The organism is Rhodococcus artemisiae (assembly GCF_036327795.1).
Lineage (GTDB): Bacteria > Actinomycetota > Actinomycetes > Mycobacteriales > Mycobacteriaceae > Rhodococcus > Rhodococcus artemisiae.
This window is the reverse complement of sequence record NZ_JAUTXY010000025.1, coordinates 1-55,965: the sequence shown is the minus strand read 5'-3', so window position 1 is coordinate 55,965 and position 55,965 is coordinate 1. Positions and strand designations below refer to the sequence as shown.

Sequence of the window (55,965 nt, the reverse complement as noted above, 5' to 3'; positions counted from 1 at the left end):
GCCGCTCGCCGTCGTTCGTCTCACGAACGACACCGACGGCCGGGCGGCGACGGTCCCCGCTCTCCGTGTTCGATCCTTCGCTACTCAATATTCTCTAACTCCTGCGTCGAATGAAATTGCCGCGCGCAGCGCAGTACATGTCGAGCGCCGCTACTGCTTCTCGCCGCAGTCCGCCGATACATAGTCGGCGTACGGAAGGCCTGTCTCGTTGTCTTCCAACACCCAATCGGCCACCCGGTTCCACTTTTCGTCATCGATCCGGTATTTCCAGGACAGGTGTGTGCGGTCCCAGATCGTCTCTGCCGTCTCCTGCGGAACTGCCAGCAACGTCGACATCAACTGCACTCCGGCGCCGCGATTGGCATCGTCGGCTATCCAGTCCGATGCCCGGTTCATTGCCGAACAGAATCCTTCTGCGATCTCCGGATTCTGCTCCCGATAGTCGACCGTGGTTGTCCACATTGTCTGCATGCCGAATTCACCTGCTTCCCCGCCTGTCTCGTCGAGCGAGTTCGCCAGGTTCCGGATCGCGAGTCCGTGCTGATCCAGCAGAGCAACGGTGGATGTCGCGCCGACCGAAGCGTCGACCTTTCCGTTGCGCAAGGCCGGTTCCATCGTTGCGCCGGCACCGACCGCGATATAGGTGACGCTGTCCGGATCGAGCCCGTGATCAACCATGATGCTGCGCGCAAACTTCTCGGAGAAGCTACCCCGCTGTACCACACCGACCTGTTTCCCGACGAGATCGGCGACTTCATTGATTCCGCTGTCCTGCAGCGTTATCAAGGACATGTCCAGCTGACCGAAAGGTGGAATCGCAACGAGCCCCTGCCCTTGCGCCATTGCCGGCATCACGTTCTCCGGTGTTCCGACAGCGATCTGTGTCGTGCCGCCGATGAGAGCGGCCGTCAATTCTGGCCCTGAGACAGCGTCGACCGTCTCGACATGCAATCCGGCGTCTGCGAAGAACCCTTCTTCCTGCGCTACGAGGAGAGGAAAAGTGAGCGAATTGCTGTTCATATTGCCAACGGTGACTGTGGTGAGTCCGTCTTCTGTCACATTGGATTCGGTTCCGCCACAGGCCGTGAGGGCGACCATCGCAGCTCCTACTCCTGCCACGGCGATCGCGATGCGGGATCTCGACATCGATTCTCCTAGAAATGTTGACACGGTTGTCTGCGCGGCTCGGACGCCGAGCTCAGTGCAATTGGGCGCGAAGGCGCTCGTAAAGTGCTTGGTACCCACTGTCCGCGGCAATTGTGGCGAGCTCGCGGGGGCGATCGAGATCGACTCTGACGTCATCGAGGATCTTGCCCTCACCCATGAGAAGGATCCTGTCTGCCAGAGCGATGGCCTCACCCAGGTCGTGGGTGACGAAGATGACCGCTCGATGTTCCTCCTGTTGCCACAGCTGAAGGAACACTTCCTGCACCGATAGTCGTGTGTTGACGTCCAGAGCCGCAAACGGCTCGTCCATCAGCAGCACATCGGGATTCAGCGCCCAGGTACGTGCCAGCGCAACACGCTGGCGCATCCCCTGCGACAGTTGCCACGGCCAGAGCCTCTCGGACTGACCCAGGTGCACTGCATTCAGCCACCGGCGTGCGATATTGCGACGTTCAGCCTTACGCATCCCGCGCAGCTCGAGACCGTACTCGACATTGCGCAACGCACTTCGCCACGGCAACAACGCATCTCGAGCTGGCATGTAACCTAGGTGATTTCGGGCCGAGCGCGGCTCCTTACCTGCCACCGACACCGTGCCCTCGGCAGGATCGACCAGACCCGCCACCATATTGAGCAGAGTCGTCTTTCCACATCCGCTGCGCCCGACCACAGCGGTGAATTCTCCCGCGGGAACAGTGAGATCTATGTTGTCGAGGATGGTTCGCGTACCGCCCTGAGGATCAGGGAAGCTCACCTTCACGCCTGACAGTGTGATCGCGTCCTGTCGACCCGTGTGTGTCGCTCGTTCAGTGAGGGCAGGGCTGTGTCGCGTCATCGATGTTGCGCTCATGTGTTCACTCCAATTCAATTCCGAGAAACGGGGGCTGTCAGCGATCCACCGGTGGTTGCCAGCGCAGGAACTGTCGTTCGGCCAGACCCATGAACTGGTTGAGGACGACGGCAATTACCGCCAACAGCAGGAGGATCGCGTAGACCGCCTCCATCCGATAGGTCGCGGAATATGTTGCAATCAGCTGGCCCAGTCCGTTTCGGGCCGAGATCAGCTCGGAACCGACGACGCCCAGCAGGGAGTAGATCAGCCCGAGTCGGAGCCCCGCAAAGATGGCAGGAGTCGCGACAGGGAGGAGCACCTTCACGAAAATCTGATACTTGCTCGCACCCAGCACAGTCGACATACGTAGCCATTCCGCATCTGTGGACCGCACGCCGGCACGCGCTCCGGATAGCACCAGAAAGAACACGAGGGTGGACGCCAGGGCGACCTTCGCAGAGGTGTTGATACCGAGAGCGACGATGAACAACGGCGCAAGGGCGATACGTGGCATCGCGTTGGCTGCCTCGAGATACGGCGTGAGCACGCGCTCTACTCGAGGTAGTAGTCCAAGAGCGACACCGACGAGCACGCCGACCGCCCCGGCGAGAATCCAGGCGATCAGGACTGCAGTCATCGTGTATCGGGTGTTGCTCCACAGCTCGCCGGATTGCAATGCGGTGACGAAGTAGTCCCACGACTGTCCGGGAGACTTCGCGAGGACCGGGTCCAACCATCGCTGCGTGGCTGTCAGTTGCCACAACCCCAGCCATACTGCGCCGAGCAGGATCTGCGCAGCAAGGACTGTCCCGTTCTCCCGCGAGAGACGTAGACGTCCGCTTCGCGGCTTCGTGTGATCGTTCCTTCGGATCGAGGGATCTCGAGTGAGTTGCATGGGTGCTCCGTTGGTAGCCAGGGACATCGAACGGTGCCGGTGTTCGTTTCGTCCGCTGTGTTCGTCGGGGAGTTCGCTCATCCGATCGGCCCTCCACTTTCGTACCCATGGCATCGTCCGCGGGTACAGCAGGGATTCAGATCGGCTTCTCCGAATGGAGAGTGACGCGATGCAAGACACGCTGGGCGAGAAATACCTCGTACAGTTCGCCGAAGATCGCCGCGTCGATCGGCTCATCCAGCCGAATCCCCGTGATGCGGGCACCGATCGTGCCGATCCGAGGAATGAACTCGAGCGTCATGGCTTGACCTCACTGTTTCAAGGTGCGCTGAGCGCGAAGGTGAGCAGGTAGGTGTCTCAGGTCACAAACTAACACCTCGTGTGGTTTATGTCGACAAAAATAATTTACCAGCGCGCCAGGGTCCGATCGTCGGATACAATTGCCGTCGACATTAAACTGAGCCCGTCCCTGCGGATCAGGAGCGAGACGGCAACGGAACTCGCACGGGAGTGAGACGTATGGCGCGCAAGCGAACCCAGGACTTGCCCGATCTTTCCGCTCTGATGCTTCCGCGCAACGAGTGGATGGTCGCCATCGAGCAAGCAGTTCTGCGCCGGCAGCAGGACGCCCTGGCGGCCACACCCCTACCGGAACAGATCGCCGCGAAGCTCGCGGCGCTCATCGCACTCAATTTCGTTCGTACGGGTCAGCGACTCCTCGAACAGGACATCAGCGCCGCACTCAAGGTCAGTCGCGCTCCGGTGCGCGAGGCTCTGCGGATTCTCGAGCGCGACCGCCTCGTCGAGTTCCAGGCCCGCCGTGGCGCGATGGTTCCAGCGCCTCGAGCAAAGGACCTCAACGACGTCTTCGACATCCGTTCGCAGCTGTACGGCATGATCCTCCACGAGGAAATCCTGGAGCAACACGACGATCTGGTCGTACTGTTCGACCGTCATATCCCCCGGATCCTGACGGCAGCAGACGAATCGGTCGATGCGTACGCGGTTGCCACCTTCCTCCTCAACAGTGAGGTGGCGGAACTGTCGGACAACCACATCCTTGCTGACCTGCTGCAGTCCGTTTCCTTACAGACACTGCGCTACGTGCGTATGGCCCTCGCCGCCAACCCCGACACCATCAGACACAATTTGAAAGGTTGGCAGGCGTTGCACGAAGCGATTCGCAACAGCGACTGCACACTCGCCGTGGACCTGGCTCGCGAGAGGATCGCCAGAGTCCGGACGTACGCAGTGAAGTACCTCGGCAGTGATGCGGAGGAAGCGGAAGACAGGTTCGTCGAGACCGGCGCATGACAAGGTAGTTGGCGGGAGTTCCGCCAACTACCTTGTCCTGGATCCATATTCGACAACCGCAGCCCGCATGACCGCTTTCCCGTGCCGATTCGGCCGACCGACGTAAGCGTGCGCGCCAGTCAGTACTTGTCGTCGGCGGAGGAGTCGGCACAGGCCAGCGGATCGATCGCCGCGATCCGGGCACGATCACGCTCGGGGTTGACGGTCAGCGCCATGACTACGGCGCCGATGATGGCCACGACACCGAAGATCTGGAAGGCGGTCGTGTACCCCTCGGCCGGCGTGGTCGCCGCATCGACGAGGCGACCGGTGAGCCACGGCGCGAGGATGCCGGAGGTCGAGAACAGCGCGGTGAATACACCCAGAGTCGAGGCAACCTGACGCTCCGGGCTGACGTGTGCCACCGTGACGTTCATCAGCGGGTAGCTGGCCACTCCGACTCCGTATCCCGCGACCACGAGGAACACGGCCAGCCACGCGCTGTCCACCAACGGGAGGGCCGCCAGCATGCCGCCACAGACGAACAATGCCACCACCGACACCATTCCCCGCGAGATCCGCACCGTCATGCCACGGCCGACAAGCCGATCGGTAAGGAAGGACACCAACAGCATCGACGCCATCCCGGTCACGCTCGGCAGCGCGAACAGCAGCCCGGAATTGACCCGGCTGAGCCCGAGTCCCTGTTCGAAGTAGGACGGCAGCCAGGTAAGAATCACCGCAACCATGCCGTAGAGGGCGAACATACCGAGTACCCCGCCCCAGAAGGTGGGCAACGCCGCGATTCGCAGGAAGCCGACCCGCTCCACCTTGCCGGCGGATCCAGCCTTCGCGCGCTCACGAGCGCTGTTCACCGAGTAGGGGCCATCCTTGCCCACAACCAGCCACACGGCAGCCCATACCAGGCCGACGATCATCAGAGTCCAGAATGCCGCCTTCCATCCATATGCCGCGACGATCACTGTGAGCGCGGGCGCCACAAGTATCTTCGACAGCGACGTACCGGAGGTGACCACCGCGGAGGGAAGACCGCGCTTACTCTTGGGAAACCATCCGAACACCGCGACGTTGTTCAGAGCACCAGCGGGACCTTCCGCTGCTCCGAGCAACACGCGGCTGATGATCAGCGCGGTAAACGTGCCCACCAGCAATACGGGGATCTGAACCAGCGACCACAACAGGGCCATACCCAGCAGAACCCAAACGATGCGCACTCGATCGGCGATGAAGCCGCCCGCCAGTCCGGTGATCACGAACAGGACGTAGAAGACACTGCCCAAGAGTCCGATGTCCGCGTTCGACAGGCCCAGATCCTCGGACAGCGGGCGGGCGACGATCCCGAGTACAGCCTTGTCAGCGAAATTGACGGTTTGCAGAATCATCACGAGGAACGTGATACTCCACGCAGCGCGGGCGGTCGGAGCGCTCACCGTCGAGGTTGTCCTGACGCCGCCGACGGGGTTGTCGGCCTGGTCGGCGGGATCCGGGAGTGTCATATACCTATCCTCACCACTTGCCGGCGTGATGCAAGCAGCTATTCGCCGCACCGTCCGCGATTCATCGGTGAGTGCCCGAATCCTCTTACACCACCGTCGCACCTACCGATGGGCGGTCGATTTCCCGCATTGTCGCTCCAACCAGCAAGCACCACGTCCGGATGCGTGCGGAGCGGCCGCGGCCGGCAAGCGATGGAGCATAGGCGCCGCTCATCTATGCGGGAACCTCACCGCGGAGAGTGATGCGGTTGAGGACCCGTTCCTGGGTACCGTAGCCGTGGATTGCGTAGTGCATGGTGCACCGGTTGTCCCACATGACGAGGTCCCCTTCGCGCCACGCATGACGGTAGACGTTGTCCGGTGTAACCGAATTCCGATACAGGAACTCGAGTAGGGGTTCGCTTTCTTGTCGAGTCCACCCGTCGATGCAGGCATTTTCCCGGTGTCCCACGAACAGCGCTTTCCGGCCGGTCTCCGGGTGAGTGCGCACCAGCGGATGCACCGCGGTCGGGGTGTCCTCCTCAGCGACGTTGAGCATACGGCCGAGCCGGATCCCACTGAATCGCACTTTCAGACCGTTCAAGGTGTCGCGAAGCGCCGGGGACAGGCGTTCGTAGGCGAGGTACTGATTCGACCACATCGTGTCCCCGCCAACCGGGGTGGTGATCGCCGACAGCATCGTGATCTTCGGTGGTGCCGCGGTGAACGATCCGTCGTAATGCCAGGCCTCGGTGGCCGTGGTCTCCTTCTTGACGTTGGCGACCTGGAATATCTCCGGATGCCCATCCAAGGGATTCAGCATCTCGGTGACCACCGGCTCGCCCCACAGCCGGGCAAACTCGATCTGCGCCAAAGGCTTTACGTACTGATCACGGAACACGAGCATGCAGTGGTCTGCGAACGCCGAGCGCAGCGCCTTCAACGTCCGATCGTCCAAGGGCTCGTCCAGACGAACGCCGCCCACTGCGGCGCCGATAGATCCGGTCAGGGGGGTGACACAAAGCTTCACGAGTACTCCTCATTGTCGGCAGGTTCTTCGCGATTCGAATAGCCGGAGTAGGTCGGCCAGGTGGTGCCAGTCACAATTTAACAGCCATCACAATTTATGTCGACAACATTCTTCCGAGCTGACCCGATCACCGAACGATGGCTCGGCAGGCCAGATACCGCTGGCGCTCCGATGAATACCCGCCAACCTCTCCGGTGCGGCCCGTTGACCGAAAGAGGGACGGAGGGTCCGATGCCCGCCTGCGAGACTCCGTTGGCCACCCAGGCGAGCATCGGAAGGGTCATGCTCCGACGTTGACGAGTTGTTTGCCGAAGTTTCCGCCGGTGAGCATCGCGATGAACGCCTTGGGTGCAGCTTCCAACCCCTCCGCGACGTCCTCCCGGTACTTGATCTTCCCCTCAGCGAGCCAACCGGAGAGTTCACCGATCGCAGTTGGCCAGTAGTCGCGATGCTCGGCGATCACGAACGAATAGACCGTGACCCGATGCATCAGCAGGTGACGTAGGCCTCTCAGGCCGTACGGCTCGTCAGCGTTGTAGTCACTGATGTTGCCGCACAGCGCGATGCGCGCGTGATCGTTGATCCTCCCCAGCACGGCGTCGAGCACGGGACCTCCGACGTTCTCGAACAAGACGTCGACATAGTCGGGCGTTGCGGCCTCGAGCTGCTTCTCGAAGTCCGGCGACTTGTAGTCGATGCAGTCATCGAAGCCGAGTTCTTCGACGACGTACCGACACTTCTCGGAGCCGCCGGCGATGCCCACCACTCGACAGCCCTTGATCTTGGCGATCTGCCCGACCACACCTCCGACCGCGCCGGAGGCAGCAGTCACGACGACAGTCTCACCGACCACAGGTTTGGCCAGCTCGAGAAGTCCATAATGCGCTGTGGCTCCGGTCATTCCGAGTACGCTGAGCGCGGCGGACACGGGACCGGCACTCCGCTCGATAACCCGGACCGCGTCCTTGGTCACCACCCCGTGGGACTGCCATCCGAGAGAGCACGCGATGATGGTGCCCTTCGGCAGTTCCGATTCATTGCTCTCGATCACCTCGGCGATGGTGGCACCCGGCATGATGTCACCCGGGTTCAGGTGCGGCACGTAGGAGCGCACCGGGTCCATCATCGGCCGCATGTACGGGTCCAACGACAAGTACAGAACCCTGACCAGGGCCTGCCCATCTCCGGGCCGAGGCAGGTCCGTCGTCTCGATGGTGAAGTCGTCCTCGGAGACCATGGCGCCAGGGTGGCGCCGCATCGTCACCTTCGTCTTGAGTTCGGTCATCTCACGCACCCAACCCACGCAGCAGCGCCTCGGCGTTGCGATACATGTAGGCGTCGAGTGCCTCGTCGTCGATGTCGAGTTTCAGGGTCTCGTGCACGGACTCCTCGACGCCACAGAACGAGTAGGCCGATGCGTAGACGAACCGGTTCGGCAGCCAGTTGATGCCCTGGGTGTAGCCCTGGCCGCCCGGGGCGAAGGCATACACATCGGGCGACACGAACACGTTGTGAATGCCCGTGGCCTCGCTCTTGAACGCCAATGCGATTGCCTCGTTGACGTAGGGGAAGCAGCCGTGGCCGAGGATGACCGGCATCGTGGGGTGGCGCTTGGCAACGCGGTCGAAGCGAACCGGATCGGTGTGGCTGATATCGGGCCCGGCGAGCGGCCCGGTCATGAACAACAGTGGGACACCGAGTTCGGCGATCTTCTCGTAGATCGGGAAGATCCGCTCGTCGTCGGCGTACATGGGCTCTCGCGCCAGGCCCGGTTCCATACAGACACCGACCAGGCCGTATTCCTTCATCGCGGTGTCGAGTCCGGTGATGATCTCTTCGGTGGACTTGTCGAAGTCGATGCCGGCGATCCCGAGGACGCGGTTGTCGGTGCGCTGCGTCAGTTCGGCCAAATCGGCGTCTTCGATGTGCACCGGCACAGGGCGATTCACCGAATGGCGGCCATTCATCACACCGAGTCGGACTCCGACGGCATCCATCTCGTCGATGAGCGCCCGCAGTGCGCGTTCCTCTGCCTGAGGAAAGGGATCGGTACTGATGGTGTACGAGCGGGGAACACTGTGGCCGAGGATGCGATTGACCGAGCCCACCACGGTGGGTGTGAAGAAGTTGCGATACGGGCCGGTGGGGGGCCGCAGCCGGAAGTCGATGATCTTGCCTTGGAGGCGGGCGAGACGTTCTGCAGACGAAGCACTCATGACTGTCTCCTGAATTCGGATTCATGAACCGGGGCCGGAATTTGTTGACCCGCTGCCTAGCAGAATACAAGAATTTTGATTAATGTCGACATCAATTCTTAATCGAGCCGAAGGAAGTAGCTCATGCGAGCAGCGCGTGCAGTCCCCCATCCCGAAGGCGGCGAGGTGGCCGTCCTCGAAGTACCTACGCCCACACCGGGACCTGATCAGGTGCTGGTGAAGGTGAAGGCCGCAGGGCTCAACCGCGGAGAAATCCTGCAGACCGGCCGACTACGCACCGGCGAGCCGCAACCGATCGGGGTCGAGTTCGCGGGCGAGGTGGCCGCGGTCGGTGCCGGCGTGACCCAGTGGCACGAAGGCGACCGAGTAATGGGCCACGGCAACGGCGGGCAGGCAGAGTACGCGTCGGCCGCATCGCGCGCCCTGATGCGCATCCCGGACTCCATCTCCTGGGCCGAGGCCGCGGCCTTCCCCAACGTATTCATCACCGCGCACGACGCGCTGATCACCAACGGACAGTTACAGTCTGGCGAGACATTGCTGGTCAATGCAGCATCGAGCGGCATCGGGCTCGCCTCGATCGAGATCGGCCGCGCGCTGGGCGCCTCCCGCGTCGTCGCCACGTCCCGTTCGGCAGACAAGGTCGAGCGGCTGAAGGCGTTGGGCGTGGACTGCGCAATCGACGTCTCCACAACCGACCAGGCCGATGCCGTCGCCGATTTCACCGCGGGCCATGGCGTCGACGTCCTCATCGACTCGGTCGGAGGCACCACCTTCGAAGCCAATCTCGAGTCCCTTGCTGTTCAGGGCCGATTGGTGAACATCGGACGATTAGGATCGAGCACGGCCACCATCGACCTCAACACGCTGTGGTTGAAGCGATTGAAGCTCATTGGGGTCACGTTCCGCACCCGCACCGAAGAGGAACGGCTGGCCTGCGTACAGGCCTGCGCACGAGACCTGCTCGCGCCATTCGAAGCCGGCAGGATTCGGACGACTATCGACCGGACCTTCCACCTCGACGAGATCGCCGCGGCCCACGCTTACATGCAGACCGACCGGCACTTCGGCAAGATCGTCCTGCTTGTCGACGACGCACTCGCGGGCGCGTCGTGAGAACCGCGTCCCACGTAGAGAAAGTCCACCGGCTCTGCGACTTGCGCGCTCGGTTGGACCCGATCGAGGACTTCGAACTGTGGTATTGGGCCACCCTCACCGCCGGAACCAACGCATACAACGCGTGCTTGCACTCAGCCGGGCTGACGAGCGACGACCCGGTCTTCTCCACCATTCCCGGCGTACACCTCGTGCAGCAGCCCGACGGTGGATACGCGCGAGAACTGCGTGGACCCGGCGACGTCAGCCACGTCGGATGGCCCCCGATCGAAGGTGAGATTCCCGAAGACATCCAATCCCTGGAAATCGCGCTCGAGCTGATCGAGGAACATCGGGACCCCTGTATTCGTGGTGAGCGCCGCCCAACCACGCACATCGTCGACGAATGCGAGCGCGAATTCGCACGGGTGCGAGCGGTCCTGGCCGCCAGGGTCGGAGTGAAGGAGACGGCGTCATGAAGGCGGATCGTCACCGCTACCTTGCGGAGCGCATCGAGCGGTCGGTCGAGCACTGCGGTGACCGTGACTGGGAGATGAGTATCGAGGCCGCAATGCTGGCCGGCACACACTGGGCAAATTATGCCCTGCACCGCCACGGCGTCACTCCCGAAGCCGAGGACATCGTGCACACGTCCATGCTGGTGGTGAACACACTGCGCAAGTACTCCATCGTCGAACCCGAGATGCTCCGTGCCCTCGGCGACATCGAAGAACTCCGCCCACTCTTCGTCCGCGGCGACGTGGACGGCGGGCCGGCCGCAGCACAGCAAGCGCTCGCCCTGCTGTCGCAAATCTCTTCGTGCGCACGAGAATCCGAACCACCCAAAGAGTAGGAGACTTCCGTGAACGGTCTGATGATGCATCGCCCCCTGTTGGTATCCTCGCTCCTCACGCATGCCGCACGTCACCATGGCCGGCAGGAAATCGTCTCCCGGCGGGCCGAAGGCGACCTGCATCGCTACACCTTCGGCGATCTTGCCGTCCGGTCCCGCAAGCTGGCTCAGGCACTCGAGTCGCTCGGCGTGCAACCGGGCACTCGGGTCGCAACCTTGGCCTGGAACGGATACCGGCACCTCGAGCTCTACTATGCGGTCTCCGGATCCGGCGCCGTCCTCCACACCCTCAACCCACGGCTGCATCCCGACCAGCTCGAGTGGATCGTCGCGGACGCCGAAGACACGGCGCTCTTCTTCGACCTCACGTTCCTGCCCGTCATCGAAGAACTCGCTCCGCGTCTCACCGGCGTGCGGCACTTCGTGCTGATGTCGGACCGCGACCACCTGCCGGTCGGCTCCGGCGCGCTCCTGGCCTACGAGGATCTACTCGAGGCACAGAACGGAAACTACGAATGGCCAGAGCTCGACGAGAACACCGCTTCCTCGCTGTGTTACACGAGCGGAACCACCGGAAATCCCAAGGGCGTCCTCTACAGCCATCGATCGACCGTCCTGCATTCCTTCGCGGTCGCCCTGCCCGATTCGATAGGTCTGTCCGCACGCGACAGCGTGTTGCCGATCGTGCCGATGTTCCACGTCAACGCGTGGGGCCTCCCGTACGCCGCGTGCATGGTGGGCGCGAAGGTCGTCTTCCCGGGGCCCGACCTCGATGGCGGCGCGCTGTACCGCCTGCAGGAAACCGAGCAGGTCACGGTATCCGCGAGCGTTCCCACCGTCTGGCAGGGGCAACTCGAGTACGCCGAACGGCAACAGCTGCGCTTCACTACGCTGCAGCGTGCCGTAATCGGCGGGGCCGCGTGTCCCCCCGCGATGCTCCGCGACCTCCAAGAGACCCATGGAGTCACAGTCGTCCACGGATGGGGCATGACCGAGACCAGCCCGTTCGGTACTGCCTCGGTCCTGAAGTCCACGCATCTTCAGGCGCGGCCCGAGGAACGGTACGCCGTGCAGGGCAAGCAAGGACGATGCGTCTTCGGCATGGACCTGAAGATCATCGATGACTCCGGACGCGAACTGCCGTGGGACGGGGTGTCCGCCGGTCACGTCATGGCTCAGGGTCTTTGGGTCATGTCGCAATACTTCGGGCGGACCGACCAGGACCCGCTCGTCGACGGCTGGTTCCCCACCGGCGACATCGCCACCATCGACGCGGATGGATTCATGCAGATCACCGACCGCAGCAAGGACGTCATCAAGTCGGGTGGCGAATGGATCAGTTCCATCGACATCGAGAACATCGCGATAGGCCACCCGGACATCGTCACAGCAGCATGCATCGGCGTACGACACCCCAAGTGGGACGAACGCCCCCTGCTGGTAGCGGTACGGAAATCTGGCGCAGCCATCTCCGCCGAGGAACTGCTCACCCACTTCACGGACAAAGTAGCGAAGTGGTGGATCCCAGACGGCGTCGTCTTCGCCGACTCGATTCCTACGGGAGCCACGGGGAAGATACTCAAATCTCCACTGCGGGAACAGTTCCAGGACTATCTCATCGAGCCCGGACGATAGCCACGCCACGCACCCCATCCGAAGCGCATGTCGGATTTCCAAGCCCCTTAGGCCAATTGCCATCCACCACATGGCTGAGAGTTACGGACCGTGAAACATGAGTAGTCAGTTGAGCAGCCACCAGACCGTCACACGCAGCCCCGAAGGCGAATCGACCGCAGCCCGGATCCGCGGTGCGGTGGGCTCACTCGTACCCGGCTTGACGCTGTGTGCGGCTGCCACCGCCCTCGCGATGGGTATCGGCCGGTTTCTACCCACAGTAAGCCCCCTGCTGATCGCGATCGTGCTCGGCGCCGCGCTGTCGAACGTCGCGCGCCTACCCGAACGCGTACGACCTGGGCTTCAGTTCTCCGCAAAGAAATTGCTGCGGGTGGGCATCGCCCTCCTTGGGCTTCAGTTGATGTTGAGCGACATCGTCGGACTGGGCTGGGGCGTCATCGTCATGGTCGTCGCGATCGTGTGTCTGGGCATCGTGGGGACGATGTTTGCAGGCAAGCTTCTCGGTCTCAGTTGGACTCAGCGAATGCTCATCGCCTGTGGTTTCTCGATCTGCGGCGCGGCCGCGGTTGCGGCGGCGGACAGCGTCGTAGACGCCGACGAAGAAGAGGTGGTCACTGCGGTCGCGTTGGTCGTAATCTTCGGCACGCTCATGATCCCGACGATCCCGTTACTGTCGGGAATATTGGGACTCTCCGATACCAGTGCCGGTCTGTGGGCAGGTGGGTCCATCCACGAGGTGGCGCAGGTGGTCGCCGCGGGCGGCGCAATCGGCGGCGCCGCATTGGGTGTGGCCGCGGTGGTGAAACTCGCCCGCGTGCTCATGCTCGCCCCGGTCATGGCGGTCTTGAGCGTGCGCCAACGCAGACTCGCCGGAGCCGGCGCCAATGTGAAGCGTCCGCCGTTGATCCCGCTGTTCGTCCTTGCGTTCCTCGCCTGCGTCGGACTGCGATCGTCCGGCCTGCTACCCGCCGACATCCTCGCGAACACAAGAATCGCCCAGACAGCCCTCCTCACCGCCGCGATGTTCGCCCTGGGCGCGGGAGTCCAGATCGCGACGATCAGGAAAGTCGGCTCCCGCCCGTTCATCCTCGCCGCGATGTCGACCGTGTGGGTCATGTCCATCGCATTCGTCGGAGTGTCGCTGGCAGGATAGTCCGCCGCCCGCCGAACAGGCGGAATATCTTGCTGCACAGTAAACTCGGTCGCTCCACGCCGACCAATCATCTTGCGCGACCAAGGAGCACCTCGTCTCAGGCGAGTAACTTGTCCTTCAACGCTGCAAGTGTGTCCGGGCTCAGCCCCAATCCGTCTGTGAGGTAGTCGGCCACCGATCCGTAACGCGATTCGAGTTCGTCGATGCCGGCTTGCAGGTAGCTGTCCTCAACGCCGAGCAGCGGCTCGAACAGTTGAGCAACGTCCTCACCCTGGGTTGCAGCAATGGAAGCGCGGGTCTTCGCTGCCCACTCCTTGTTGTATTCGTTGGTGAGCAAGTAGTCGCTCATGATCGTCGCATCGTCCACGCCTGCGACACTCTGCAACAACATCGAGGCCCAGCCGGTGCGGTCCTTACCTGCTGTGCAGTGGAATACCTGCGCGCCCTCGGTGGTGGCCAGACCTGTGAGCAGATCCCTGAAGGCGGCACGTTCGACATCGCCGGTCACGAAGGCGCGGTTGATCTCCCGCATCATGTTTCGGGCGTCCTCCGGCGATCCGATCTGATCGACCATCTCGTAGAGGTTCCCCGACAGGATCGGGATTCGAACGTAGTCGACGCCCACCGGCAGGCGATTGGGCTTCTCACCGACCTCTTCATCGGTACGGAGATCGTAGATCGCTTCCAAGCGAAGCGCGTCGAGGGTTGCGAGGTCGGCATCGTCCGGAACGATTGCGTCGGCACGATAGAAGACACCCTTTGCCATACGGGCGCCCTCGGCGCCGACATAACCGGCGCCCGTACCGGCTACGTCACGGAAGTTCGGCACGCTCGTCAGACGTGGAGCGTCACCATGAGGCAGGTGAGGGCCGAGTAGTGCGGAAGAACCGGTGTCGATGTTCGGGACCAGCGGCGCGGGCGGTTGTGCGTGCGCGAGGCCGGCGAGGCCGACGGTGGGTGACAGTGCGACTGCCAGCACGACAGCAGCGATCACGGGGCGGTGTCGGAGCATGAAGCAAGGGTCCTTTCAATGGCGGACAGGCGATTTGATGCAGAGATTATTGGGTGGGGCCAGAAGGTAGACGACTCCGTCGTCGAGCGAACCCAGCTCTCCCGCCCAGCGGTCACATCGCCGGCTGCTCGACTCGGGCCGGGACCGACTGTGCTTCCGCTGGGCGGGAGACTACCCATTCGAGGCGGATGAACGGCTCTAACGTCATCGGCAGCATTCTGGTGTCGAGGAGGTTCGTTGATGGCTGCACGCAGGACTGATCTGCATCCCGATGTCGAGGCGATGCTGGCCACGTTGGAGGCCGGCTTCCCTGACGTCACGCAATATGATGCGCCGGAGCTTCGGGAGTTGATCCTCTCGCGGCGGGGTGCGTTGACGCATGAGCCCGATATGCGGTCTGTCGTCGACCTCACCATCGCCGGTCCCGGCGGTGAACTGCCGTTGCGCATCTATGTCCCACACGGCGATGCCGACGGTCCGCGACCCGTGATCGTGTTCGCTCACGGCGGCGGATTCGTATTCTGCAACGTGGACACCCACGACGAATTGTGCCGCTCGATGGCACACGCGGTGGACGCCGTCGTCGTGTCCGTCGACTATCGACTGGCGCCGGAGCATCGAGCGCCCGCTGCAATGGAAGACATGTACGCAGCGGTGCAATGGGCGGTCGACGAGATCGGCTCTTACGGAGGCGATCCAGCTCGCATCGCGGTGGCGGGCGACAGTGCGGGCGGTAACCTGGCTGCCACCGTGTCGCTTGCCGCGCGCGAGCGCGGCGGGCCGCACCTCGCCGCCCAGATTCTGATCTACGCGGTGATCGACGACGACTTCGAGACCGAATCGTACCGCCGATACGGAGTCGGCTACTACAACAACACATCTGCCATGCGTTGGTACTGGGAACAGTACGCGCCCGGCGGGAGCAACGACATGTATGTGATCCCCGCACGCGCAGAGACACTGGCCGGGCTTCCACCCGCGGTGGTCATTACAGCCGAGCTCGATCCGCCGTGCAGCGCCGGGGAGGCCTACGCGGACAGGTTGGCCGCCGAGGGGGTTCCGGTCACGGAACATCGATTCGACGGGCTGTTCCACGGGTTCCTGACCTTCCCATCGCTGTCCCTTGCCGGCGAGGCTCGCAAGAAGGTCTGGGACATGATGCGTGAAGTGCTCGCTCGCCCGTGACCAAGCTGGGCTGAGCAGGGGCCCTGCTCAGCCCAGCGCGCAGAAGCTGTGTGCCACGCGATCGACGACGATGTTCTCGGGCCATTCCGGATCGAACCACCGATCGACGACACCCCAGTGAATCGGGTGCGCCATGTACTGCCCGCGCAGGCCGTCGAGGTCGGTGAACGTCTGCTCCCACACGTGGGTCCACTCGGTGGGCCCACCGGCATCCGTGACATGACTGAGCTGCCACGTCGCGATCGAGGTGACATGGACCGGCATCAGCAGGAGGTCCCGCTCGAACCGTGCGATCTGTTCCGGGGTGGCTCGGTCGTCGACGCGCAGGAGAAGCGCACGATAGATCGTGGGTGGCGGCGTTTGCCGCGTACCCGAAAGGTGTGCGGCTCCCACCGGCGGTGTTGCGCCGTATTCCACAGAATCGACGGAATCGACCGGGGCCTGCGCAAGCACGTCGTCGACACTCACCCGTAGCATGCCTGCGTCCTCATCGGTGCACCGTGCGTGTACCAGGATGTCTCCCCCGTTGATCGTCCCGGCGAGCGTCGGCGCGGCCACGGCGGTGGTCGACGCGTTCGAGACGGCGGACGTGAGCTGGGTGATGATCTGCTCGCGTAGGTTCTCGTCCTTGTCCGACAGTTGAATCAGCCATGTCATGGCCCTTGTGGCGGTGTCAGACATTGCACAGTTCCTCGATGTCGGTTGCGTCGGCGGCAGTCGATCGCGTGCGTTCGGAGATGAGCAGGCGGACCGACTCCCACCATTGAACGAGTGTCGGATCATGCCGACCCGCGATCGCGGCCTTCCACCAGCTGGACTGTCCGGCAACGGTCCACGTGATCGTGATGATGTTGGATTCGTCGTCGAGCCAGACCGGCGGACTGACGGTGATGCGCTCGAGTGTCATACCGCGCGCCGACGCCGACGGGACGTAGTCGCGCTGATAAGCCTCGACGAAAGCGCGGCCATTACCGGAGGTGGTGACCACGCGGTCCTCGATGTAGATGCACACGTCCGTCATGGAGGCCGAACATAGGTGAACGGAACGGCGCGCGGTGCATCGTGTTTCGCTGATCGGGAAGATGTTTCCGGGCCCCTCCCGTGAATGACGCCTCCCGTCCAGCGGGAGGGGGTACTGCCCCTCTACTCGCGGGAGACCTACCTTCGTGCACGAACCCTCTCGAGTCTTGTCACCGAAGGAAGGTCATCATGGCCGATGCCACAGCTCTCGATTCCACAGTCGACATCAAGAACATCGTCGTCCGCTATCTCGAAGCGGTCGCGACCGGGCCCGCGGCGGACATCGCGGCCCTGTACGCGCCCGATGCCACCGTCGAGGACCCGGTCGGATCGGAGCCGCACCGGGGGCGTGAGGCCATCGCGCAGTTCTACAGCGCATTGGAAGCCGCAGAGATCGATACCACGCTCCTGCATCTTCGTGTGGCAGAACGCAACGCGACCTTCCACTTCCGGGTCGTCACCAAGACCGGCGACCAGACCATCACCATCGAGCCGATCGATGTGATGACCTTCGATCCTGACGGGCTGATCACCTCGATGCGTGCTTTCTGGTCGCCCGAGGACATGCTCACCGGTCAATAGCGTCGAGTCCGTCTTCGGACGTATCGGCAGACCACCCTCAACCAAGGAGTTCCTCATGAATCGCCTCACCGGGCAACACATTCTCGTCACCGGGGCGGGTTCCGGCATCGGTCAGGCAACCGCATTGCGGTTGGCCGCCGAGGGCGCCACTGTGGTGGCCGCCGACATCAACGGTGACGGCCTGGCCGCAACTACTGCGCGTGCCGCGGACACAGGGATATCCGAGGAGATCACCACCCTCGAGATGGATATCGGCGACGAGGCTTCGGTGGTGGCGGGCGTGGCCGAGACCGTCGATCGGCTCGGCGGGCTCGATTCCGTGGTCAACGCCGCCGGCATGCTGCGGGCCGCCCACACCCACGCGATGTCGCTCGATGCCTGGAATCAGATCCTCACCGTGAACCTGACCGGCACCTTTCTGGTAGTGCGCGAGGCACTTCCCGCACTTTTGGCCAATCCAACCAGCGCCGTGGTGAACTTCTCGTCGACCTCGGCATCGTTCGCCCACCCGTACATGGCGGCATACTCCGCCAGCAAGGGCGGAATTCAATCGTTCACCCATTCGCTGGCGCTCGAATACAGCCGCCAAGGTCTGCGTGCAGTGAACGTGTGCCCGGGCAGCATCAAGTCGGGTATCACCGAGGGCACAGGCCAGTGGATGCCGACCGACGCCAACTGGGAGTTGCTGGCCAAGCTCTCGCCTGCATTGCCGACCACCCTGGAATCAGGCGGGGCAGGGATGGGTTCGCCGGACGCCGTCGCCGGTGTTGTCGCGATGCTCGTCTCTACGGACGGCGCGTTCATCAGTGGCACCGAGATCCGCATCGACGGCGGTACACACGCATAGACCGAACAACAACTTTCGCTGATCCGGCCGCCGAGCGCTTCACCCGCGAGAAGGTGCACGCGCTCGACGGCCGGTATGCAACGCTACTCGTCTGCGGACGCAGCGATGCCCGCCCGTCGGCCGAAGAACGTGCCGTCGCCGAGGGATGTACCGCTGATATACCCCCACGAATGCAGACCCGACGTCGCGCGCCCGGCCGCGAACAGACCCGGTATCGGATCGCCGTCGAGGTTCAGGACCCGGCCGTCGACAGTAGTGTGCACACCACCGATCGTGAAGACCTCGGCGCCTCCCGAGCCGGCGCTGTCGCCGTACTCGGGTGGGGCCATGCCGCGCTGAACATCGATCGCGGCGAACGGCGGCCGGAGCGGCCGCAACCAACGGTCAGACTTGTGGAAGTACGGATCCTCACCGCGCTCGGCGAATCGGTTGTACTCTCCGACGGTGGTCTGCAACGCGCCCTCGGGCATCCCGATCTCGCGTTCGAGGTCCCCGAGGGTTTCGGCCACGAAATGCGGCTGCACTCCCCACCGCTCCTCGACCGGCACCTCCTCGTAGGCCTGCTCATCGAGGATCACCCACACGTTCAAGTTGTGTTTGAACAACGCCGCCTGCCCCACCAGGCCCGGATACACGTCCTCGTTGATGAACCGCTGACCGACGCCGTCGACGATCATCCCGCGCACCATCATCCCCGGTACCAGCGAAATACCGACCTGGCCGGCCGACATGTGCTTGACCGCAGCCCCGACGGCCTGCGCGATGACGATTCCGCGACCGTCGTCGCCGCCATCGCTGTTGACGCCCCTGCCCACCAACTGCGGAGCGTGTTGGGCAAGCATCTCTTTGTTGTCCGCGAAGCCACCGGTGGTCAGTACGACCCCGCGCCTCGCGCGATAGGTCACCGTCTCCTGGAAATGCCGGGCCACCACACCGACGACGCGATCACCGTCGACGATCAGCCGAAGTGCGGCGGTGTCGGTGTGCACCGCAACGTCGGTCTTGTCGACGGCCTCGCTCAGCACCGCCATGAGCACCTTGCCGCCGAAACCGTCGGAGGTCACCCTGTGCCCACGCGGAGCGGGCGTGGCGATTTCGTTGAACGGATACGCGTTCTCGCCCATCCACATCAGGCCGTCATCGGTGGGTGGAACCCAGGTCGGCGAATCCCACAACGAAGGCTTGAACGGCACACCGTGGTCGACGAGCCATTGATAATGGGCGACACTCTCGCGGCTGTAGAGGCCCACCTTCGCCTGGTCGGCGTCCGGTCCGAGAGCAGCCAGCAGAAATCCTTCCATGTCCTCGGCGGTGTCGGTGAACCCACACGCCTCCTGGATCGCGGTACCACCACCGAGGTACATCTCCCCACCCGACAGCGCCGACGAGCCACCGCCGCCGCTCTGCCGCTCGAGCAAGATCACCTCGGCATCGCCGGCGTCGGCCTCGAGCGCAGCCGACACGCCTGCGCAACCGTAACCGATGACCAGGACATCGGTTACGTGATCGTAGGTGGATATCTCGGCAGCATCGATCGGTGTGACGGGTACGCGTGCGCTCATCCGGCTCTCCTGCGGTCGACTCGGAACATCAGTGTGGTTCGGGTCACGTTAGGTTCAGGAAGCCGGATCGAATAGGCAGTTGCCCGGTGGCCGGGACGTCATGGCCGGCTCTCGTCGGAACGATAGATTCGCCGCGCGTTCGTGGCGAACAGTGCTTCCTGATCTGTCGGATCGTATTGTTCTGCGGCGGTGAAGTACCCGTCGTAGAGTCGACCGAACTCGCCGTACATGCGGTCTACCGGGAAGTTGCTCGCAAACATCGCTCGCCGTGGACCGAATACCTCGAGACAACGCTGTACCCACGGTCGCTGCACCGTGGCATCGAGGGTGTGCACGGTCATGCCCAACCCCGAGATCTTGCAGTGCACGTTCGGAAGTTCGCCGAGCCGGGCCATGCCCCACGACCAGTCGTCGAAATCTGCTGCGCTGATCGGCCATCCGGCATGTTCGAGCACCACGGTCAAGTTCTCGTGGGCACGCAGGGTCTCGGCCCAACGGGACATCGAGTGCGGGTGTGCGACGAGATCGAAGATCAGCGCGTGTTTCTCCAGATGGTCCAGCAGTGCTGCTGTGGTTGCGGTCGACGGGTCGAGTCCACGCAGAACTCGGATACCGCGGAAGAGCGGGCTGCAACGCTGGGCGTCGAGTTCGGATTCGATTCTCGCCCAGTCGGTATCCGATTCGATGGTGCCGATCGCTGCGGCGGGCCGGCCTTCCCCACGGGCCATTCCGTCGAGCCAGTCCAGCTCGCGCAGGTGTGCACCGCGGCGACTGGTCGCCGACACGTGCACAAGTGCGGTGACGTCGAATCCGGCGCTGTCGACCCGGTAGTCGGCCGCGGTGTAGTCGTGGGCCATCCGTCGCAGGTCACCAAGCGTGGAGGGCCTGGCCGGGTCCGGTTCCTGCATCAGCGGGTACCAAGGCCGCGCCGACGGCAGCCAGAAATGGACGTGTGGGTCGACTATCGAAATCTCCGCCATCTGCACGAGCGTGCCGCGCCGGCCTGCGGCAGCCAAGACCACCACCCGCTGATCGGAATCCGATCAGTGGGTGGTGCGGGGCTACGCCGACACCTGCTGTTGGACCGACTCTTCTGCCAGGCTCTTACCTCGCGTTTCCGACGCCAACCATGCGGCGACAATGGAGATGCCAGCGGCACCAGCGAGGATGAGGCTCAGCGGCGTGCTGGATCCGTCGGAGGCCACGAGCACGCTCGCCGCGATCATCGGGGTGAACCCGGCACCGATCAGGCTCGCCAATTGGTATCCCAGTGACACACCCGTGTAGCGCACCTCGGTACCGAACATCTCCGACAACATCGGCGCGAGCGGCGCGTACATTGCCGACTGCACCACCTGTCCGAACAACAACCCTGCAGCGAGCAGCACAATCGATCCCGAGTCGACCAACATGTACAGCGGGAACGCGTACACCACTGCGACAGCCGCACCGGTCAGAGCCACCGTGCGTCGTCCCACTCGGTCCGACAACGCGGAGAACGACGGTATCGTGATGATCGAGACGACCGACATCAACAGAAGAATCTGCATCACTGTCGACTGTTCGTAGCCGATCGACGTGGAATACGAGATCGCATGCGAGGTGATCAACGCGGTCATCGCGAACGGGCCGATGCCCACCGCGCAGGCCAGAATCAACGCTCTCGGTGCGCGCAGGATCTGTAGAGCAGGAGGCTTCTCGGCCTCCGATGCCGATGCCTTCTCCGCAGCCGCCTCGAACACCGGGCTCTCGACCACACTCATCCGAATGTAGAGGCCGATCACCAGGAGCAACGCACTCAACAGGAACGGGATCCGCCATCCCCATGAGTCGAACGCTTCGCTCGGCAGGAAGCTCACGAGCATGACCGCCGAGGTCGACAACAGGAACCCGAACGGCGAACCGAGTTGCATGAGTCCGGTCCAGAACCCGCGCCGGCGAGGATCCGCATGCTCGGCGACCATCAACGCCGCGCCGCCCCATTCCCCGCCCACTGCGACGCCTTGCAGGATGCGCAGCGTCACGAGCAGGATCGGCGCGAAAATCCCGATCTGCTCGTAGGTGGGCAAGATGCCGATCCCGAAGCTGGCGACACCCATCAACACCATCGTGATCACCAGCATCTTCTTGCGCCCCAGCTTGTCGCCGAAGTGCCCGAAGATCAGACCGCCGATCGGACGCGCCACGTATCCCGCGGCCAGGGTCCCGAACGCGGCGATCGTCGACACGGCCGAGTTCGTCACCGGGAAGAACAATCGTCCCAGTACCAGTGCGGCCATCGTGCTGTAGAGCAGGAAGTCGTAGTACTCGATGGTGGTACCCAGCAAGCTCGACAGCGTCACTTTCCGCAACTGCGACGGATTCACCGATGACGAGTTCGGCTCGCCAGGAGAGGGTTTCGGCTCTTCGGCCGACGCCGGCATTCGTGGATTCATTCAGCACTCCCGTGGTGGACTACGCAACGCCCATAAGGCCTGTCGGACGCGACTCAGACTGGGCCGTGTCGGCCACACCGACAACGGGTGCGTCCGCCCAGCGGGAGGGCGGTCTCCGAGCGAACGGCACACTCAGTCTCGTGAAAGCGCCCAATGGCGCTTTCGCTCACATCCGGGCGGTAGGTAGTTCATGTAACGCGCGCACGAGGGGCGCCAGTTCCGGTGCAGCACAGGCCTCGTCGAGTGCGCGTTCGAGAGTGGCATCGTGTGTGGGTCGGGCGCGCTCCAGAAGTTCCCTCCCCGATGCGGTGAGCTCGGTGTATATCCCGCGGCGATCGTCTGCACACAGGACTCGCGTGAGCAGCTTCCGATCTTCCAGTCGGTTCACCAATCGGGTGGTCGCGCTGCTACTCAGCGCTGCCGCGCGAGCAAGCTGGGCCATCCGCATGTGCCAGCCGTCCTGGCGGCCCAGGGCGTCGAGCACCGTGTACTCCACGACCGACAGTTGATGCTCGCGTTGCAGTGCACGCTCGAGTTCGGTGTCGAGTACGCCGTGCAACGCAGCCAGGGTTCGCCATCCTTGCGCGCGGATCTCCACCGCGTCGTCAGCAATCCCCATGCGAACTCCTCACATCCCGAACCATCTGGCGAGATTCTACCAGCTTGCGCACATATAACGCGTATGCAAGTATTTAGCCAGCGCCTGCAACTACTGCACACGCCTTCTATCAGCTCTCGCGCCACGTTCGGAAGGACCTATCTCATATGCCATTGGGACTCGTCGCCTTGGCCCTCGGCGGATTCGGAATCGGTCTCACCGAGTTCGTGATCATGGGCTTACTGCCCGAAATCGCTGCAGACTTCGAGGTGAGTGAAGCCGTCGCCGGCTACCTCATCTCCGGGTATGCGTTGGCGGTTGCCGTCGGCGCCATCCTGGTCACGGCCGCTGTCATCCGCTTCGATCGAAAACGCGTCCTGCTGGGCCTCCTGGTCCTGTTCATCATCGGAAACCTGATGTCGGCACTCGCACCCTCCTACGAGACGATGATGGCCGGCCGAATTGTCGCTGCGCTGTGCCACGGGGCGTTCTTCGGCATCGGATCCGTCGTCGCCGCCGGCATGGTGAGCCCGAACAGACGCGCCGGCGCCATCGCAATGATGTTCGCCGGACTGACCATTGCGAACGTCCTCGGAGTGCCGTTCGGCACCCTGCTCGGGCAGCAGTTCGGTTGGCGCTCGACGTTCTGGGCCATCACCGCCATCGGCGTTGTGGCGCTGATCGGTATCGCAACGCTCGTACGTTCGTCCGCCGCAGACTCCGTGCACGGCACCCTCCGTGCCGAACTCTGGGCGTTCCGCAACAAGCAGGTGTGGCTGTCGATCGCAGTGACCATCCTCGGCTTCGGCGGAATGTTCGGTGCGTTCACCTACATCGCCTTCACCCTCACCGAGGTGAGCGGCTTCGCAACCTCGAGCGTGCCGTGGCTGCTCGTCCTGTTCGGCTCCGGTATGTTCATCGGAAACCATCTCGGCGCCAAAGCTGCCGACCGCGCACTCGCCCCGGCGCTGATCTCGATCCTTGTGGCAGTCACCGCTGTTCTGGTCGTTTTCGCGGCCACCGCAGACAACAAGACCATGACGATGATCTCGCTGTTCCTCATGGGCGCTTTCGGTTTCGCGACAGTCCCCGGCTTGCAGATGCGGATCATGAACTATGCGTCCGCGGCTCCGACGATGGCCTCGGGAGCCAACATCGCAGCCTTCAATCTGGGCAACGCCCTCGGTGCGTGGCTGGGCGGCATCGCCATCGCAGCCGGTCTGGGTTTCACCTCACCCATCTGGGTGGGCGCAGCTGTCACTGTGTCCGGACTGATCGTGCTCGTGATCGCCTCGGCGATGGACCGTCCGGACACGAAGACGCCACCCGTGGCCGTCCTCGCCGGCCGGTAGCACGGGCGCCGGACGAACCGCGTCAGTGGTCGTCGTAGTGGCCGTCGTGCGCAGCGTGCCTGTGCCCGTCGTGGACATAGTCGACATGATCACCGTGCGGGACCGCTACGTGCCCGCACCCTGGACCGTGAGTGTGATCGTGCCCGTCGTGAACCCGGTGTTCGGTGGGTTCGCATTCGTCGAAATGTCCGTCGTGAGCGCGGTGCAGGTGCCCGTCGTGGACGTAGTCGACGTGGTCGCCATGAGGCACGGCCACGTGTCCGCAGCCGTCGGCGTGCACATGCTCGTGGCCGGCGTGTTCCTGGTGGTCGGTCATCATCGAACTCCTCGGTGGACTTGCGGTGGAGGTTCGGCAAGTTCCAGTCTCCCACTCCTCGGGGGTCGTGCACCCAGGTTCCTGCGCAACCGGAGGAATGAACACAGCTATTGGTGCAGTTGTGTGCGCACGTGCGCACTTATATCCTTGTCGAGTGGGAGCACACAAAACCGGGACTATGCTCAGGACGTTGGCCCATCCGGTGTTCCGACTGCTGTTCACCGCACAGGCGGTGGCATTGGTCGGCACCGGCCTCCTGACGTTGGCTTTGGGATTACTGGCCTACGACCTGGCCGGCAGCGATGCCGGTGCAGTGCTCGGCACGGCATTGGCGATCAAGATGCTCGCGTATGTGGCGGTGGCTCCGGTGATCGCCGCCCTGACCGACCGGTTGCCCCGCAAAACGGTGCTGATCACCGCCGATGTCGTGCGCGCCGTCGTGGCGCTGGCGTTGCCGTTCGTGGCGCAGGTGTGGCAGATCTACGTGCTGATCTTCGTGCTCCAGGCTGCGTCGGCGACCTTCACCCCGGCGTTCCAGTCTACGATCCCCTCGGTCCTCGAAGACGAGGACGACTACACCGCGGCGCTGTCGCTGTCCCGCCTGGCCCACGACCTCGAAGCGGTACTCTCCCCGATGCTGGCGGCAGCCGTGCTGCTGGTGATCGACTACAACATCCTGTTCGTCGGCACCGTGCTGGGTTTTGCCGCCTCTGGGCTCCTGGTGTGGACCACCTCGCTACCGACACTGCCACTGCCGGACCGGGGACAGCCGCTGCGGGCACGGATCACCGCCGGCGCCAGGGTGATGACCGCCCGACCGGTGCTGCGGGCCTTGCTGGTGATGAATCTGGTGGTGGCAGCGGCCACCGCACTGGTGCTGGTCAACACGGTGGTCTACGTGCGGGATCTACTCGGGGGCAGTAACACCGGGGTTGCGGTGACATTGGGATGTTACGGTGCCGGATCCATGGCCGTGGCGCTGATTCTGCCGCAGGTCTCGAGCGAGGTGCCGGATCGGACGGTGATGCTCGCCGGCTGCACCGTCCTGCCGATCGGCCTGACGGCGGTCGCTGTGGTCATGTTCGTCGACCCCGGACCCGCACTCGGGTGGGCGGTCCTTGCGACGATGTGGGTGATGCTCGGGGCGGGCACGTCGCTGGTCAACACTCCGTCGGCGCGGTTGCTGCGCTATCAGTCAACCACCTCGACTCGATCGGCGGTGTTCACCGCGCAATTCTCCCTGTCACACGCGTGTTTCCTGCTGACCTACCCGATCGCCGGGTGGATGGGGGCGCGCGCCGGGCAGCCGGTGGCCGCAGCGACGCTCGCGTTGCTGGCTACACTCGCTGTAGTCGTGGCGACGCGGCTGTGGCCGCGGTCCGTGTCGGCGAAGGCGACCGAACCCGCGACCACGTAAGGCCACGCGGCACAGCACAAGGGGGAAACACGGTGACCGACACAACTCCCCCGTCGCCCGCCGAGCCGGATGCCAGTCTGATCCACCCGGTCTCCCCCGATGCGGCACGTCTCGAGGCTGCCACCGGGGTATTCCGGATGCTGTCGGATCCGACACGGCTGCATCTGCTGTGGCTACTCAGCCACACCGACGCCGACGTCACCGCGCTGACCGAGGCGTGTGGGGCCTCGCGCACCGCCGTCAGTCAGCATCTGGCCAAGTTGCGGTTCACCGGAATGGTCGAGACCCGCAAAGAGGGTCGCCGGGTGATCTACCGGCTGCGCGGCGGGCACCTTGCACGACTTGTGCGCGAGGGCCTCAATCACGCCGACCATGTGGTGACCGGCGAACCGCCCCACCACTAGTAGTCAGTGGTCGCGACACTGATTTCAGTTCGCACTGATTTCAGTTAGCACCGGGTTCAGTTCGCACCGGGATCGGCCCGCCACTCGTCTGTGCGCTCAGGCGTTGCCTGTTCCAGCGCCTTCAGCGTGGCTTCCCGATCGAAATCCTTGCCGTAGACCGGGGTTCCCGGCTGCTGGCGCCAGGAGTCTTCGAGGGAACCTGCGTCGACGGGGTCGAATCCCAGCTGGTTGATCAGATCGAAGACCACCTGCTTGTTCCGTGGGTCGTCGCCGGCGACGGGAAGCGCGATCCGGCCGCTCGCCCCTTCCGGGAGACCCTTCTCGAGAAGGTGCTTCCACCAGATCCCGTTGAATGCCTTGAATACCGGCACTCCGAGGTGTTCTTGCACCCATTCACTTTCCACCTGACCGTCTTCGATCGCCGCGATCAATCCGTCTCGCTGCTGCGGGTAGTAGTTGTTGGTCTCGATCACCGGAGCACCATCGGCTGCACCTGCAAGGATGTCGGCTGGAAGGTCCACGACGTTCTTCTGCGGGATGCTGACGATCACCAGGTCTGCACCCTCAGCCGCTTCGGTGTTCAATACCGCCTTGGCGCCGGTCTCCGCCTCGAGGTCTGCGAGCGTGTCGGGTGTCCGAGAGTTCGAGACACGCACGTCGTGACCGAGCGCGGTCAGCCTGCGTGTCAACGTGCCACCGATCTGGCCGGCTCCGATGATTCCGATGCGCATATTCGTGTGCTCCTTCGTCGAGTGCCGCGATGTGTCGCGATCGCTGCAAGCCTCAACAAGGGACACCGCCGGATATTTCCCTGTGGGCCCCTTCGAATCGAACTGATCCCAACACTTGACAGTCCGACGCAGACAGCCTACGTTGCCTCACAATGTCCTCCCGCTGTGGCGAGCGGATTCCTTACCATGTCAGGGTAAATCGCACGATCACGACATCCATCGTGTCGAATCTCCCGGCGAGTGGTCCACGACGCCATCTGGATTCGGGGATACGATCGGGGCCGGACGGTGGTCGCTGAGTCTGTCCACCGATACATTCGCGAGAAGGGAGCCGATATCATGCTGAGACGTTCAGTGGGGATAGGAGCGATCGCGGCCGCGGTGATGATGATGTCCATAGTCGGGACCGGAACATCGGCGGCGGCACCGTCACCCTCCGGTTCCGCAGAGCAACTCGACTATTGGTTGTGCATGCTGCAGAGCGGCTCGGCACTGAACGAGGACTGCTTCTGGCCGCTGCGGTGAGAGTATTCGCTGCCGCACGGGAATGGCTCGCTCGCACAAATCACTCCACCACCAACTCGTGCACCAGTGGATCTTCTCGGAGCCATTTCACCGCGTAGGACGGGTCGAGCGCCTCGGCTGCAAGATGGACACCGGGCGACACCCGGCCACCCAGGAGGTGCTCGGCCGCGAGGGCAACCACCGAGCCGCTGAGACCGTACGAATCCTCGGCGCGCAGAACCACCCGGGTGACACCTCGAGGATGCCCCGGCGCGGGCCGGCCCGTGAACAACATGACGTAGAACGACCCGAACTCGTCTTCGTCGGCGATGGTGGCGTCGACGATCGACGGTATGAACGGCGCGAGTTCGGTGTGATCCGGGGATTCCGACAGGTGTGCCCACGCATGCGTCATCGCGCGAGTGAGGCGGTCGGACGCGAAGACGTTGTACGCACGCACCTCGGCGACCCCCGGTAGCCCGCCCAGAGACTGGGCTTCGGTCGTCAGATAGGGCCACGCGTGCACCGGACGGGGGAAGCCGGGAAGAGAGACATCACGAAGCGGCGGAACCGAATTGGAATCGATCTTCCCATCCCGCATCGACGCCATCGACTCGCCGAAGCGCTCTCCACGGGTCAGCAGCCCATCGGCCGCCGACAACTCCGTGAACCGAGCCACCCCACCGACGTACGTTTCCAGTCGGCGAAGCGGCCGGTCCTGCACAATCAAGCGCGGCAACAGACCGGACAGGCCCGGCATCGCACCCGCAGAGAAGATCGCGGTCCGATCACGCGCGGTGCCCGCAGCTCGGAGCGCATCGGCGGCGGGAAGCTCCCCGCCGATATCGATGTAGTCGGCACCGACGGAGAAGGCGGTCCGCGCAACCGAATCCAGCACGAGATAGGACGGTCCGGCGCAGTTCACCACGATGCTGCAGCCGCAGCAGAACTCTTCGAGATTCGCTTCGTCCGCCAGGTCCAGCCGAACCGGCTCGGCTTCCCCCACACATTCCGCGGCGACGGCCGCTGCAGCATCGAGGTTGCGGCCACCGATACGCAGCGATCCGAGCCCGGCCGCGGACATTCGCAACGCCGCCGTGCGACCCACTGTGCCGGAACCGCCGATCAATCCGATCACCGGGGCCGCATCGCCGCCGCTCATTGAATGACTCCCAATCGCAGCCGAACTGCCGAGGCGGCGCCCGCGACGGTGGGATCGTCGAGGAAATCTCGAATGGCAATGGCCGCACCGGTTTCCTTGGCCAGCAACGCCACCACACGAACGGCCAGCATCGAGTCTCCGCCGAGGGCGAAGAAGTTGCCGCCGCGATCGAGCACCGGAACGTCGAGGAACTCTTCGAACACCTCACACACGGTGTATTCGAGGTCGTCGATGGGCGGGCCACTGTGCTCGTTGACAGGAGGATCGGGAAGCAGACCCAACCGCATCCGGTCGTCGGCGACAGGGGCACCCGCGCGGGGCAGGTCCGGGACCGCTTCCCACCCTCTGCCTGCGGCAAGTTCATGAACGGTGGAGACGAACTCTTCGAAAGCCACCGCCACTTCCGCTACGTCGAAGATTTCGTCGACCAGCGAGAACACGGTCACCACTTCGTCACCGAGCTCGAAGCAACGCACTTCGAGAGCGACCTGCGGGGTGCGGAGCTGATGAAAGTAATCCGCGATGTCGACCGTTCCCAGCGGGCCGGCATCCGTCGAGGCCGTCCCGCCCATCGCAGCGTCCACTCCCAGCACACTCTGGAAGACGATCGGCGCCGGCGGTCGCCGGCTGCCTCGCCTCCGGGCGAGCTCGCGGCCCGCCTCCACACCGGAGACGAGATTGTGCGATGTGTATTCACTCGACACCGACTGCACAGAGGCCGCCAACTCGGCGAAACTCGCATCGGGGTCCAGTTCGAGTGGGATGAGCATCGTGGCTGCAAACGCCCCGACCACACGGTGCACGTCGGGATGCAGCGGTAAACGGTTGAGCTGCAGGGCATTGAGCAGCAGATCCGAATGTCCGGCCCAGCGCGCGAGCACCGTACCGAAGGCTGTGAGCATGACCGTCGACGCGGTGACATCGTGTGCGGTGCACTGCGCTCGCAGTGCCGCCCATTCGTCGGCCGAGAACCGCGCCTCGCGGTTGCCCATGGTGACCGGTCGAACGGACTTCGGGTCGGCAACCAGCGGGAGCGCGGGCGGGGCAGGCAGGTCGTCGAGACGATCCCACCACCACTCACGGTCGGCCAACCATGCTTCGGTGCGGCTCAGTCCGGACAGTGAGGAAACATAGTCACCGAAGTCGATGGACAGCGGCACGAGCGTCGCGTTCCAGTCGGCGGCGTACGCCAGCAGGTCGCGATTCATCGCACCCGACGACCATCCGTCGAAGGTCAACAGACTCATGCCGAGGTGCAGGCGCCCGCGACCACCGGGCAGCAACGTCAAGCGCACGTCGATGCCCGGCCCGGTGATCGGATCGGGACCGTGTTCGCTCATGTCCCGGCGCACATCCGCCAGCGTCGATTCGATCTCCAGCTCGTCACGATCGCGCAGGTCGTACAGCGTCACCCGGGGCAGGGCGGACGGATCCGACTCCGCGAGCACGTATTGGCGACCGTCCGACGTCACCCGTGCCCGTAGCGTCGGCTGGTGACGCGCCAGGCGCTCCAACGCGTCGGCCAGTGCGTCCTCGGCATCGTCGCTCTCCATCCCGTCGAGCGCATAGTCGAGGTAATAGTGAGCCGACTCGTAGGACAGCTCCCAGCCGTCCTGCTGCCCGACGAAATAGCCCTGTTGCAGCGGCAGGAGCGGGAACGTCGAGTGGGGATCGTCGCGGCGCGCGATCTCGATGTTCCACGCACGGGCAGGTTCGTCCCTGCTCCTCCGCTCGACCAGCTCGACGAGTTGGCCGAGTGTCGTCTCGACCCGAACATCGGAGAGCTCGAGCGCGATGTCGAGGCGCTTGCGAATCAATGCGGACATGCGGACGGTGAGCACGGAGTCACCGCCGAGCCGCAGGAAGCTGGCGTCGTCGACGACATCCGCCGGTTGCAGATCGAGCAGCTCCGCCCAGATCTCGGTGAGTACGCGCCGGATATCGTCCGTGCCCGGTACTGCCGGGACGCTGTCTACTTGGGCCGTCATCGGTCGTGTGTCTCCGCGTGGATCGTAGGGGTATCGGGCTTGGCTGCGACGAGGAGCCGCTGCGAGAATGCTTCGAGCGGATGGCCGTTGCGGGGAAGGTCGACGCACGGACGGAGCCCGGCGCGCACCATCGCAGCAGTCCATTCGTGGGCGGTGAGGTAGGTGCGATGCGAACCGGCACGGACGTCGGTGCGGGCCGGCGGTCCGGAACCGTCCGGCATCGACAGCGCAAAGGGCATCGTCGTCAACGACTGGGCGTGCTCGACGACCGTCTCGATCAGCACTACGACACCGCCCGGCGCGAGCAGGACGCCGACCTCACCCAGCAGCGCGTCGACGTCGACGGTGTTGTGCGCCATCGTCGCGGCGAGCACGACGTCGTAGCCGTCCTGGTCTGCGGAAATGTCCACGAGTTGGTCTGCGATGGGCGCGGTGATGTCCACCGTCGCGAACCTCATCTTGTGCGCCCACGGTTCGTCGGCGAACCGCTCGCGCGCGATGCGCAGGAAGTGTGACGAGAGATCGGTGAAGACATAGTGCGTCACGTTCCGGTCGCCGAGCGTGCCCAGGATGTGTTCCGACGTGGCGCCCACCCCCGCACCCAGTTCGAGGATGCGCAGCGGCGTCGACCGGCTGTGCGCGAGGTCGGCGACAACTGAGGCAGCAGCCGCATTGAGGTAGCGGCTGACGACATTGGTGCCGTACACCTCGAGCGCTGCGGTCGCGTCGCCGTCCGGATAGAGGATCGACTGCACACTCACGCGTCCCTGCAGCAGGTCGACGGCATGCCGAAGCGAGTCGAGCAGGAGCTTGGGAAGCGACGACGCATAACCCAGTCGTGCACACGCTTCGATCATCCGGTCGCGCGCGGCGGTCAGATCCGTTCGTCGAGGTCGCTCGATTGACCCGACCCGGCCGTCGCCGATGGCCTCCACCAGGCCCGCGGCGAGGAGATCGTCCAGCCAGCGCTCGACCACCCACCGGTGTTCGGGTGAGGCGCCCAGTCGGTCGGCAAGGGCCTGCGGCTCACTGCCGTCCGCTGCCGCGATGCCGACAGTGCGTGCCAGCAGGTCTGCGAGGCCGACGAGAACGAGCCGATCGAGCGCGTCGACGTCCTCGGCGCACTGCGCGGTCGGCCACCCCTCGATCGCTGCGAGACCGTTCTCGTCGGCTCGGCTTCCGAGACGGGCATCCGATTCGATAACGGTAATCATTATCATCTAGAGTAACAGACCTACCGCTCGATCACGCCATCTCCAACTGCAGAAGGGACGCCCCTCATGCCGTCGCCCGAGAAGCACCCCGTCACGGACCACCGAGCCGAGGGGCCGATCGACGTCGTTCTCGAAGCACTCGGCGACATCGTGGAGACGCCACCCGACGCCATCGACCCGACCACGGTACTCACCGCACTGGGCATCGACTCCTACACCGCAGTACGCCTGCGCCGCAGACTGTTCGAGGACACCGATGTCGATCTGGAGTTGACGGACTTCCTGGGGGATGCAACGGCCATGAGCATCGCCCAGCGCATCGTCCGGACAAGACCTGCCGGAGACCCAGTATCGACATCCACCCTGCCGGCGGAATCCGAGAACGATGAACGACCGACCGACAGTTCCTTCGAGCTCGGCGCGGTCCAGCAGGCATATCTCGTCGGACGTGAACCGGCGTTTCCGCTCGGCGGCGTAGCCACGTACTACTACTACGAATACGACCGGGTCGCCGACGATCCGCATGCGGATCTACGCACACTCGAAAATGCCTGGAACGCGGTGGTTCAGCGGCATCCGATGCTGAGATTCGTCGTCGACGCCGACGCGCGGGGTGTTGTCCGGGATCCCGTGGACAGGTACAGCTTCGGGGTCACCGATCTGACACAGGCAGCTCCCGACACGTGCGCGGAGGCACTCGGCGAGCTTCGCCGCACGAATTCGCATCGCGTGCTTCCGGTCGACACCGGACCGCTGTACGACATCCGCGCGGCGCTGCTTCCCGGCGGAGTCACCCGCCTGTTCGTCGGTTTCGACATCCTTGCCCTCGACATGGCCGGATGGATCACGCTCATGCGCGAGTGGGGCGCCCGGGTGGACGGCCGATCCGATTTCCCGCCACTGGGCCCGTCGTTTCCGGAGATCGTCCGAGCTCGGAAGGCTGATCCCGAGCATATTCGCCGTCGCGCAGCAGATCGCGAGTACTGGGCCGCGCGAGCACACGAGCTGCCCGGAGGCCCGAATCTACCCTGGCTGACGGCACCCCACCGCCTCGGCATCCCCCGGTTCACGCGCTGTTCGACCGAATTGGATTCCAGCGCCTGGGATTCGCTTCGGAGTGTGTCTGCCTCGCGTGGATTGACACCGACCGCCGTGTTGCTGGCGAGCTTCGCCATGACGCTTCGATGCTGGGGAGCCACCGAGAAGTTCGCACTCAACACCACACTGTTCGACCGCGAAGACCTTGGCGACGAGCAGACTGCGGCGGAGTCGATCGGCGACTTCACCACCACAGTGCTGGTGGAGATGCCGTTGGCCGACGACTGCGATTTCGCGACGTTCGCGTCCGCCGTCAATCACCGGTTCTGGTCCGATATGGACCACCGAACCGTGTCCGGGGTGGAGGTTCTCCGGCTCGGCCCCGCGCGCGCGTCCACGCCCGCCCCGGCCGCCGACTCGGCACAGTTGCCCAGCCCCAGCCACCCGGTGGTCTTCACCAGCGGACTGGGTCTGTCGGACGGGAACGACTCCCCCACGGCATGGCTGGGATCCGAGGTCTTCGGCGTCTCGCAGACACCTCAGGTGCTGCTCGATCACATCGTGCGCGACGACGGTGGCCGACTGCGCATCGCATGGGACACCGTCGACGGAGCGCTCGATCCCCACTTCGTGCGATCGATGGCCGATGCCCATGCCCGACTTCTCGGGCGGTTGGCCGACGACGACGCAGCCTGGACGGATCGCGCTCTCGCTCACGACCCCAGCTTCCGTGCGGAAGATCCCATCACCGTCAACGCATTCGAGTCCGCGGGACCGCTGCTGACCGATCCGTTCGATGCCCGCGCCGATGATTCCTCCCCGGCCGTCATCTCGGGCGCTACCGCGTATTCCGCGGAATCGCTCCGCTGTCGTGCCGCGGACATTGCCCACTGTCTCGCCGCGCGCGGAATCGGCCCCGGCGACACCGTCGCGGTCAGTGCCGAGAAGAGCCCGGCGCAGATCATTGCAGTCCTCGGTGTCGCCGCGAGCGGCGCCGCCTACGTTCCCGTCGAACCGAATTGGCCCGCCGAGCGCGTCGCCAGCGTCGTCCGTCAGGCAGACATCGCGCACGCTCTGGTGGCCGCGGACGTCGACCGGAGCCGATGGCCGGCAGCCGTCGACGTCCTCGCCTTCGATGCGGCCGGCAAGATCAGCGACGACGGCGCGGCGGATCTCGACCGCGCCGTTTCTCGCCGACCGGATCCGGGCGATCTCGCGTACATCATCTTCACCTCCGGATCCACCGGAGAACCGAAGGGCGTGGCCGTCGAACACCGCGCGGTCCGAACCACACTCGACGACCTGATGGGTCGCTACCCGCTCACGTCGAGCGATCGCGTACTCGGCCTGTCCGCCTTCAGCTTCGATCTGTCGGTGTTCGACATCTTCTCGGTGCTCGGTGCCGGCGGGGCACTGGTTCTGCCCGACAGCGCACGCCTGCGCGACCCCGGACATTGGATGGACGTGATGGCGCAGCACCGTGTCACGCTGTGGAACACGGCGCCGGCGCTGCTCGAGATGCTCGTCGAGTACGCCGAGATCGAACAGGAACGCGCCCGACGCGCCTTGTCGTCCCTGCGACTCGTCTTCCTGTCCGGCGACTACATTCCGACCACGCTTCCTGATCGCCTGCGGGCTCTCGCACCGAATGCCACCCTCGTGAGCCTCGGTGGTGCGACGGAGGCCGCGATCTGGTCGATCTTCCACGCGATCGGCGAGGTCGATCCGGAATGGACAACGATCCCGTACGGGCGGGCACTCGGCGGTCAGAGCTTTCACATCCTCGACGACGGTGTACCCTGCGCGGTCGGACAGGCCGGTGAGCTGTACATCGGCGGCACCGGTCTTGCGCGTGAGTACATCGGTAATCCGGAACAGACGTCGGCGAGGTTCGTCGTGCACACCGCGACCGGCCGACGCCTCTACCGCACCGGCGATCTCGGCAGGTGGCGGACCGATGGTTCCATCGAGTTCCTCGGCCGCGTCGACCGCCAGGTCAAGATCGCCGGACATCGCATCGAGCTCGGTGAGATCGACTCGACCCTCGAGCGGTTGCCGCAGGTACGCGCCGCCGTTGCCTCGGCGGTGCCCGGACCCGACGACCGGCCGCGCCTAATCTGTTTCGTCGTCGACTCGATGGCCGGTGAGCCTGCAGCCGACGCAGATCTCGTTGCTGCCCTGCAGACCCATCTCCCGCCCTACATGATCCCCGGCCGATTCGTACGGCTTCCGTCCTTGCCTGTCACACCGAACGGCAAGGTCGATCATCGCGCCTTACCCAATCCCTTCCGGCGCGAGCAGGAATCGCAGGCGCCCGCCGACGTGGAACAGCACGCCGAGACTCCTGCAGAAGGCGCTGAGGACGACACAACCCTCGACGTGGTCGCCGATGCGTTGGCCCGCGGTCTCGAACTTCGCATCACCGTCGAGGCAGGCGACCTGGCACCGCGGCAATCCCTCGACGCCGCCGTCCGATGGGCCGATCGGACCGTCCGCCATCTCGGTGATTCGGTGACCGTCGACGAGGTGCACGCAACGAGTGGGCTACTCGAGCTGCGTATCAAGGCGATCGAACCAGCTGCGGCTCCGGCGCCGACAGCACTCGAGCCGGTCGCGAGTCCGGGGCGCTTCGTCGACCCGGCGATCGAAACTCTCGTGACCGACATCTTCACCGAACTCCTCGGCGAGAAGATCGACACATCCACGCCGTTCTTCGACGTGGGCGCTACGTCGTTGACGCTGGTGCTCGCCCACCGCCGATTGAGCACAGCCGTCGCCTCCGAAGATTTCACGGTGATCGATCTGTTCGCCAATCCCACCGTCGCATCACTCGCGGCCTTCCTCTCCGAGAACACGCGCGCCGGCACTCGTGCCGCACGCCCACCGGGCGAACACACCCCGAGGCTGCCCAGCGCATCGCACGGTCGCGCGGCCCGGCTCGCCGCCCGCATGCACGCCGTGGAGGCCGTCCGATGACGGGCGGAATCGCCGTCGTCGGATTGTCGACACGGTTCCCCGGTGCGCCGTCCGTCGACCAGTACTGGTCGCTGATTCGCGACGGTCGCAGCGGACTCACGCGCCTGACCACCGACGAGCTGCTCGCCGCGGGGGTACCGCCCTCGCTGGTCCGGGATCGCAACTACGTACCGGTCGCGGGGATCATCGAGGGACAGTCCCACTTCGACCCCGCAGCATGGGGATTCACCGACGCGGAGGCGTGTGCCCTCGATCCTCAACACCGCATGTTGATGGAGTGCGCCTGGCTTGCACTCGAAGACAGCGGACACGGGCACGGTCGCGGCGGTGGGGCCGTCGGCGTCTTCGTCGGGTCCACGCAGAGCGGCTACCTGGCACACAACCTCGCCGGTCGATGGGATACCACGGGCGGTGGCCGCGATCCGCTGGGCAGCATGCAGACCGCGATCGCCACGCAGCCGGACTACCTGCCCCTTCAGATCGCCTACCGCCTCGGATTGACCGGCCCGGCCATCGCCGTATCGACCAGCTGCTCGACGTCTCTCGTCGCGATCCACCTCGCGGCGCAGTCGCTGCTCTCCGGGGAGTGCGACACCGCTCTCGCGGGTGGAGTGTCGGCCATCGTCCCCCAGGGACGCGGATATCTTCATGTCGAGGGCGGAGTGTTCTCGCGGGATGGCGAGATAGCGCCGTTCGGGGCCCGGGGGTCGGGCATCGTCTACAGCCAGGGCGCCGGCGCCGTCGTCCTGCGCAGACTCGAGGATGCGGTTGCCTCCGGCGACCCGATTCTCGCGGTACTGCACGGGTCCGCGGTCAACAACGACGGCACCGACAAGGCCGGGTTCACAGCCCCCTCCGTGCGCGGCCAGGCCCGGGTCGTGGCCGAAGCACTCGCTGTTGCCGAAGCAGATCCCTCGGACATCGGCCTGATCGAAGCACACGGGACGGCAACGAGACTCGGCGACCCGATCGAGATCGCAGCCCTGCGCGCCGTGTTCGGACGCGGCGGTCCGCCATGGTGCGGAATCGGCTCGGTGAAAGGCAATATCGGCCACACCAATTCCGCTGCCGGCATCGCCTCGTTCGCCAAGGCGGTCCTCGCGATCCATCATCGGACACTGCCGATGTCGCTCGGGTCCGATGACGTTGCGGAGGAATTGCGGCTCTCGGATTCGCCGTTCGAATTGCTCGGCAAGACCCGCGACTGGGATACGGCCCCGCTGGCCGGTGTCAGCTCTTTCGGGATCGGCGGAACCAACGCCCACGTCGTACTCGGCCCCCCGCCGGGAAAGCTCCCTCACCCGAACGCATTCGAGCGGCCTGTGCTGTTGATCTCCTCCGGCGCCACAGCCGACGGAGCACGCGCCACCGCCGATGCGATCGCAGATTTCGCACACGAGGCGGCGCCGGTCGATACCACGCAGCAGGCGTCGCCGGTCGATCTCGCATACACGCTCGCAATGGGTCGGGCGGCCCTGCCACATCGGACGGCTGTGGTGCTCGACCCGGCTGCTCCGCACGTACGTCCGGCGTTCCCGGAGCCCGTCGCCGCGCGCACACGGGCACCCTCGGTGATCTTCGCGTTCCCGGGCGCCGGTGGTCACTATCCCGGCATGGGTGCAGACCTCTACCGCGACGAGCCGGTGTTCCGTGCCGCAGTCGACGAGATCGCCGACCTGCTCGTTCTCCGTATCGGTGCCGACATCCGCGACATCTTCGACCGCAATGACACATCCGGCCGCATCCGCGATGTCGGCTTCGCCGTACCAGCACTGTTCGCGATCTCTCTCGGTACCGCACGTCTGCTGCAGTCGTGGGGGCTTACCCCCACCGCACTGGTCGGCCACAGCCTCGGTGAATGCACCGCTGCGGCGTTCACCGGCGCACTGACATCGGATGAGGCATGCACACTCGTCGCCGCGCGATGCACTGCGGCCGCGCGATCCGCAGGCGTCGGCGGGATGATGTCCGTCGCCCTCTCCGAGGACGAACTCCGCGGCATACTGCCCGACCTTCCGGGAATCGACCTGGCGGCCGTGAACGGCCCGAACTCCTGCGTCATTGCCGGTATCCATGACACAGTGCAGTCCGCCTACGAGCTTCTGACGGATCGGGGTGCCGAGGTCAGCCTGTTGCGCCTCGATGCCGCGATGCATTCCCGGCATGTCGAGGCGGCGCTGGGTGAGGTCGAACGCGCGGTGCGCTCGTTCGGCACTGCGGCCCGCGAGTCGAGTACCAGCACGGTGTTCAGCACGGTCACCTGCGACGCCGTCGACGTCGCTGCACTGCGCGAGCCGTCGCACTGGATCGAGCAGTTGCGCAGTCCGGTGCAGTTCTCCCGCGCACTTACCGCTGCGGTGACCGCGGCGCAGGGTGATGTGGTGGTGGTCGAGGTCGGGCCGGGCTCGTCGCTGACGGGTCTGGCGCTGTCTCATGGTTTCGACAACGCCGCCGCCGTGGTGTCGACGATGAGTCGGGAGGAATCCGAGTCCGTCACGATCCGTTCGGCGGTCGGCCGGCTCTGGTCGGTGGGGGTGCCCGTCGACGTCGCGGCAGTATCCGGCGGCACCGGTCCCGTCGGGGACCACCACAGCCCAGCTCGGCCGATACGCGCGCCCGGCTATCGGTTCGATCGCAGACACCTGTGGATCGAACCGTCGGACGCCGCATCCGGACCGTCGGCCGCATTCGACGACCCGCTGCAGATACCGCTGTGGCGGCAGCTACCGCCCGCCTCCGCCACGAACGCGCCGCGCGGCACCTGGGTGATACTGGGTAGCTCCCCTGCAGCACAGTCCCTTCGAGGACGATTCGCACAGCTGGATGTGGTTGTCACCGACCCCGAGGACAACCCGACCGAGTTGCACGGGGTCGTGACCTTCGCGCAGGACCACAACCACGCGGTCGATGCCGTCACCTCGTTCTCGCAAGCAGCCGGACACCTCGTTCCGCACGTGGTGGACGGTGGGCTCTGGGTATCGGTGACCTACAACGGGACGGACCCCGCCAACAGCGGCACAGTCGATCCGGCCGCCGCGGCAGTGCGGGCGCTGCCCCGCGTGCTGGGTCAGGAAGCACCCGGCCTTCGTTGGGCAGCAATCGATCTCGACATCGACGTCGCGGACGACGAAATCGCTGACGTAGTCCTGAGCGAGATACAGGACGCACTCGGACGCTCGGACACTCGGCCCGCTCCACAGGTCGCCGTGCGCGCAGGGACCCGGTGGACGAGCGGCACCACCTCGTGGTCAGCCGCCGAACCGACCGCCGGGGTACAACCCGGAACACGGGCATTGATCGTCGGAGGAACCGGGGCGGTCGGCCGGCTCCTGAGCCGACATCTGTCGCAACGCGGCTACGACGTGGTGGTCACCTCACGCCGAGAACACCCGAACACCGAGTCCACGCCGGTGCGTCACGTCGTCAGCGACGCCACAGACGCCGTCGACCTCGCAGCAGTGGTGGCATCCCTCGACGCGGAGGGCCACCCGATCGGGCTGATCATCCACGCCGCCGGGGTGGCCGCGACCGTTGCTCCCGTCACGCTCACTGCCGATGTGCACGAGGCAGCGCGCGCACATATCGATGCCAAACTGACCGTGGCGCAGAATATCCACCTCGCGGTGTCGGCGTTGGACGAAGACCGGCGCCCCGCCTCGATTCTGTGCATGTCGTCGGCGACCGGGATGCTCGGTGGCGTCGGGATGGGCCCGTATGCCGCGTCGAACACGGCGATGGACGCGTACGCCGCGTCGGTGTCGGGTCATCCCACCCGTTGGGTCAGCATCGTGTGGGACGGATGGCGGGTGCTGCTCGACGAGTCGGGTTCTGGTTCTGGGTCGGCCACCGTGATGTCGGGTGCGCTCGATGCCGCCACCGGCCTGAGCGCCTTCGACCGGATTCTCGATCTCGCAGGCTCCGGTCGTTGCCCCACCGTCGTCGCGGTCGGTACCTCGAGCCTCGAGGTGCGTTCGGGCGCAGCCTCGGTCCCCAGGCCACGAGCTGTGGCCGGCGCGACACCGTCGGATCTCACCGCCACCGAACAGACGGTGGCCGAGATCTGGTCGACGCTGTTCGGCACCACTGTGACCGACCCCGATGCCGACTTCTTCGCGCTCGGCGGACATTCATTGCTGGGCACCCGGATGCTCGATTCCGTACGGCAGCATTTCGGCGTCGAACTCGGTCTCCGGGACCTCCTGACCGCTGCGACGCTGACGGAATTCTCGGGGCGCGTCGACGCTGCACAGGTACCCACGTCACGCAATGCGCCGAACAGCCCCGCAAGCACGGTTCCGTCGCTGTCGGAGGCCCTGCGAGACGACGGAACGTTCGACATGACGCGGGTGCAGCACGCGTACTGGATCGGACGCGACGGCGGATACGAGTGGGGCGACATCCCCTGCCACTTCTACCTCGAATACGACTGCGTCGATCTGGACCTGGAGCGCTATCAGAAGGCGCTCGATGCGGTCATCGACCGTCATCCGCTGCTGCGCAGTGTTGCGACACCCGACGGACGGCTGCGGACGCTCGATTCCGTCCCGTCGTACCGCATCAGAACCCGAGATCTCTCCCGCGCCGACGACGAGACCAAGTCGCGCATCCTCGCGACGATCAGGCAACGGGTCGCTGAGAAGCCCGGGCCACCCGATCGCTGGCCTCTCGTGCAGATCTCCGCCACGATCGTCGAACCGAACCGGGTCCGCTTGTTCATCGGCGTCGACGTCCTGATCTGTGACGCCGCGAGCTGGTGGATCATCGAATCGGAACTGAAGGCCTTGTACGACGCCCCCGACACCTCGCTTCCTACGCTCGAACTTCATCCCGCACAGTGCTCGTCGGCGATGACACTGCGGCGACGAGGACCGGGAGGGGCCGAGGCCGAGCGCTACTGGCTCGAGCGCGCGGACTCCGTTCCCGGCCCACCGGCGCTGCCGATCCGTGCGGCACTCGATCGAAGTCCTCGGTTCGTTCGACGGGCCACCGCGCTGAGCCCCGATCGGTGGAGTCGATTCGTCACCGAATGCCGACGCCACCGCATCACACCGACGGCAGCGCTGCTCACGGTCTACACCGATTCGCTGCGGGCATGGTCGGCCACGCCGCATTTCTCGGTCGTTCTGACGTTGTTCGACCGCCCACCCGTCCACCCCGACGTCAACAAGGTGGTCGGCGACTTCACCTCGCTGATCCTGCACGAATCGGACGCCCACACCGGCTCGTCGTTCGCCGACCGCGCACAGGCCACCCAACGCAGGATGTTCGACGATCTCGATCACCGCGAATATTCGGCACTCGAGCTTCTGGCCGAGCAGTCCACCCGTTTCGGTGAGCGGCGCTCGGTACCCGTCGTGTTCACCGGAGCACTCGGAGTGCACGACATGGTCGACGATTCGGGCTCCCTCGAATGGGTCGGCACGCAGGTCCATGCTGTCGGGCAGACACCGCAGACGTGGCTCGATCATCAGGTGCTCGAGCAGGACGGCGAGTTGCGATTGCAATGGGACGTGCTGGACGGGCTGTTCCCGGACGACGAACTGGACCGAGTGGTGACCCGGCACACCGAGGTGGTGACGCGCCTCGCCGAGGACGACGGTGCGTGGTCGGAGGTGGGCACCACCTCCGATCTGCCGGAGATCGATCCCGCCGACGTACTCGTCCCGCTGCGAGGTGCAGCCTCGGATCGGGCAGAGACTCCCACGCTGTTCCTGATCCATCCGTCGGGCGGAGACGTCCTCTGCTACGCCGAGTTGTCGCGGCGGCTGGTCAGCGACGTCGCGGTCGTGGCACTCACCGATCCCCAGCTCACCGCTGATACCCCGGGTGCGGACTCGATATCGGCCATCGCCGCGCAGTATCTGTCGGCGATCCGCAGCAGGTATTCGACCCCGGCGGGGGGATGGCTGCTCGGCGGCTGGTCCATGGGCGGCTCGGTAGCGCAGGAAATGGCACGACAGCTACACGAGGACGGCGAACACACAGCGCTGATCGTCATGCTCGACTCCAACGACCCGACCTACATCACCCCCATCCCCGGCACTCCCACACAACGGGAGACCGAGGTGGCGCGGCGTCAACTGGGCGCGCTGGAGGCGTTCCTCGATATCGATCTCGATATCGGCGAGACCGCGTGGAACGAGATCGCGAACCTGGACGCCGACGAGAGAAACACCGTGATCGCCGCGAAACTGCGCAGCCGTCGGCTGCTCGGCCCCCGCGACGACGGACGCTCACGCCTCGAGGTGTTCGGTCGTCACCTCGACGCTCTCGCACGTCACGAACCGCGTCTGCTCCCCGACTCGGCCACCGAGACCGTTCTCGTCCGGTGCACGCGACTCGCCCCGAACAATTCGGGGATCGGCATGGGCATCGACGACACCCCCGTCGAGCACGCAGCCGATCTCGGCTGGTCACGTCACCTGGCCGGACCGCTGACCGTCGTCGCCACCGACGCCCACCATTACTCGATCCTTCGACCTCCCGCCCTGGACACCGTGGTCGACCAACTCGATCGTGCACTCAGCAAAGCCCTTCCGCATCACTGATGCCCTACACCCCGAAAGCGACAGCACCCCATGCGATATCGCAACCATCTTTCCCGATCGACCCCGCTCCGCGCGGCAACGGCACTCGCCGCGTCCGTCGCCGTGCTGGCCGGCTGCTCGACGTCCGACCAGCAGAACAGTGCCGGCGACCCGAACAACGCCAGACACGACGTCAGTGCATCGGACGTGTTCCGATACGTCACGCCGGGCTCGTCGGCGGTGAGCACCAACGATCCGCACGGACTCCTGCCCGCGGAAAGTGATGTGGTTCGGATGGCCCTCACCTACGACCCATTGACGGTTCCCGGCGCCGACGGACAGACGCAACCGCGGTTGGCCGAGTCCTGGGAGCCGGATGAGACGTTGACCGAATGGACCATCACGCTGCGCGACGACGCGCTGTTCTCCGACGGCAGCACCGTCACCGCCGCGGATGCGCTGTTCTCCCTCCGCCGGATGGGCGAGAAGTCGGCGGAGAACTCGGGTCGTGTCGAACGGTTCGATCTCGACGCCTCGGAAGCGACGTCGGACACGACGCTGCTGCTCCGCACCAAGGAACCCTATGCGGAGGTCGGTCAGGCCCTGGAGGGGTCGACGTTCGTCGTACCGGAAGGCAGCACCGACTTCACCGAACTCGTACCGGGATCGGGGCCGTTCCGTCCGGTATTCGTCGGCGGACAGGTCGAGGTGTTCGAACGCAACACCGAGTGGTGGGGTCCCGTTCCCCCGATGGCGACCATCGAGATGCGCGCGATCCCCGATCCGCAGGCACGCGCCGACGCCGTCACCTCGGGGCAGGCCGATCTCGCCGCGGGAGTCCCGGCGTCGGCGGTGGTCACACTCGACGAGTCGTCGGGCATCGAAGTGGTACGGCACGCAGGCGCGACCCTCTACCCCCTCGTGATGCGCACCGACACAACACCGTTCGACGACAACCGAGTCCGTGAGGCCGTCCGCAATGCCCTCGACCGCGAGCAGCTCCTCGATGTCGCGTTCCTGGGACAAGGACAGCTGGGCAACGATGTGATCAGTCCTCAGGATCCGGCTGCACCCGATCTGCCGCAGCGCACTCGTGATCTCGACCGCGCGCGCGAACTGATGGCCGAGGCCGGCCTGGCAGACGGCGTCGATGTCACGTTGAACAGCACCACCGCGTACCCCGGAATGGACAGCGCGGCCACCCTCATCGCCCAGCAGCTCGCCGACATCGGCATCCGAGTGAATGTCGAGCTGTCACCCCCGGACACCTACTTCCAGGATGTGTACGCCCAACGCCCCTTCTACATCAGCTATCTCGGGGGCATCCCCTTCCTCGACATCACCCAGGTGGCCCTTCGCCCGGATTCGCCGACCAACGAAACCGCGTGGAGCAATCCCGCGTGGTCGGCAAAGCTCGCCGAGACCGTCGCCGAGCCCGACGACGCGACCCGTGATCGCGGAATCGGTGAGCTGATGACAACACTCCGCGATGAAGGTGGTTACGCCATCTGGGCTGCCTCCGACCGTCTGGATCTTGCCGCACCGGGTGTGACCGGAGTGCCCGAAGGCATCGGCTTCGCCAGTGCGTTCATCGACCAGGTCGACCTCCAAGGGTGATCTCTACGGCACGCCACTCCGGTGGAGTGCGATTGCGTCCGCTGCTCGTCACGGCGGCGCGCGCACTCGTACTCATCCTGGCCGTCTCGGTGATCGTCTTCGGTGTCACTGCGCTCCTTCCAGGCGACGCCGTGTCGCTGCGTGCGGCAGGCCGGATGAGCCCCGAGCAACTGTCGGTGCTGCGCTCCGCGGCCGGTCTCGACGAACCGCTTCCCGTGCGGTACCTCGCGTGGCTGACGAATGTCGTCGGAGGTGATCTCGGGACGTCGACGAGCACCGGGCGCAGCGTGGCGTCGATGCTCGGCAACCGCTTGCCGGTGTCGACGGGTATCGTGTCGGTCGCGCTGGTCGTCATCATCCCTCTGATGGGGATCCTCGCTGTGCTCGCCTCACACGGCGGGGGACGTCGACCTGCCGGATCTGCTGCCACCACCGCAATTGCGGCGCTCCCCCAGGTCGTCGTTGCGGCGCTCGTCGCCGCGATCCTGTCCGGGAGGGCAGGACTCGTGCCACCGGTCTCCCTGATTCCCGCCGGCCGGTCGCCGCTGGCGCACCTCGAACTGCTGGTGTTGCCGGCATTGACGCTGGCGCTGCCCGCGAGCGCGTACGCGGCGATGATGCTGCGCGGACCGCTGGTGGATGCCGCGGACACCCCCTACATCGTCGATGCTCGGATGCGCGGCGTCGGCCGGGCACGGCTCACCGCGTCGTACGTCCTCCCGGTGGTCGCGGCGCCCGTCGTTCGTGTGATGTCGTTCGTTCTGGCCGGGCTGATCTGCGGAACCGCCTTGGTGGAGAACATGTTCGGGCTGTCCGGTCTCGGTGAACTGTTCGTGACCTCGATCGCCACACGCGATGTGGCGGTAGTGCAGACGATCTCGTTGCTCGCGGCAGTCGTGGTGGTCGTCGGTATGGCCATCGCTGATCTTGTCGCGGCCTGCATCGGCAGGAAGGATCCGAGGTGACCGGCCGTAGTGGGCGATCCGCACAGTGGCTGATCGCGGTCTCGCTGTCCGCGGTGCTCGCCTTCGCCTTGTTCGGACGCTATCTCACCGACCAGGACCCACTAGCGACGGTGGCCCGACCGTGGACACCGCCGAACGCAGACCAGCTGCTCGGAACCGACGCGCTCGGACGCGACGTGCTGTCGCGAATCTTCTGGGGCGGCGCCACTCTCACTGCCGTTGCACTCGTCGCCGCTGCCGCATCGACAGCGGTCGGCGTCGCCTGCGGCCTCTGGGCCGGGTGGTCCGGGCGCCGAATCGAAGTCGGCGTGAGCGCCGGGGCCGATCTCTTGCTCGCGGTCCCCGCCGTTCTCGTCGGACTCGTCCTCGCAGTCGCCGTCCCGATGCCCGTCGCGGTGGTCGCCGCGACCGTCGTAGCCGGTTCCCCGCTCACCGCCCGCGTCGTCGCCGACCTTTCCGCCGACTGCCGCCACGCCACCTACATCGACGTCGCACGCATGCGTGGCGATTCCGTCCCGTCCATTCTGGGCCAGGAAGTGCTGCCGTCGCACACCGCCGCGATCACCACCGACTACGGACTGCGCGTCATCGTGGCCCTGCAGCTCGTGTCCACCATCAACGCGCTGGGCCTGGGAACTTCACCTCCGCACCCGGATTGGGCATCGATGATCACGGAGAACTATTCCGGAATCGGGCTGAACGCTGCCGCAACCGTGGCGCCGGCGGTTGCTCTCGCCGCGCTCGCGACGGTGGTCGCGATCGCGTCGACGACGCTCGGGTCGGCAAGGCTCCGAGGAGTATCCGCATGACGACGACCCCGAGCACGTTGCGCGTTCGCGGCCTGACGATCACCGACGACCGCGGAAACCATCCCCTCCATCAGTTCGATTTCGACGCCGCTGCGGGCGAGATCGTCGCACTCGTCGGCCCCTCGGGCTCGGGTAAGACCACCGCGATCGCCGCCATTCTCGGGATGCTGCCGCGCCGCGTGGACGTCACCGCCGGGACGGTCGACTGGTCCGGGCCGGGTGAGCACGGCACCAGGTCGTGGCGGGGAACCACTGTGGGATATGCCGCTCAGGATCCGGCGTCGGCGCTGCATCCCGGCCACACCGGGTGTCGTTCGGTCGCGGAGGCAGCACGTATGCGCGGCTGCGCCCGACACGTCGCAACCGCAGCCGCACGCTCGGTTCTCTCCGAGTTCGGGCTGACCGACGAGCAGATCGACTCGCCGCCCCACCGTGTCTCGGGTGGCCAGGCTCAACGCGTCGCTGTGGCCCGCGCGCTGGTGGCGTCGCCCCCGCTGGCGATCCTCGACGAACCGACCTCGGGACTCGACGACGTCACCCTCCAACCAGTGCTCGCGGCCATCACCGCACGACGACGCGCGAACAGCGTCACGATCGTCGCCACTCACGACCCACGCCTGATTGCCGTGTGCGATCGGGTACTACGGACCGTGCCGGCCGTCGACCACGACACCGTGTCTGCATCCGGCCGGGCCGTAGACTCCGGCACATCCGCTCTGGAGCTGACCGATTTCGGGATTCGCACCGAGCAAGGACGTGTGTTGCTCGACGGCTCCACCCTCGACGTCCGCACCGGCGAGTTCGTCGTGCTGCGGGGTCCTTCCGGCTGCGGCAAGACCACACTGCTGCGTGCGGTGTGCGGTCTGCATCCGTTCGACGGCACCGTGACACTCGACGGGCATGCCGTAGCCGCGCGAGTCGGTGAACGGACACCGCAGTCGCGCGCTGCGATCGCCTTGGTCGGCCAGAATCCCCGGGATGCACTCAACCCCGCCCACACCATCGAGCGCATCCTCAGACGTCAGATGCGACGGCTGTATCCGCGGGCAGATCTCCGGGCCGAGGCCGAGCGACTCCTCGACCGCGTCGCGGTGCCCAGGACCGTCCTACGCCGGCGCCCTCACGAACTGTCCGGCGGTCAGCGACAGCGTGTCGCGATCGCCCGGGCCCTTGCGGGCCGCCCGCGCCTGCTCATAGCCGACGAAATGACCGCATCGCTCGACCACAACACGGCGATGCGCATCACCGACCTGCTCGACGAGCTCAGGCACGCCGGCACCGAAACCGACGACGCCATGTCGATTCTGGCGACAACGCACGACGAGCATCTGACCGCTCGGGCGGATCGCGTCGTCGAAATTCACAAGTCCTCCATCATCGAAGCCCGTTCGCACACGAGGAGCACACATCTATGACCGATACCGAATTGCCCCGGCACGCCGATCTCAACGCAGCCGTCGATGCCCTGTCCTCGCACCCATGGATCGCGCGCGTCGACCCGGATGGAGACAGAGGACTACGCATCGTCGTATCCGACGACGCCGTGGCGACAACGAGAGCAGAGGGGGCCGCGGTGGTCGGTGGCCTCACCCACGAACATCTGACGCACTGGGCAGAGGTGTACGACTGGACCTACAGCTCCGCGCAGCAGTATGAACCGCAGGATCAGGACGACGATCTGGCCGGCTGGCGTGCCACCGACACCGGCGATCCCTTGCCGGCCGAGCACATGATCGAATGGGTCGAGCGCACAGTCGAACTCGTTCTCACGCAACGTCCTCGCAACGTGCTCGAGCTCGGATGCGGGACAGGACTGTTGATGCGCAGACTCGCCCCACACGTCGACAGCTACGTCGGTACCGACGTGGCCGGAGAGATCGTGGACAGACTCACCGCGCAACGCATCGCCGGAACCAGTTTCGTCGAGGCCGCCGCGCACGAACTGCGGGGACAACTCGTGCGGGACGCCGTTGCGGCGACCGGCGCAACACCGGACTGCATTCTTCTGAACTCGGTCACCCAGTGCTTTCCGGACACCCGCTATCTTGCTGCAGTCGTACTCGACGCCATCGACACGGTCGCTCCCGGTGGCACCGTGATCGTCGGCGACATCCGGCACTCGGGCCAACTCCACGACTTCGCCCGCTGGGCGGAGATGGCCAAGAATCCGGACGAAGACCCGAACACCCTGGGCGACCGAGTGAATCGGCGTGCAGCGTCGGACAGCGAACTGTCGGTGGACCCGTCGACGCTCGCGTCCATCGCAGCCGCGTCCGGGCGAGAGGTATCGGTCTTCACGTACGCGAAGACGCTGCGCGACGATTCCGAACTCACCCGATATCGCTTCGATGCCGTGTTCACTGTCGATGTCGCCGCCGTGGCCGGGCGCGATGCCCCCTCGGTGGCGTCGTGGCACGATCTCGATCGCGACGGCTCCGCACTGACCGATCTGCGAGCGCGTGTCGAATCCGGACCCACCCTGATCACAGACATTCCCCGATCCGTCACGGCCGCGGCGCTGAGTTCGGCGCTGATCGGTACGGATGCGGTGGTGTTGATCGACCCGTCCGATCCCACCGTGTTCCGGGTGGCATCACCCGCGGTAGTAGGCGCGATCACTGCGGCAGACCCACCGAAGGTCGGCACGCCTCACGAGCCGCTGGGTGCGTTCGCACGCAGTCGGATGCTCGACGTCGCCCGCACACTGTTGCGTCGGGCCGGTATCGCCCGCCCGGAACGCATGACCGTCGAACTTCCGTCCGGGCGCGGTCTCGACATCGTCGCAGCGAATCGTCGACGACACGAGATCGACCGTGCGGGAAGGTGTGCCGTGTCAGGGACGCCGGAACCTATTTCCGATGCGGCACTTGTCCGGGTACCCGGAGCCGTCGAACGATTGGACGCCATCGCCCTCGACGCGATGGCGAGCTTCCTCTGCTCCGATGGTGGGGTTCGGCCCGGGGTGACAGCGTCCACCGACGAGGTCGCGACGACACTGCGAGTCGCAGAACGGCACCTGTGGATACTGCGTCGGTGGATCGAGGTCTTGTGCGCCGAAGGCCACGCACTCCGGCGGGGCACCGACGCGTTCGTCCTGGCGGAGCCCACCCAGCCGGCGACGAACAACATCGACGACCGGGAACTCGCCCGCGCCTGCCGCGCCCTGGGGTACCCGTCCGAGATGGCCGGGTTCTATTCGAGAGCGCTGACTTCGCTCGGCCCGTTGCTGCGTGACGAGGTGTCGGCGCAAGCATTGATGTTTCCCGACGGGGACATGACCACGTCGCTGAGCAAGGACGAGAGGAACTTCAGCAACCGGTACCTGCACGGCGCCGCGGCCCGGATCATCGCCGAGGCCGCGCGCACGCGGCCCGGCCCACTCCGCATCCTGGAGCTGGGCGGCGGCGCCGGGGGCGGCACACACGCAGCGCTCGCAGCGCTCGGCGACCAGGATGTCGACTACCTCTTCACCGACATCTCCCGTTTCTTCACCACCTCGGCCGCGGAGCGTTTCGGTGCTCGACCCGGATTTCGCACCGCGACAGCAGACATCGATATCCGACTGACCGATCAGAATCTGCCGGCACATGCATTCGACGTGGTGCTGGCCGCGAACGTTCTCCATTGTGCAACCGATGCGGGATCTTCTGTCTCGGCACTGAGTGAAGTGCTGGCACCGTCGGGGATCGCCGTCGTGATCGAGGCCGTTCGTGAGCACTATCTCGTGCTGGCCACGATGCAGTTCCTGCTGTCATCACGAGGCGGTGGAGCGCATCCGGGTACGGCCGACCGCCGGAACGGGAGCGTCTTCCTCTCCGATTCCGACATCCGGCACTACCTGTCCGTCAACGGTATTCGTCCGTCCCTCGAGCTTCCCGGGGAGGGAACTGTGTTGGCCGCGCCGTCACAGCGCCTGTTCGTCGGCCAGGCGTTGTGACGGCGAAGCGGCTAATCGGCGAATGTTTCGGCGAACAGATCCTGTTCCAACCACACTGCGGCACGGACGCCGTCCGCGGCAGCGGGAGCCACCAGCGTCACCGGCTCGGGGACGGCTGCCAGGTGTGCCGCGTCGCCGCCGGCGGACACCCCGGGAACGGTCGTCTTCCCGAACTCGTCTACACGGACACATCCGTCGTCGAAATGTTCACATCCGAGCGCCCGAGTGAGCGCCGTGTTGGGAGTCGTCGGTGCCCGGTGGTAGAGGGCCTGACGTTCGAGAACGGAACCGTCGGCGAAAAACACCCTCAGCGAGCCGGGCTCGCCCTCGATGTGCTCGACCGGCGTCTCCACCACCCGCGCGCCTGTCTTGTCCAGCATGGCTCTCAACGGATCCGGAATGGTCGACGGGCCGTTCGTGCAGACCACCACATCGTCGGAATAGCGGTCGGCGACGTAGGCGCCGAGCGCGGCGTCCGGGCCGTTGGCCAGGACCGCGAGGGTCAGCCCGTCGGTCTCGAATCCGTGGCAGAACGGGCAGTGGAAGACTCCGGATCCCCAGCGTTCCGCCAGGCCCGGAATCTCCCAGGGGACGTCGGTGACGCCCACGGCGAAGAACAGCTTACGAACCTGGACCGGCCTCCCGTCGTCGATCGTCACCTCGAATGCACCGTCGGCTCCGGCGACCCCACTGACTTGACCGGAGATCCGCTCGACCGTGGGGTATGCCTCGATTTCGGCGCGTCCGTCGGCGAGGAGATGGGCCGGTGCACCACCGTCGCGGCCGAGGTACATGTGCATTTCGGCGGCGGGCGCGTTACGCGGCCGTCCACCATCGACGATCAGGACGGATCTCTTCTGGCGTCCGAGTACCAGCGCGGCGCTGAGGCCGGCGGCACCTGCGCCCACGATGACGACGTCGTACATGAGGTGACTCCGATCGGCGGGTACGGCGGCCCGCTATTATTGAAAGTGATTGTCGTTGCAAATAGTAACCGACCGTTGGATTCGGATCGCATGACCGAAAGGACGCACGTGCCCGTGTACCTCGACCCGTACACCCGATCCGCGGATCACCTCGACCTCCTCAGCGCGGGGCCATGGCAGCACATGGCGCCCCACGTCAGCACGGCATTGGCCGGCATCGGAGAGAACGACGCCACCATCGTCGAACTCGGATCCGGCACCGGACTCGGAACCTGCGTCATCGCTCGCACGGCACCGAGGGCGCGGATCGTGGCAGTGGAGCCGTCCAGTCATCTGCGCGCGGTATTGCTGCATCGAGTCGCGTCCGACAACGACCTGCGCTCCCGGGTGACCGTCGAGAACCGGCCGTTCCCGTCGTCCCGACTTCCCGAGAAGTTCGATGCGCTCGTCATGATCAATTCACTGGGTCACCTCGACCCCGACGAGCGGTCGGAATTGTGGCGAGTGGTTGCTGCCGGGCTACGGCCGGGAGGACGCGCCGTGATCAATCTTCAAGCACCCACCACGTCCTCGGAAGTTCCGGAATTCGAGATGGCACGTGAATGCGTCGGCGATCGCGAGTACCACGGCACCGCTCGGGCCGAGTGCATGGACGAGCACACCGTGATCTGGCACATGATCTACCGAACGAGCGAGGACGGCCGCGAGATCGACGCTACCGAGGTCGAGTACCGGTGGAACGTCCTCGATCCCGGCACACTCGAATCCGAACTTGCCCAACACAACTTACATGCGAACGCGGTGGGTGACGAACAGTTCGGGGTGTTCGCCATCGAATCGGACGTCAGGCGGCGTTGACCGTCCCCGACGTGGCCATCGCCGCGGCCGGTGAGATCGACTGCCATGCAGGGCGATTGACGAGCCCGATGACTACCGACTTGTCCGCTATGTCCAAATCTACTTCGCGCGAATATCTTACAGTCGAGAACCACATTATTGTCGCATCCCGCACGGCGTTTCGACCCGATTCGCATGATCAGGCCCTGACTTGCGCCGAATTTATCGTGCGCTAAGGTTTACGACGCTGCACGGGGGCAATGGGCTGCAGCCCGTTTCGGTCCGGTGCAGCACGTCCCCACCCGAATGCGGACAGCGGGACGTGCCATATGTCGGGGGATATATGTCGCATGAGCTACACCACTTCACCCTGGGGTTCTGGGTCCTACCGCTGGCGTACACCATGGCGGTCGTCGGATCGTATGTGGGCCTGTCGTGCGTCCGACAGTCCCTGAAATTCACGTCGATTCGCGCCACGACGCTGTGGCTCGTGATGGCGGCAGTCTCGATCGGCGGGGTCGGCATCTGGCTCATGCACTTCATCGGAATGATGGGTTTCGCCGTGCCCACGTCGCCGATCCGATACGACCTCGCCCTCACGATGTTCTCCGTGGCACTCGCGGTCATGGCCACATTGTTCGGGCTCTCAGGGGTGGTCGGGATGCGGCTCCTGTCCACACGTCGGCGCGATCACATGGTGTCACTGGCGATCGGGGGGCCGGTGATGGGCGTGGCAGTGAGCCTCATGCATTACAGCGGTATGGCAGCCATTCGAATCCAGGGCACCCTCGAGTACGATCCGATGTTCGTCGCCACATCGGTGATCATCGGGATCGTCGCATCCACCGTCGCTCTCTGGGTTGCCGTCCGCGCCGAACGGATCAGAGCGCGGATCGCTGCAGCCCTCATCATGGGCTGCGCCGTGGTCGCCATGCACTACACCGGGATGGCAGGCGTACACGCGACGGTCGACCCGACCGCGCCGTCGCCGAACGGTGTGACCGTCCTGGCACTGCTGTTTCCCGCGTTCGTCATCGGTGTGCTCGTGTTGGCCGTGCCGATCGTTGCCCTGCTACTCGTCGCCGATCCCGTCGACACCCATGTCAAGAACTCGATCGAGCGATGGACCGCACCCCACGATGTCGAGACCGTGTCCGAGTACGACCTCAGTGAGGCACCCACCGAGGTGATCATCATTCCGGACGGGTACCGGCAGGCAGACCACCGGCCACAGAACGTCGACCCATCGCGCGCCGTCATCGCTGTGCTGCGGCCTCGATTGCACGAGTCGTGGCCGCTTCGATCGACTCGACCACCTTCGGCGGAGCATGAATCGCGCCGTTCTCGACCAGCTCGTCCATGATCGACTTGACCTGCCGCAAGTACGCGACGCGCTCGGGGAGCGATTCGGCGCTCTCGGCATGCCGCAGCAGCTTCGCCGCCTGGTCGAGCTTACGACGATCCACCGGATCGAGGTACGTCGTACCCTCGCGTTTCGCGGTTCGTTCGGCGGTTGCCCAGGCGACGGTGAGGCGGCGGACCGCATCCCGATATGCCGCTGCGAACGTCGAATCCGACGGCATCGTCTCGGAACGCAGCGCGGTCGCGTCTTCCATCGCCTCATGGAATGCCGCCGTCGCGGGGTGCGTGATGTCGGTGAGTGCGGGATATCGCATGAGGATCAGCGGTTCGGTCTCGTACGGCAGGTAGGCGAGCAAGATCTCGTCGTGCTTGTTCTTCGCGGACTCCCAGAGCTTCTCTGCGGAGGACGGTGCTGCGAGACCGGCCGACGGCGGTAGCGATTGTGGCGCCTGCTTCGGCGCGGGGTCGTCCGGCTTCGATGGCCGCGCCTCCAGCGCCGGGGGTGCAGCGGTCCGCCTGAGCTCGAGGATTATCCGATCACTGACCGGGTTGTTGTGGGGATCGGCCGCGACGCAGAAGAACTCTCCGGTGCGCAACGTGATCTGGAGGTAGTAGTGCGATCGCAGGCGGAAATCGTGGTCGGCGGGTACCCAGGTCGAGCTGCCCGCCCACGGGCCGTTGCTCAGCTTGACCTTGGTGACGGCCGACCTCGGGAATCGGTAGGTACGAGTCGACCAGTTGCCCAGCATGACCTCTGTCGGACTGATCTGGATCCCCAGGCGCGGCGGCCTGCGGTGGGTCACCGCGAGAACCCCGCCCAGCGCGACCACCATCGGTATCACCAGGGCGAGAGTGGCAAGGAGGTCATCCCGGCCGATTTCCGTCCATGCCCAGCCACACAGCACGATCACCGCGATGGACGGGACTCCGACCGCGACCGGTAACCATTCCGTGCGGTTGGCGTCGACATACGCACCGAACTGGAGATTGTCGAGATCGCCAACACCACACCTCCCGTCGCTTCGCTCGCACTGACCCTCGACCGGAGCCCGCTCCAAGTGACGGCGCTCGTCGTCGGACAGCGCGCCACTACTCGGTGTCCGCAGATGCTCGTCGGGTGCAACCACACTCCGATCTAACTACAAGATCAGTGTGTTAGCGTCACCCGATGCCCAAGGTGAGCCGCCGATTCTCACTCCGTGCGGCCGTCACCGGCGCCGTCACCGGCCTCGTTTCGTTCACCGGCCTCACAATCGCGGCCGATACGTCCTCTGTGTTGTTGTACGGCGCAGGCGCCGGTGTCGCTGCACTCGGTGTGGTTGTCGGTTCGCAACGACTCCGCGGATCCACCACCGACTTCATCGAGAACCCGGATCTCGCGGCAGGCGGTCCGCGGCGCGCCAGTGCCATCGATTCACCACATGCAAAGGTCGCGGTAGTCCATTCGGTGGAGACAGAGCACACGCAGGGTTTCCGGATCGCGAAGTTCGGTGTCACCGTCGTGGATCGCCTGTTCCGCGACGGCTCCTATGTCACGTCCACCCGCGCCATGGCTCCGCCCAAGGTGCTCGAGTCGGCCGTCGGCGAGCGTCGCATGGCCCTTGTCGAGGAAGTGCACCGTCTACCAGGCGCCGTCATCATGCCGTGGAAGGACTCCGAGCTCCAGCAGTACGGCAAGGTGCTGGCCGCCGAGATCCCGAAGGAGATTCCACCGGAGCGGGTCTACACCGTCCCGCGCGGCGGGGTGGTGTCGCGGACGATGGTCACCGTCTGCTTCTGCACTGCCTTCGCGATCTTCGGTTCTGCGACCGGCCTACTGTTGCCCGACACCGCGGGCCTGAGCTCCGCTTTCTCCTCGGCGGTCACCACAGCCACCGACATCGATACGGGCACGGACGAGTGGGAGATCACCACCGCCATCGGTCAGTTCGGTCTCGACGCCCTGGCCGCGATGACGGTAATGGCAGAGAAGGACATCCCCGGCAGCACCGAGCATGTCCTCGAAGTCACCTTCTACGGTTTCTGGACCGAACTCGTCGTACTCGATGAGGCGAACGCGCAGCGCGTCGTCTACCACGCCAGCCAGGACTCCAGCGGCAACTACGATCCTGACGGGGTGGACGTCACGCGTGGGACGAGCAACGACAGCGGCGCCCGCGTCCGCAACAGTTTTCCTCTCTCGGTCGTCGATCCCGCAGTCGTGGTCGCGGCGTACGACGAGATCACCGCGACCCTCGGGGTCGACCAGACCGGTAACGATCGCGTCGAGATCAGTAAGGAGGCACCGGACGCCGAGCCGCTCATCGAAGTGCGCGCCACTGTGGTGGGCGGAAGCGGCACCTACGTGGCCAAGCTCGACGGAACCCTCGCTCCGATCTTCGACATCGGCGATACCGCCGCCGCCCTCGAACAGGTCGACTCCGTCCTGCCGCGTGCCGGCATCGACGCGACAACACCTCGCATCGGCTCCCTCTGCATCCCCTGCAGCTCCGACAGAATCGGGCTGACTGTCGACCCCGCGGTCGACGGTGGGGACCGGCAGGAGTTTTCGATGAGTTCCGGCACATTTCCGGAGGTGTCGATCGACGAGTCCACTACGCCGACACCGGACGAGCTTTTCAGCTTCTCGCAGATCACCGCGGCGCAGCTCGATGCCATCGCCGTGGCCAACGCCGAGAGGGTCGGCGCAGAACCGGCCGATATCGATTCGGCGAGGTTCTCGATCACCAAAGAGACACTCCCCGAAGCCGATTCCGACACCCCTCGGATCCTTCAGGTGAACGTCGAGTTCGCGACGATGACAGACAGCGACGCGACCTACCTCCCCGACGGAACGTTCGTCGCCACCGACTAGGCCGTGTTTCAAAAGCCCGCTCCCTCACAACCACTGACTGATCGCAGCGACCTGGACGGTGGCCAGGTACCGCACCGCAAGCTTGTCGTAGCGCGTGGCCACCGCCCGAAACTGCTTGAGCTG

Annotated in this window: 45 protein-coding genes and 1 pseudogene; 23 read left to right on the top strand and 23 right to left on the bottom strand. The window is 65.1% G+C overall.

Annotation, left to right across the window (positions count from 1 at the left end; translation table 11 throughout):
- Positions 1-150: 150 nt before the first annotated feature.
- From Q7514_RS31210 to Q7514_RS31195, 4 genes are all read right to left on the bottom strand, one after another.
- On the bottom strand, positions 151-1,146 hold the full coding sequence (locus Q7514_RS31210; protein ID WP_330137128.1) for an ABC transporter substrate-binding protein: 996 nt from the start codon (positions 1,144-1,146) through the stop codon (positions 151-153).
- A 52-nt stretch (positions 1,147-1,198) separates the two neighbouring features.
- Positions 1,199-1,927 carry an ABC transporter ATP-binding protein gene (locus Q7514_RS31205; RefSeq protein WP_330137127.1) on the bottom strand — a complete coding sequence of 243 codons (729 nt, stop codon included), beginning with the start codon at positions 1,925-1,927 and terminating at the stop codon, positions 1,199-1,201.
- A 127-nt stretch (positions 1,928-2,054) separates the two neighbouring features.
- Positions 2,055-2,894 (bottom strand): ABC transporter permease, encoded by an 840-nt coding sequence (locus tag Q7514_RS31200; protein WP_330137126.1) that lies wholly within the window; start codon positions 2,892-2,894, stop codon positions 2,055-2,057.
- Between the two features lie 136 nt (positions 2,895-3,030).
- Positions 3,031-3,195 carry a hypothetical protein gene (locus tag Q7514_RS31195; protein ID WP_330137125.1) on the bottom strand — a complete coding sequence of 55 codons (165 nt, stop codon included), beginning with the start codon at positions 3,193-3,195 and terminating at the stop codon, positions 3,031-3,033.
- Positions 3,196-3,413: 218 nt separating this feature from the next.
- On the opposite strand from Q7514_RS31195, the gene Q7514_RS31190 reads away from it, so the two are divergent.
- Positions 3,414-4,208: a GntR family transcriptional regulator gene (locus Q7514_RS31190; protein ID WP_330137124.1), complete on the top strand. Its 795-nt coding sequence runs from the start codon at positions 3,414-3,416 to the stop codon at positions 4,206-4,208.
- A gap of 119 nt (positions 4,209-4,327) precedes the next feature.
- Here the strand turns inward: Q7514_RS31190 and Q7514_RS31185 are convergent, their stop codons facing one another.
- The 4 genes from Q7514_RS31185 to Q7514_RS31170 all read right to left on the bottom strand — a co-directional run bounded on the left by Q7514_RS31185 (position 4,328) and on the right by Q7514_RS31170 (position 8,929).
- Positions 4,328-5,704, bottom strand: coding sequence for an MFS transporter (locus tag Q7514_RS31185; protein ID WP_330137123.1), 1,377 nt, complete (start codon positions 5,702-5,704; stop codon positions 4,328-4,330).
- A 214-nt stretch (positions 5,705-5,918) separates the two neighbouring features.
- Positions 5,919-6,713, bottom strand: coding sequence for a TauD/TfdA dioxygenase family protein (locus Q7514_RS31180; RefSeq protein WP_330137122.1), 795 nt, complete (start codon positions 6,711-6,713; stop codon positions 5,919-5,921).
- A gap of 280 nt (positions 6,714-6,993) precedes the next feature.
- The gene (locus Q7514_RS31175; protein WP_330137121.1) at positions 6,994-7,998 is read right to left on the bottom strand and encodes an NADP-dependent oxidoreductase; all 1,005 of its coding nucleotides are present in this window, start codon (positions 7,996-7,998) and stop codon (positions 6,994-6,996) included.
- A gap of 1 nt (position 7,999) precedes the next feature.
- A complete protein-coding gene (locus tag Q7514_RS31170) occupies positions 8,000-8,929 on the bottom strand; it encodes an amidohydrolase family protein (RefSeq protein ID WP_330137120.1) in 930 nt (309 codons plus the stop codon).
- A gap of 123 nt (positions 8,930-9,052) precedes the next feature.
- Here Q7514_RS31170 and Q7514_RS31165 point away from each other — a divergent pair, with 123 nt between their 5' ends.
- The 5 genes from Q7514_RS31165 to Q7514_RS31145 all read left to right on the top strand — a co-directional run bounded on the left by Q7514_RS31165 (position 9,053) and on the right by Q7514_RS31145 (position 13,665).
- The gene (locus Q7514_RS31165; protein WP_330137119.1) at positions 9,053-10,045 is read left to right on the top strand and encodes an NAD(P)H-quinone oxidoreductase; all 993 of its coding nucleotides are present in this window, start codon (positions 9,053-9,055) and stop codon (positions 10,043-10,045) included.
- A 41-nt stretch (positions 10,046-10,086) separates the two neighbouring features.
- Positions 10,087-10,503: a hypothetical protein gene (locus Q7514_RS31160; RefSeq protein WP_330137118.1), complete on the top strand. Its 417-nt coding sequence runs from the start codon at positions 10,087-10,089 to the stop codon at positions 10,501-10,503.
- The gene (locus tag Q7514_RS31155; RefSeq protein ID WP_330137117.1) at positions 10,500-10,877 is read left to right on the top strand and encodes a hypothetical protein; all 378 of its coding nucleotides are present in this window, start codon (positions 10,500-10,502) and stop codon (positions 10,875-10,877) included. The genes Q7514_RS31160 and Q7514_RS31155 overlap by 4 nt, the downstream gene beginning before the upstream one ends.
- 9 nt (positions 10,878-10,886) lie before the next feature.
- Entirely contained in the window at positions 10,887-12,512 is a 1,626-nt protein-coding gene (locus tag Q7514_RS31150; protein ID WP_330137116.1) for a 3-(methylthio)propionyl-CoA ligase, read from the top strand.
- Between the two features lie 97 nt (positions 12,513-12,609).
- Positions 12,610-13,665: a YeiH family protein gene (locus Q7514_RS31145; RefSeq protein ID WP_330137115.1), complete on the top strand. Its 1,056-nt coding sequence runs from the start codon at positions 12,610-12,612 to the stop codon at positions 13,663-13,665.
- A gap of 97 nt (positions 13,666-13,762) precedes the next feature.
- Here Q7514_RS31145 and Q7514_RS31140 read toward each other — a convergent pair whose 3' ends face one another.
- The gene (locus Q7514_RS31140) at positions 13,763-14,677 is read right to left on the bottom strand and encodes a tyrosine-protein phosphatase (protein WP_330137114.1); all 915 of its coding nucleotides are present in this window, start codon (positions 14,675-14,677) and stop codon (positions 13,763-13,765) included.
- 240 nt (positions 14,678-14,917) lie between these two features.
- Between Q7514_RS31140 and Q7514_RS31135 the strand changes: the two genes are divergently transcribed.
- On the top strand, positions 14,918-15,862 hold the full coding sequence (locus Q7514_RS31135; protein WP_330137113.1) for an alpha/beta hydrolase: 945 nt from the start codon (positions 14,918-14,920) through the stop codon (positions 15,860-15,862).
- A gap of 27 nt (positions 15,863-15,889) precedes the next feature.
- Here the strand turns inward: Q7514_RS31135 and Q7514_RS31130 are convergent, their stop codons facing one another.
- Positions 15,890-16,543, bottom strand: a complete 654-nt coding sequence (locus Q7514_RS31130; RefSeq protein ID WP_158289190.1) for a Dabb family protein — start codon at positions 16,541-16,543, stop codon at positions 15,890-15,892.
- Positions 16,536-16,883, bottom strand: coding sequence for a hypothetical protein (locus tag Q7514_RS31125; protein WP_330137112.1), 348 nt, complete (start codon positions 16,881-16,883; stop codon positions 16,536-16,538). Before Q7514_RS31125 ends, Q7514_RS31130 begins: the two co-directional genes overlap by 8 nt.
- Before the next feature lie 188 nt (positions 16,884-17,071).
- On the opposite strand from Q7514_RS31125, the gene Q7514_RS31120 reads away from it, so the two are divergent.
- Positions 17,072-17,464 carry a nuclear transport factor 2 family protein gene (locus Q7514_RS31120; RefSeq protein WP_330137111.1) on the top strand — a complete coding sequence of 131 codons (393 nt, stop codon included), beginning with the start codon at positions 17,072-17,074 and terminating at the stop codon, positions 17,462-17,464.
- Between the two features lie 55 nt (positions 17,465-17,519).
- Positions 17,520-18,311, top strand: a complete 792-nt coding sequence (locus Q7514_RS31115; protein WP_330137110.1) for an SDR family NAD(P)-dependent oxidoreductase — start codon at positions 17,520-17,522, stop codon at positions 18,309-18,311.
- An 83-nt stretch (positions 18,312-18,394) separates the two neighbouring features.
- Here the strand turns inward: Q7514_RS31115 and Q7514_RS31110 are convergent, their stop codons facing one another.
- From Q7514_RS31110 to Q7514_RS31095, 4 genes are all read right to left on the bottom strand, one after another.
- Positions 18,395-19,873 (bottom strand): FAD-dependent oxidoreductase, encoded by a 1,479-nt coding sequence (locus Q7514_RS31110; protein WP_330137109.1) that lies wholly within the window; start codon positions 19,871-19,873, stop codon positions 18,395-18,397.
- Between the two features lie 98 nt (positions 19,874-19,971).
- On the bottom strand, positions 19,972-20,853 hold the full coding sequence (locus Q7514_RS31105) for an amidohydrolase family protein (protein ID WP_330137108.1): 882 nt from the start codon (positions 20,851-20,853) through the stop codon (positions 19,972-19,974).
- Positions 20,854-20,934: 81 nt separating this feature from the next.
- Positions 20,935-22,296 carry an MFS transporter gene (locus Q7514_RS31100; RefSeq protein WP_330137130.1) on the bottom strand — a complete coding sequence of 454 codons (1,362 nt, stop codon included), beginning with the start codon at positions 22,294-22,296 and terminating at the stop codon, positions 20,935-20,937.
- A 178-nt stretch (positions 22,297-22,474) separates the two neighbouring features.
- Positions 22,475-22,927, bottom strand: coding sequence for a MarR family winged helix-turn-helix transcriptional regulator (locus Q7514_RS31095; protein WP_330137107.1), 453 nt, complete (start codon positions 22,925-22,927; stop codon positions 22,475-22,477).
- 146 nt (positions 22,928-23,073) lie between these two features.
- Here Q7514_RS31095 and Q7514_RS31090 point away from each other — a divergent pair, with 146 nt between their 5' ends.
- Positions 23,074-24,258, top strand: coding sequence for an MFS transporter (locus Q7514_RS31090; RefSeq protein ID WP_330137106.1), 1,185 nt, complete (start codon positions 23,074-23,076; stop codon positions 24,256-24,258).
- Positions 24,259-24,280: 22 nt separating this feature from the next.
- Here the strand turns inward: Q7514_RS31090 and Q7514_RS31085 are convergent, their stop codons facing one another.
- Positions 24,281-24,574, bottom strand: coding sequence for a hypothetical protein (locus Q7514_RS31085; RefSeq protein WP_330137129.1), 294 nt, complete (start codon positions 24,572-24,574; stop codon positions 24,281-24,283).
- 190 nt (positions 24,575-24,764) lie between these two features.
- Here Q7514_RS31085 and Q7514_RS31080 point away from each other — a divergent pair, with 190 nt between their 5' ends.
- On the top strand, positions 24,765-25,991 hold the full coding sequence (locus Q7514_RS31080) for an MFS transporter (protein WP_330137105.1): 1,227 nt from the start codon (positions 24,765-24,767) through the stop codon (positions 25,989-25,991).
- Between the two features lie 32 nt (positions 25,992-26,023).
- The gene (locus Q7514_RS31075; protein ID WP_330137104.1) at positions 26,024-26,395 is read left to right on the top strand and encodes an ArsR/SmtB family transcription factor; all 372 of its coding nucleotides are present in this window, start codon (positions 26,024-26,026) and stop codon (positions 26,393-26,395) included.
- 56 nt (positions 26,396-26,451) lie between these two features.
- On the opposite strand, the gene Q7514_RS31070 is transcribed toward Q7514_RS31075, so the two are convergent.
- Positions 26,452-27,192, bottom strand: coding sequence for an NADPH-dependent F420 reductase (locus tag Q7514_RS31070; protein WP_330137103.1), 741 nt, complete (start codon positions 27,190-27,192; stop codon positions 26,452-26,454).
- A gap of 273 nt (positions 27,193-27,465) precedes the next feature.
- Between Q7514_RS31070 and Q7514_RS31065 the strand changes: the two genes are divergently transcribed.
- The gene (locus tag Q7514_RS31065; protein WP_330137102.1) at positions 27,466-27,651 is read left to right on the top strand and encodes a hypothetical protein; all 186 of its coding nucleotides are present in this window, start codon (positions 27,466-27,468) and stop codon (positions 27,649-27,651) included.
- 40 nt (positions 27,652-27,691) lie between these two features.
- Here Q7514_RS31065 and Q7514_RS31060 read toward each other — a convergent pair whose 3' ends face one another.
- The 3 genes from Q7514_RS31060 to Q7514_RS31050 are packed head-to-tail and all read right to left on the bottom strand — an operon-like array spanning position 27,692 to position 31,994.
- Positions 27,692-28,792 carry a saccharopine dehydrogenase NADP-binding domain-containing protein gene (locus Q7514_RS31060; protein WP_330137101.1) on the bottom strand — a complete coding sequence of 367 codons (1,101 nt, stop codon included), beginning with the start codon at positions 28,790-28,792 and terminating at the stop codon, positions 27,692-27,694.
- A complete protein-coding gene (locus Q7514_RS31055) occupies positions 28,789-30,780 on the bottom strand; it encodes a condensation domain-containing protein (RefSeq protein WP_330137100.1) in 1,992 nt (663 codons plus the stop codon). The genes Q7514_RS31060 and Q7514_RS31055 overlap by 4 nt, the downstream gene beginning before the upstream one ends.
- Positions 30,777-31,994, bottom strand: a complete 1,218-nt coding sequence (locus Q7514_RS31050) for a class I SAM-dependent methyltransferase (RefSeq protein WP_330137099.1) — start codon at positions 31,992-31,994, stop codon at positions 30,777-30,779. The genes Q7514_RS31055 and Q7514_RS31050 overlap by 4 nt, the downstream gene beginning before the upstream one ends.
- Positions 31,995-32,060: 66 nt before the next feature.
- On the opposite strand from Q7514_RS31050, the gene Q7514_RS31045 reads away from it, so the two are divergent.
- The 7 genes from Q7514_RS31045 to Q7514_RS31015 are packed head-to-tail and all read left to right on the top strand — an operon-like array spanning position 32,061 to position 49,863.
- Complete coding sequence (locus Q7514_RS31045) at positions 32,061-36,008, top strand: non-ribosomal peptide synthetase (protein ID WP_330137098.1); 3,948 nt, start codon at positions 32,061-32,063, stop codon at positions 36,006-36,008.
- Positions 36,005-42,556: an SDR family NAD(P)-dependent oxidoreductase gene (locus tag Q7514_RS31040; RefSeq protein ID WP_330137097.1), complete on the top strand. Its 6,552-nt coding sequence runs from the start codon at positions 36,005-36,007 to the stop codon at positions 42,554-42,556. Before Q7514_RS31045 ends, Q7514_RS31040 begins: the two co-directional genes overlap by 4 nt.
- Positions 42,557-42,586: 30 nt before the next feature.
- Positions 42,587-44,152, top strand: coding sequence for an ABC transporter substrate-binding protein (locus tag Q7514_RS31035; RefSeq protein ID WP_330137096.1), 1,566 nt, complete (start codon positions 42,587-42,589; stop codon positions 44,150-44,152).
- A complete protein-coding gene (locus Q7514_RS31030; RefSeq protein ID WP_330137095.1) occupies positions 44,149-45,117 on the top strand; it encodes an ABC transporter permease in 969 nt (322 codons plus the stop codon). Before Q7514_RS31035 ends, Q7514_RS31030 begins: the two co-directional genes overlap by 4 nt.
- Positions 45,114-45,926 carry an ABC transporter permease subunit gene (locus tag Q7514_RS31025; RefSeq protein ID WP_330137094.1) on the top strand — a complete coding sequence of 271 codons (813 nt, stop codon included), beginning with the start codon at positions 45,114-45,116 and terminating at the stop codon, positions 45,924-45,926. Before Q7514_RS31030 ends, Q7514_RS31025 begins: the two co-directional genes overlap by 4 nt.
- Positions 45,923-47,341 carry an ABC transporter ATP-binding protein gene (locus Q7514_RS31020; RefSeq protein WP_330137093.1) on the top strand — a complete coding sequence of 473 codons (1,419 nt, stop codon included), beginning with the start codon at positions 45,923-45,925 and terminating at the stop codon, positions 47,339-47,341. Before Q7514_RS31025 ends, Q7514_RS31020 begins: the two co-directional genes overlap by 4 nt.
- Positions 47,338-49,863 carry a class I SAM-dependent methyltransferase gene (locus Q7514_RS31015; RefSeq protein ID WP_330137092.1) on the top strand — a complete coding sequence of 842 codons (2,526 nt, stop codon included), beginning with the start codon at positions 47,338-47,340 and terminating at the stop codon, positions 49,861-49,863. Before Q7514_RS31020 ends, Q7514_RS31015 begins: the two co-directional genes overlap by 4 nt.
- An 11-nt stretch (positions 49,864-49,874) precedes the next feature.
- Here Q7514_RS31015 and Q7514_RS31010 read toward each other — a convergent pair whose 3' ends face one another.
- The gene (locus tag Q7514_RS31010) at positions 49,875-50,789 is read right to left on the bottom strand and encodes an NAD(P)/FAD-dependent oxidoreductase (RefSeq protein WP_330137091.1); all 915 of its coding nucleotides are present in this window, start codon (positions 50,787-50,789) and stop codon (positions 49,875-49,877) included.
- 90 nt (positions 50,790-50,879) lie between these two features.
- Here Q7514_RS31010 and Q7514_RS31005 point away from each other — a divergent pair, with 90 nt between their 5' ends.
- Complete coding sequence (locus Q7514_RS31005; protein ID WP_330137090.1) at positions 50,880-51,647, top strand: class I SAM-dependent methyltransferase; 768 nt, start codon at positions 50,880-50,882, stop codon at positions 51,645-51,647.
- A gap of 322 nt (positions 51,648-51,969) precedes the next feature.
- Positions 51,970-52,989, top strand: a complete 1,020-nt coding sequence (locus Q7514_RS31000; RefSeq protein WP_330137089.1) for an MHYT domain-containing protein — start codon at positions 51,970-51,972, stop codon at positions 52,987-52,989.
- Here Q7514_RS31000 and Q7514_RS30995 read toward each other — a convergent pair.
- Positions 52,883-54,115, bottom strand: coding sequence for a hypothetical protein (locus Q7514_RS30995; protein WP_330137088.1), 1,233 nt, complete (start codon positions 54,113-54,115; stop codon positions 52,883-52,885). The two genes, Q7514_RS31000 and Q7514_RS30995, sit on opposite strands and share 107 nt — an antisense overlap.
- A gap of 41 nt (positions 54,116-54,156) precedes the next feature.
- On the opposite strand from Q7514_RS30995, the gene Q7514_RS30990 reads away from it, so the two are divergent.
- A complete protein-coding gene (locus tag Q7514_RS30990; RefSeq protein WP_330137087.1) occupies positions 54,157-55,842 on the top strand; it encodes a hypothetical protein in 1,686 nt (561 codons plus the stop codon).
- Between the two features lie 24 nt (positions 55,843-55,866).
- Here Q7514_RS30990 and Q7514_RS30985 read toward each other — a convergent pair.
- Positions 55,867-55,965: pseudogene (locus Q7514_RS30985) on the bottom strand (IS5 family transposase); the annotation flags it as partial.

Bases quoted from the DNA above. Each gene is read 5' to 3' on its own strand.
- Q7514_RS31170 (WP_330137120.1), bottom strand. From the start codon at position 8,929: ATGAGTGCTTCGTCTGCAGAACGTCTCGCCCGCCTCCAAGGCAAGATC.
- Q7514_RS31095 (WP_330137107.1), bottom strand. From the start codon at position 22,927: ATGGGGATTGCTGACGACGCGGTGGAGATCCGCGCGCAAGGATGGCGA.
- Q7514_RS31175 (WP_330137121.1), bottom strand. From the start codon at position 7,998: ATGACCGAACTCAAGACGAAGGTGACGATGCGGCGCCACCCTGGCGCC.
- Q7514_RS31105 (WP_330137108.1), bottom strand. From the start codon at position 20,853: ATGGCGGAGATTTCGATAGTCGACCCACACGTCCATTTCTGGCTGCCG.
- Q7514_RS31110 (WP_330137109.1), bottom strand. From the start codon at position 19,873: ATGAGCGCACGCGTACCCGTCACACCGATCGATGCTGCCGAGATATCC.
- Q7514_RS31130 (WP_158289190.1), bottom strand. From the start codon at position 16,543: ATGTCTGACACCGCCACAAGGGCCATGACATGGCTGATTCAACTGTCG.
- Q7514_RS31055 (WP_330137100.1), bottom strand. From the start codon at position 30,780: ATGACGGCCCAAGTAGACAGCGTCCCGGCAGTACCGGGCACGGACGAT.
- Q7514_RS31045 (WP_330137098.1), top strand. From the start codon at position 32,061: ATGCCGTCGCCCGAGAAGCACCCCGTCACGGACCACCGAGCCGAGGGG.
- Q7514_RS31015 (WP_330137092.1), top strand. From the start codon at position 47,338: ATGACCGATACCGAATTGCCCCGGCACGCCGATCTCAACGCAGCCGTC.
- Q7514_RS31140 (WP_330137114.1), bottom strand. From the start codon at position 14,677: ATGCTCCGACACCGCCCCGTGATCGCTGCTGTCGTGCTGGCAGTCGCA.
- Q7514_RS31060 (WP_330137101.1), bottom strand. From the start codon at position 28,792: ATGAGCGGCGGCGATGCGGCCCCGGTGATCGGATTGATCGGCGGTTCC.
- Q7514_RS31100 (WP_330137130.1), bottom strand. From the start codon at position 22,296: ATGCCGGCGTCGGCCGAAGAGCCGAAACCCTCTCCTGGCGAGCCGAAC.
- Q7514_RS31050 (WP_330137099.1), bottom strand. From the start codon at position 31,994: ATGATTACCGTTATCGAATCGGATGCCCGTCTCGGAAGCCGAGCCGAC.
- Q7514_RS31195 (WP_330137125.1), bottom strand. From the start codon at position 3,195: ATGACGCTCGAGTTCATTCCTCGGATCGGCACGATCGGTGCCCGCATC.
- Q7514_RS31065 (WP_330137102.1), top strand. From the start codon at position 27,466: ATGCTGAGACGTTCAGTGGGGATAGGAGCGATCGCGGCCGCGGTGATG.
- Q7514_RS31185 (WP_330137123.1), bottom strand. From the start codon at position 5,704: ATGACACTCCCGGATCCCGCCGACCAGGCCGACAACCCCGTCGGCGGC.
- Q7514_RS31145 (WP_330137115.1), top strand. From the start codon at position 12,610: ATGAGTAGTCAGTTGAGCAGCCACCAGACCGTCACACGCAGCCCCGAA.
- Q7514_RS31165 (WP_330137119.1), top strand. From the start codon at position 9,053: ATGCGAGCAGCGCGTGCAGTCCCCCATCCCGAAGGCGGCGAGGTGGCC.
- Q7514_RS31120 (WP_330137111.1), top strand. From the start codon at position 17,072: ATGGCCGATGCCACAGCTCTCGATTCCACAGTCGACATCAAGAACATC.
- Q7514_RS31200 (WP_330137126.1), bottom strand. From the start codon at position 2,894: ATGCAACTCACTCGAGATCCCTCGATCCGAAGGAACGATCACACGAAG.
- Q7514_RS31155 (WP_330137117.1), top strand. From the start codon at position 10,500: ATGAAGGCGGATCGTCACCGCTACCTTGCGGAGCGCATCGAGCGGTCG.
- Q7514_RS31190 (WP_330137124.1), top strand. From the start codon at position 3,414: ATGGCGCGCAAGCGAACCCAGGACTTGCCCGATCTTTCCGCTCTGATG.
- Q7514_RS31035 (WP_330137096.1), top strand. From the start codon at position 42,587: ATGCGATATCGCAACCATCTTTCCCGATCGACCCCGCTCCGCGCGGCA.
- Q7514_RS30990 (WP_330137087.1), top strand. From the start codon at position 54,157: ATGCCCAAGGTGAGCCGCCGATTCTCACTCCGTGCGGCCGTCACCGGC.
- Q7514_RS31210 (WP_330137128.1), bottom strand. From the start codon at position 1,146: ATGTCGAGATCCCGCATCGCGATCGCCGTGGCAGGAGTAGGAGCTGCG.
- Q7514_RS31115 (WP_330137110.1), top strand. From the start codon at position 17,520: ATGAATCGCCTCACCGGGCAACACATTCTCGTCACCGGGGCGGGTTCC.
- Q7514_RS31005 (WP_330137090.1), top strand. From the start codon at position 50,880: ATGACCGAAAGGACGCACGTGCCCGTGTACCTCGACCCGTACACCCGA.
- Q7514_RS31020 (WP_330137093.1), top strand. From the start codon at position 45,923: ATGACGACGACCCCGAGCACGTTGCGCGTTCGCGGCCTGACGATCACC.
- Q7514_RS31040 (WP_330137097.1), top strand. From the start codon at position 36,005: ATGACGGGCGGAATCGCCGTCGTCGGATTGTCGACACGGTTCCCCGGT.
- Q7514_RS31000 (WP_330137089.1), top strand. From the start codon at position 51,970: ATGTCGCATGAGCTACACCACTTCACCCTGGGGTTCTGGGTCCTACCG.
- Q7514_RS31085 (WP_330137129.1), bottom strand. From the start codon at position 24,574: ATGACCGACCACCAGGAACACGCCGGCCACGAGCATGTGCACGCCGAC.
- Q7514_RS31125 (WP_330137112.1), bottom strand. From the start codon at position 16,883: ATGACGGACGTGTGCATCTACATCGAGGACCGCGTGGTCACCACCTCC.
- Q7514_RS31135 (WP_330137113.1), top strand. From the start codon at position 14,918: ATGGCTGCACGCAGGACTGATCTGCATCCCGATGTCGAGGCGATGCTG.
- Q7514_RS31010 (WP_330137091.1), bottom strand. From the start codon at position 50,789: ATGTACGACGTCGTCATCGTGGGCGCAGGTGCCGCCGGCCTCAGCGCC.
- Q7514_RS31090 (WP_330137106.1), top strand. From the start codon at position 23,074: ATGCCATTGGGACTCGTCGCCTTGGCCCTCGGCGGATTCGGAATCGGT.